The organism is Klebsiella sp. GW_Kp182 (assembly GCF_040062275.1).
In the GTDB taxonomy this organism is placed as follows: domain Bacteria; phylum Pseudomonadota; class Gammaproteobacteria; order Enterobacterales; family Enterobacteriaceae; genus Klebsiella; species Klebsiella michiganensis.
This window is the reverse complement of record NZ_JBEAFQ010000001.1, coordinates 57672-113016: the sequence shown is the minus strand read 5'-3', so window position 1 is coordinate 113016 and position 55345 is coordinate 57672. Positions and strand designations below refer to the sequence as shown.

General features: G+C 52.3%; 59 protein-coding genes and 4 pseudogenes (2 of these 63 only partly in view). 30 read left to right on the top strand and 33 right to left on the bottom strand.

All coding sequences use genetic code 11. The features are described from left to right. From ABLU88_RS00570 to ABLU88_RS00555, 4 genes are all read right to left on the bottom strand, one after another. Positions 1-176, bottom strand: partial view of a DUF2534 family protein gene (locus ABLU88_RS00570; RefSeq protein ID WP_004131510.1) — the 5' portion only. Its footprint begins 88 nt before the window's first position; 176 of the gene's 264 nt are visible here — the first part of the coding sequence; its start codon is at positions 174-176; its stop codon lies off the left edge, out of view. A gap of 129 nt (positions 177-305) precedes the next feature. Then, on the bottom strand, positions 306-944 hold the full coding sequence (leuE, locus tag ABLU88_RS00565; protein WP_025106941.1) for a leucine efflux protein LeuE: 639 nt from the start codon (positions 942-944) through the stop codon (positions 306-308). 90 nt (positions 945-1034) lie between these two features. Next, positions 1035-1949: a kdo(2)-lipid IV(A) palmitoleoyltransferase gene (gene lpxP / locus ABLU88_RS00560; protein ID WP_004138325.1), complete on the bottom strand. Its 915-nt coding sequence runs from the start codon at positions 1947-1949 to the stop codon at positions 1035-1037. Positions 1950-2492: 543 nt separating this feature from the next. Further along, on the bottom strand, positions 2493-3281 hold the full coding sequence (locus ABLU88_RS00555) for a class I SAM-dependent methyltransferase (protein WP_048261626.1): 789 nt from the start codon (positions 3279-3281) through the stop codon (positions 2493-2495). Positions 3282-3540: 259 nt separating this feature from the next. Here ABLU88_RS00555 and fecI point away from each other — a divergent pair, with 259 nt between their 5' ends. From fecI to fecE, 7 genes are all read left to right on the top strand, one after another. Next, positions 3541-4062, top strand: a complete 522-nt coding sequence (fecI, locus tag ABLU88_RS00550) for a ferric citrate uptake sigma factor FecI (protein ID WP_348836081.1) — start codon at positions 3541-3543, stop codon at positions 4060-4062. Beyond that, the gene (gene fecR, locus ABLU88_RS00545) at positions 4059-5006 is read left to right on the top strand and encodes a ferric citrate uptake sigma factor regulator FecR (RefSeq protein ID WP_048261624.1); all 948 of its coding nucleotides are present in this window, start codon (positions 4059-4061) and stop codon (positions 5004-5006) included. Before fecI ends, fecR begins: the two co-directional genes overlap by 4 nt. A 98-nt stretch (positions 5007-5104) precedes the next feature. Beyond that, the gene (fecA, locus tag ABLU88_RS00540) at positions 5105-7441 is read left to right on the top strand and encodes a TonB-dependent Fe(3+) dicitrate receptor FecA (RefSeq protein ID WP_348836080.1); all 2337 of its coding nucleotides are present in this window, start codon (positions 5105-5107) and stop codon (positions 7439-7441) included. A 58-nt stretch (positions 7442-7499) separates the two neighbouring features. Then, positions 7500-8402 (top strand): Fe(3+) dicitrate ABC transporter substrate-binding protein FecB, encoded by a 903-nt coding sequence (locus tag ABLU88_RS00535; RefSeq protein WP_014838166.1) that lies wholly within the window; start codon positions 7500-7502, stop codon positions 8400-8402. Next, positions 8399-9397 (top strand): iron-dicitrate ABC transporter permease FecC, encoded by a 999-nt coding sequence (gene fecC, locus ABLU88_RS00530; RefSeq protein WP_048261619.1) that lies wholly within the window; start codon positions 8399-8401, stop codon positions 9395-9397. Before ABLU88_RS00535 ends, fecC begins: the two co-directional genes overlap by 4 nt. Next, complete coding sequence (gene fecD, locus ABLU88_RS00525; protein ID WP_025106936.1) at positions 9394-10347, top strand: Fe(3+) dicitrate ABC transporter permease subunit FecD; 954 nt, start codon at positions 9394-9396, stop codon at positions 10345-10347. Before fecC ends, fecD begins: the two co-directional genes overlap by 4 nt. After that, positions 10348-11115: a Fe(3+) dicitrate ABC transporter ATP-binding protein FecE gene (gene fecE / locus ABLU88_RS00520; RefSeq protein WP_048261618.1), complete on the top strand. Its 768-nt coding sequence runs from the start codon at positions 10348-10350 to the stop codon at positions 11113-11115. Between the two features lie 36 nt (positions 11116-11151). Here fecE and fraE read toward each other — a convergent pair whose 3' ends face one another. Then, complete coding sequence (gene fraE, locus ABLU88_RS00515; protein ID WP_009653379.1) at positions 11152-12195, bottom strand: fructose-asparagine asparaginase; 1044 nt, start codon at positions 12193-12195, stop codon at positions 11152-11154. Positions 12196-12474: 279 nt separating this feature from the next. On the opposite strand from fraE, the gene ABLU88_RS00510 reads away from it, so the two are divergent. Beyond that, on the top strand, positions 12475-13665 hold the full coding sequence (locus ABLU88_RS00510) for an HD domain-containing phosphohydrolase (protein WP_014228927.1): 1191 nt from the start codon (positions 12475-12477) through the stop codon (positions 13663-13665). Positions 13666-13742: 77 nt separating this feature from the next. Continuing rightward, positions 13743-15527 (top strand): sensor domain-containing diguanylate cyclase, encoded by a 1785-nt coding sequence (locus tag ABLU88_RS00505; protein ID WP_025106933.1) that lies wholly within the window; start codon positions 13743-13745, stop codon positions 15525-15527. A 72-nt stretch (positions 15528-15599) separates the two neighbouring features. Here ABLU88_RS00505 and ABLU88_RS00500 read toward each other — a convergent pair whose 3' ends face one another. Next, entirely contained in the window at positions 15600-16484 is an 885-nt protein-coding gene (locus ABLU88_RS00500; RefSeq protein ID WP_048261612.1) for a LysR substrate-binding domain-containing protein, read from the bottom strand. A gap of 100 nt (positions 16485-16584) precedes the next feature. Between ABLU88_RS00500 and ABLU88_RS00495 the strand changes: the two genes are divergently transcribed. Beyond that, positions 16585-16887 (top strand): carboxymuconolactone decarboxylase family protein, encoded by a 303-nt coding sequence (locus ABLU88_RS00495; protein ID WP_042944906.1) that lies wholly within the window; start codon positions 16585-16587, stop codon positions 16885-16887. A 5-nt stretch (positions 16888-16892) separates the two neighbouring features. Then, positions 16893-17282, top strand: a complete 390-nt coding sequence (locus tag ABLU88_RS00490; RefSeq protein ID WP_048261610.1) for a tautomerase family protein — start codon at positions 16893-16895, stop codon at positions 17280-17282. A gap of 343 nt (positions 17283-17625) precedes the next feature. Here ABLU88_RS00490 and ABLU88_RS00485 read toward each other — a convergent pair whose 3' ends face one another. From ABLU88_RS00485 to ABLU88_RS00475, 3 genes are all read right to left on the bottom strand, one after another. Further along, the gene (locus tag ABLU88_RS00485) at positions 17626-17994 is read right to left on the bottom strand and encodes a D-Ala-D-Ala carboxypeptidase family metallohydrolase (RefSeq protein WP_348836079.1); all 369 of its coding nucleotides are present in this window, start codon (positions 17992-17994) and stop codon (positions 17626-17628) included. Positions 17995-18022: 28 nt separating this feature from the next. Beyond that, positions 18023-18580 carry a hypothetical protein gene (locus tag ABLU88_RS00480; protein WP_042944902.1) on the bottom strand — a complete coding sequence of 186 codons (558 nt, stop codon included), beginning with the start codon at positions 18578-18580 and terminating at the stop codon, positions 18023-18025. A gap of 239 nt (positions 18581-18819) precedes the next feature. After that, a complete protein-coding gene (locus tag ABLU88_RS00475; protein ID WP_224267678.1) occupies positions 18820-19104 on the bottom strand; it encodes an antitermination protein in 285 nt (94 codons plus the stop codon). Between the two features lie 191 nt (positions 19105-19295). Between ABLU88_RS00475 and ABLU88_RS00470 the strand changes: the two are divergent. Further along, positions 19296-19549, top strand: a pseudogene (locus tag ABLU88_RS00470) (integrase); the annotation flags it as partial. Between the two features lie 100 nt (positions 19550-19649). Here ABLU88_RS00470 and ABLU88_RS00465 read toward each other — a convergent pair. The 7 genes and pseudogenes from ABLU88_RS00465 to ABLU88_RS00435 all read right to left on the bottom strand — a co-directional run. After that, positions 19650-19817, bottom strand: a pseudogene (locus ABLU88_RS00465) (isocitrate/isopropylmalate family dehydrogenase); the annotation flags it as partial. A gap of 305 nt (positions 19818-20122) precedes the next feature. Then, positions 20123-20446 carry a hypothetical protein gene (locus tag ABLU88_RS00460; RefSeq protein WP_014228924.1) on the bottom strand — a complete coding sequence of 108 codons (324 nt, stop codon included), beginning with the start codon at positions 20444-20446 and terminating at the stop codon, positions 20123-20125. 5 nt (positions 20447-20451) lie between these two features. Further along, the gene (locus tag ABLU88_RS00455; protein WP_014228923.1) at positions 20452-21144 is read right to left on the bottom strand and encodes an EAL domain-containing protein; all 693 of its coding nucleotides are present in this window, start codon (positions 21142-21144) and stop codon (positions 20452-20454) included. Positions 21145-21498: 354 nt separating this feature from the next. Then, a complete protein-coding gene (locus ABLU88_RS00450) occupies positions 21499-22557 on the bottom strand; it encodes a sensor domain-containing diguanylate cyclase (protein WP_004224164.1) in 1059 nt (352 codons plus the stop codon). A gap of 422 nt (positions 22558-22979) precedes the next feature. Next, positions 22980-24387: pseudogene (locus tag ABLU88_RS00445) on the bottom strand (tail fiber domain-containing protein). Between the two features lie 68 nt (positions 24388-24455). Further along, entirely contained in the window at positions 24456-25391 is a 936-nt protein-coding gene (locus tag ABLU88_RS00440; RefSeq protein WP_348836078.1) for a DUF1983 domain-containing protein, read from the bottom strand. Then, positions 25358-25499: pseudogene (locus tag ABLU88_RS00435) on the bottom strand (holin); the annotation flags it as partial. The pseudogene ABLU88_RS00435 and the gene ABLU88_RS00440, both read right to left, overlap by 34 nt. Before the next feature lie 658 nt (positions 25500-26157). Between ABLU88_RS00435 and ABLU88_RS00430 the strand changes: the two are divergent. Then, complete coding sequence (locus ABLU88_RS00430; RefSeq protein ID WP_134897949.1) at positions 26158-26361, top strand: hypothetical protein; 204 nt, start codon at positions 26158-26160, stop codon at positions 26359-26361. A gap of 243 nt (positions 26362-26604) precedes the next feature. Here the strand turns inward: ABLU88_RS00430 and ABLU88_RS00425 are convergent, their stop codons facing one another. The 6 genes from ABLU88_RS00425 to ABLU88_RS00400 are packed head-to-tail and all read right to left on the bottom strand — an operon-like array spanning position 26605 to position 29423. Further along, complete coding sequence (locus tag ABLU88_RS00425) at positions 26605-27207, bottom strand: hypothetical protein (RefSeq protein ID WP_134897948.1); 603 nt, start codon at positions 27205-27207, stop codon at positions 26605-26607. A gap of 16 nt (positions 27208-27223) precedes the next feature. After that, positions 27224-28255: a DUF968 domain-containing protein gene (locus tag ABLU88_RS00420; protein WP_134897947.1), complete on the bottom strand. Its 1032-nt coding sequence runs from the start codon at positions 28253-28255 to the stop codon at positions 27224-27226. Continuing rightward, positions 28255-28458: a hypothetical protein gene (locus ABLU88_RS00415; protein ID WP_017898980.1), complete on the bottom strand. Its 204-nt coding sequence runs from the start codon at positions 28456-28458 to the stop codon at positions 28255-28257. Before ABLU88_RS00415 ends, ABLU88_RS00420 begins: the two co-directional genes overlap by 1 nt. 56 nt (positions 28459-28514) lie before the next feature. Continuing rightward, a complete protein-coding gene (locus ABLU88_RS00410) occupies positions 28515-28847 on the bottom strand; it encodes a DNA-binding protein (protein WP_348836077.1) in 333 nt (110 codons plus the stop codon). A 40-nt stretch (positions 28848-28887) separates the two neighbouring features. After that, complete coding sequence (locus ABLU88_RS00405; RefSeq protein WP_022065893.1) at positions 28888-29145, bottom strand: hypothetical protein; 258 nt, start codon at positions 29143-29145, stop codon at positions 28888-28890. Between the two features lie 44 nt (positions 29146-29189). Then, positions 29190-29423, bottom strand: coding sequence for a DinI-like family protein (locus ABLU88_RS00400; protein ID WP_014228891.1), 234 nt, complete (start codon positions 29421-29423; stop codon positions 29190-29192). Positions 29424-30077: 654 nt separating this feature from the next. On the opposite strand from ABLU88_RS00400, the gene ABLU88_RS00395 reads away from it, so the two are divergent. Next, positions 30078-31439 carry a hypothetical protein gene (locus ABLU88_RS00395; RefSeq protein ID WP_048333319.1) on the top strand — a complete coding sequence of 454 codons (1362 nt, stop codon included), beginning with the start codon at positions 30078-30080 and terminating at the stop codon, positions 31437-31439. 343 nt (positions 31440-31782) lie between these two features. Here ABLU88_RS00395 and ABLU88_RS00390 read toward each other — a convergent pair whose 3' ends face one another. From ABLU88_RS00390 to ABLU88_RS00365, 6 genes are all read right to left on the bottom strand, one after another. After that, positions 31783-33546: an EAL domain-containing protein gene (locus ABLU88_RS00390; RefSeq protein ID WP_040975727.1), complete on the bottom strand. Its 1764-nt coding sequence runs from the start codon at positions 33544-33546 to the stop codon at positions 31783-31785. Between the two features lie 312 nt (positions 33547-33858). Further along, positions 33859-34299: a PerC family transcriptional regulator gene (locus ABLU88_RS00385; RefSeq protein WP_021462584.1), complete on the bottom strand. Its 441-nt coding sequence runs from the start codon at positions 34297-34299 to the stop codon at positions 33859-33861. A 13-nt stretch (positions 34300-34312) separates the two neighbouring features. After that, entirely contained in the window at positions 34313-34858 is a 546-nt protein-coding gene (locus ABLU88_RS00380) for a replication protein P (RefSeq protein ID WP_223168508.1), read from the bottom strand. After that, the gene (locus ABLU88_RS00375; protein ID WP_021462582.1) at positions 34770-35753 is read right to left on the bottom strand and encodes a DnaT-like ssDNA-binding domain-containing protein; all 984 of its coding nucleotides are present in this window, start codon (positions 35751-35753) and stop codon (positions 34770-34772) included. Before ABLU88_RS00375 ends, ABLU88_RS00380 begins: the two co-directional genes overlap by 89 nt. Before the next feature lie 51 nt (positions 35754-35804). Then, positions 35805-36359: a toxin YdaT family protein gene (locus ABLU88_RS00370; RefSeq protein WP_014907826.1), complete on the bottom strand. Its 555-nt coding sequence runs from the start codon at positions 36357-36359 to the stop codon at positions 35805-35807. A 2-nt stretch (positions 36360-36361) separates the two neighbouring features. Further along, positions 36362-36577 (bottom strand): Cro/CI family transcriptional regulator, encoded by a 216-nt coding sequence (locus ABLU88_RS00365; RefSeq protein ID WP_012542199.1) that lies wholly within the window; start codon positions 36575-36577, stop codon positions 36362-36364. A 101-nt stretch (positions 36578-36678) separates the two neighbouring features. Between ABLU88_RS00365 and ABLU88_RS00360 the strand changes: the two genes are divergently transcribed. The 7 genes from ABLU88_RS00360 (at position 36679) to ABLU88_RS00330 (ending at position 42179) form a co-directional block, all read left to right on the top strand. Continuing rightward, positions 36679-37068, top strand: coding sequence for a helix-turn-helix domain-containing protein (locus ABLU88_RS00360; RefSeq protein WP_012542200.1), 390 nt, complete (start codon positions 36679-36681; stop codon positions 37066-37068). A gap of 300 nt (positions 37069-37368) precedes the next feature. Beyond that, positions 37369-37491: a hypothetical protein gene (locus ABLU88_RS00355; RefSeq protein ID WP_014228882.1), complete on the top strand. Its 123-nt coding sequence runs from the start codon at positions 37369-37371 to the stop codon at positions 37489-37491. 420 nt (positions 37492-37911) lie between these two features. Continuing rightward, entirely contained in the window at positions 37912-38106 is a 195-nt protein-coding gene (locus tag ABLU88_RS00350; RefSeq protein ID WP_021462581.1) for a DUF1482 family protein, read from the top strand. Positions 38107-38148: 42 nt separating this feature from the next. Continuing rightward, positions 38149-38493: an Rrf2 family transcriptional regulator gene (locus ABLU88_RS00345; protein WP_021462580.1), complete on the top strand. Its 345-nt coding sequence runs from the start codon at positions 38149-38151 to the stop codon at positions 38491-38493. 141 nt (positions 38494-38634) lie between these two features. Continuing rightward, positions 38635-40773 carry an exonuclease gene (locus ABLU88_RS00340; protein ID WP_014907830.1) on the top strand — a complete coding sequence of 713 codons (2139 nt, stop codon included), beginning with the start codon at positions 38635-38637 and terminating at the stop codon, positions 40771-40773. Between the two features lie 52 nt (positions 40774-40825). Continuing rightward, positions 40826-41071: an excisionase gene (locus ABLU88_RS00335; RefSeq protein WP_012542206.1), complete on the top strand. Its 246-nt coding sequence runs from the start codon at positions 40826-40828 to the stop codon at positions 41069-41071. Beyond that, positions 41052-42179, top strand: a complete 1128-nt coding sequence (locus tag ABLU88_RS00330; RefSeq protein ID WP_014228877.1) for a site-specific integrase — start codon at positions 41052-41054, stop codon at positions 42177-42179. Before ABLU88_RS00335 ends, ABLU88_RS00330 begins: the two co-directional genes overlap by 20 nt. A 117-nt stretch (positions 42180-42296) precedes the next feature. Here the strand turns inward: ABLU88_RS00330 and icd are convergent, their stop codons facing one another. Then, positions 42297-43547: an NADP-dependent isocitrate dehydrogenase gene (gene icd, locus ABLU88_RS00325; protein WP_014228876.1), complete on the bottom strand. Its 1251-nt coding sequence runs from the start codon at positions 43545-43547 to the stop codon at positions 42297-42299. A 236-nt stretch (positions 43548-43783) separates the two neighbouring features. Between icd and rluE the strand changes: the two genes are divergently transcribed. The 5 genes from rluE to purB are packed head-to-tail and all read left to right on the top strand — an operon-like array spanning position 43784 to position 48155. Beyond that, a complete protein-coding gene (gene rluE / locus ABLU88_RS00320; RefSeq protein ID WP_348836076.1) occupies positions 43784-44449 on the top strand; it encodes a 23S rRNA pseudouridine(2457) synthase RluE in 666 nt (221 codons plus the stop codon). A 9-nt stretch (positions 44450-44458) separates the two neighbouring features. Next, positions 44459-44935: an NUDIX hydrolase gene (locus ABLU88_RS00315; protein ID WP_025106932.1), complete on the top strand. Its 477-nt coding sequence runs from the start codon at positions 44459-44461 to the stop codon at positions 44933-44935. A gap of 38 nt (positions 44936-44973) precedes the next feature. After that, entirely contained in the window at positions 44974-46080 is a 1107-nt protein-coding gene (gene mnmA / locus ABLU88_RS00310) for a tRNA 2-thiouridine(34) synthase MnmA (RefSeq protein WP_004849976.1), read from the top strand. Positions 46081-46139: 59 nt separating this feature from the next. Further along, entirely contained in the window at positions 46140-46781 is a 642-nt protein-coding gene (gene hflD, locus ABLU88_RS00305) for a high frequency lysogenization protein HflD (protein WP_004131471.1), read from the top strand. A gap of 3 nt (positions 46782-46784) precedes the next feature. Then, the gene (purB, locus tag ABLU88_RS00300; RefSeq protein ID WP_004131470.1) at positions 46785-48155 is read left to right on the top strand and encodes an adenylosuccinate lyase; all 1371 of its coding nucleotides are present in this window, start codon (positions 46785-46787) and stop codon (positions 48153-48155) included. 64 nt (positions 48156-48219) lie between these two features. Here the strand turns inward: purB and ABLU88_RS00295 are convergent, their stop codons facing one another. The 3 genes from ABLU88_RS00295 to ABLU88_RS00285 all read right to left on the bottom strand — a co-directional run bounded on the left by ABLU88_RS00295 (position 48220) and on the right by ABLU88_RS00285 (position 50780). Next, positions 48220-48582 carry a cupin domain-containing protein gene (locus tag ABLU88_RS00295; RefSeq protein WP_047724083.1) on the bottom strand — a complete coding sequence of 121 codons (363 nt, stop codon included), beginning with the start codon at positions 48580-48582 and terminating at the stop codon, positions 48220-48222. Positions 48583-48665: 83 nt separating this feature from the next. Beyond that, positions 48666-49472, bottom strand: coding sequence for an AraC family transcriptional regulator (locus ABLU88_RS00290; RefSeq protein WP_348836075.1), 807 nt, complete (start codon positions 49470-49472; stop codon positions 48666-48668). 78 nt (positions 49473-49550) lie between these two features. Beyond that, positions 49551-50780 (bottom strand): MFS transporter, encoded by a 1230-nt coding sequence (locus ABLU88_RS00285; protein WP_348836074.1) that lies wholly within the window; start codon positions 50778-50780, stop codon positions 49551-49553. 99 nt (positions 50781-50879) lie between these two features. On the opposite strand from ABLU88_RS00285, the gene ABLU88_RS00280 reads away from it, so the two are divergent. From ABLU88_RS00280 to ABLU88_RS00265, 4 genes are all read left to right on the top strand, one after another. Beyond that, positions 50880-51326: a helix-turn-helix domain-containing protein gene (locus ABLU88_RS00280; RefSeq protein WP_009653498.1), complete on the top strand. Its 447-nt coding sequence runs from the start codon at positions 50880-50882 to the stop codon at positions 51324-51326. A gap of 85 nt (positions 51327-51411) precedes the next feature. Then, positions 51412-52086 (top strand): two-component system response regulator PhoP, encoded by a 675-nt coding sequence (phoP, locus tag ABLU88_RS00275; RefSeq protein ID WP_004101181.1) that lies wholly within the window; start codon positions 51412-51414, stop codon positions 52084-52086. Then, the gene (gene phoQ, locus ABLU88_RS00270; RefSeq protein ID WP_148851348.1) at positions 52083-53549 is read left to right on the top strand and encodes a two-component system sensor histidine kinase PhoQ; all 1467 of its coding nucleotides are present in this window, start codon (positions 52083-52085) and stop codon (positions 53547-53549) included. The genes phoP and phoQ overlap by 4 nt, the downstream gene beginning before the upstream one ends. A gap of 86 nt (positions 53550-53635) precedes the next feature. Next, a complete protein-coding gene (locus tag ABLU88_RS00265; RefSeq protein ID WP_004849969.1) occupies positions 53636-54757 on the top strand; it encodes a cupin domain-containing protein in 1122 nt (373 codons plus the stop codon). 55 nt (positions 54758-54812) lie between these two features. Here the strand turns inward: ABLU88_RS00265 and pepT are convergent, their stop codons facing one another. Then, positions 54813-55345, bottom strand: the final stretch of a protein-coding gene (gene pepT, locus ABLU88_RS00260; protein WP_032749571.1) for a peptidase T. 697 nt of this gene lie beyond the right edge of the window; 533 of the gene's 1230 nt are visible here — the last part of the coding sequence; the start codon falls outside the window, past its right edge; it ends in the stop codon at positions 54813-54815.

Here is a 55345-nt window from a genome sequence, read left to right as displayed (position 1 = left end):
GCCCCCTGCAGGAAGAACATTGACGTCGTCCATTCTGAATACGGCATATTGTATTCACTCACCACGCCGCCAAAGGTGGCGCGCCCAACCACGATAAGCGCGATGGCAAAGATCGCCGCGATCGACAAAAAGAACTTCTTGCTGTTTTTATTGCTGGTGAGTTTCTGCAGAATCATCCGGGTTCCCTTTTTTCTGAGCGATAATCGGCTGTATATGTAACACCAATGCAATCAAAATTGAAGGGATTTTGTTACGAGGCAGTGACAGTCACTATAGGGCCGGTCCCGCGTACCGGCCCCCAACGATTACGACTGGAGCGTCGCCAGACGGGCGGCAAAACCGACAAACACAAGGCCTATCAGACTGTTGCCGATTTTCGCCAGCTTCTTTTTCGTCTTCACGTAACGCGTGACGAAAGAGCCGGAGAGGATCAAAAAGCTCATATAGATGAAGCTGATTATCTCCAGGGTCAGCGCCAGAATAAAGAACGCCAGCCCGGGCGTTTTGGCGCTGACGTCAATAAACTGCACGAAGAATGAGACATAAAAAAGAATCGCTTTTGGATTCGTCAGGCTAAGGGTCAGCGAACGTTTGAGAATCGCGCTGCCCGGCTCGGAATCAGCAGACGAATGACCATCACGCTGGGTTAACACCGCGTAGAGCATCTTGCCGCCCATCCACAGCAGATAAATCGCCCCCAGGTAACGCACGATATTGAACAGCACCGGCGTAGTCTTGATGAGCGTCGCGACGCCGGCAAAAGCCAGAAACATCAGCACCGCATCGCCAATAAACACGCCTGCCGCCGCCAGATACCCTTTTTTAACGCCGTGGGCGATGCCGGTCTTGAGGACAAAAAAGGTATTCGGGCCGGGAACCAGGATGATAAAGATAGCGCCGACCAGATAGGTCAGGTAATTCAATACACCAAACTCAGCGAACACAACGCACTCCTTCGCTTACAACAAAAAATATGATCCCGCGCACGTTAACGCAACCGGGACCATTTTGAAAGCGCCGCGAGTGCGGAGGGCTTAATAGAGCGAAGTTTCGCCCAGCGGACGGGTTTTAAAGCGGCGGTGAACCCACAGGTATTGCTCCGGCGCGCGCAGGATCTCTTTCTCAATAACCTTGTTGATATAGCTTGCCGCATCCTGTTTATCTTCGCCAGGATAGTCGCTCATGACGTCGCTGATGTGCAGGCTATAACCTCTGCGGTCCGCTTTACGCACCATGCTGATGGTGAGCATTTTCGCGCCCGACAAACGAGAGAGTACGTAGGTACCGTTGGTCGTTGCTGCCTGCTGTACCGAGAAGAACGGAGCAAATACGCTCCCCTTCGGGCCGTAGTCCTGATCCGGCGCAAACCACACCGCTTCACCCGACTTTAAGGCATGTACCAGACCGGATAAATTACGACGGTCAATCATCGCCTTGTTCGAGCGCAAACGACCGCGCGTCTGCACCCACTCCATTAACGGGCTATTATGCGGACGGTAGGTCGCCATCATCGGACGACACAGCCCCATCGTACGGCCACCCAGTTCAAGCGACATAAAGTGGACGCCAACGACCATCACGCCTTTTTGTTCGCTCAGGGCATTATTGAGATTGACCATACCTTCCACGTCAAACCATTTCTTAACGCGCTCATCGCTCCAGAACCATGCCATCCCTGTTTCAATCAGGCCCATCCCTAGCGACATGAAGTTCTGTTCGATAAGCTTTTCGCGCGCCGCGGGCGACATGGTGGGAAAGCAAAGTTCGAGATTGCGTCTGGCGATATGCTCACGGCGTTTCAGGAAGCGCCGGGATGCGCGACCGGCGCTGGTACCGATAAGATGCAAGACGGGATAAGGAAGCTGGACGATGAGCCAGAGCACGCCCAGGCCAAACCAGGTCCCCCAATTACGGGGATGAAGAAGTTTTTTATTAAAAGCGTAAGACATGTTTTTTCCTGTAAACATTAGAACATGAGGTAACGCTTAAGGAAAAAACGAGTCCCTTCATCTGTCATTAGGCGGTACGTGTAGCAGTTCAGACAATAATAATCCTGGTAAATTCACTCCGGCAAGTAAAAAAAGAGGCCAACAGAAAAAAACACAATACCAGCACACCTGTAACAAAATGTAAATAAAAAAGTGAATAATAAACCTCAAATATCCACCGCAAGAATGATTAACGCGCTAATCATTCAACATAAAGTATGCGTCTTTTCCAACCAGAACGTCGCTGTGGTAACCCGCAGGCCGCAGCTGAAGCCGCGTCGAGGTACGGCTGCATCCAGATGAGGTCGGGGTAGCCTCTGCTTTCTGTTATCCTTTTCACAACGTTTGCGGACAGGCTATTCCTTTATCTTCCATAAGCCTCACTGACATAAAATAGCAATATTAAAAATGAGTGTCAGAGAAATGACTAAAATAAGAATCAGCTTATTTTACTTTCCTGACAATAATTAATATTTATCGACAATTATCCATATCGCCGGTGGGTTATTTCAGACTTTTTACCTCCGTTGCTTTAACAGAACAGCAGGCAATAAAGTTCAAATGCCTTTTATGACGTTGAAAAAAACGCAACATAGAGAAAAATCTCGGACGATTCTCGCGCTTCAACAAACCATTGCCGACAATTTTTAGCGCCTGTTTAAAACCTTCATCTTTCATCAACCCTCGCGGCGACATCAGCGACATCGGTCCATGATGAATGCTTACGGCGTCAAAGCCGGTCCGTTGGAAAAGCGTCTGCCAGGCGGCGGCGCTCAGCGGGCTGACGTGGGATTTCACCACCCCCTGCAGCTGCCGCCGGGCGTCCTCTCCCAGCGCATCCTGCGTATACATGATATCGTGCGTCAGCAAACGACCGCCGGGCTTAAGAACGCGAAAATATTCCGCCACCAGTTTCTCTTTGGCTTTATCCGCATACATGGTGAGCATCGCTTCATTTATCACCATATCAAACGTTGCATCGGCAAATGGCAGCCGAGCGGCATTCGCCTCCATCACTATCACCCGATGATCCACACCTTCGCGAACGATATTTTGCCGGGCTTTCGCCAGCGCGTCTTTATCCATATCGATGGCGTAAACGCTGCAGCGAAAACGCTGCGCCAGCTCAATAGAGGTTGTCCCCATATTACAGGCTACCTCCAGAACTTTACTGTCGGCGGTAAAACCCGCCTGCTGAAATAGCCACTCTGTGGCTTCAATGCCGCCGGGGCGTAAGCGGGTTTTCCCCAGGCTTGCCAAAAACGTATGTCCGGCTTTTTCGCTTGCGTTCATTTGACTTTCCTCACTCTCCATAAGATGCATTATAAATACAACATTAAGGTTAAGGAGGGAATAATGATAATGAATTTTATTTGCATTAAGCAGAAAGGGAAAGAAATGATGCAATGAGGGGAAAAATCTATTCAATATTTAACAATCACTTATCGTTACTATGAGTCTATATGGCCCTTATCCCTGCCGCGCTTTATTGAAATGATAACCATTCTCATATTAACATATGCCGTATTGATCAACTCTCCTGAACCTGGCTATGTCACCTTCTTCCGCCATCGCCTCTCCGCTGACGCTTGCCTCGCTCTATAGCGACCATCATGGCTGGCTGAAAAAATGGCTTACCCATAAGTTGCAATCCGCTTATGACGCCGACGACGTAGCGCAGGACACCTTTGTCCGAATTATGGCCGGCGAGTCGCTGTTGACGATTCGCGATCCAAAATCTTTTCTCTGCACGATTGCTAAACGGGTGATGATCGACCTGTTCCGCCGCAACGCCCTGGAGCGCGCCTGGCTCGACATGCTCTCTCAGCTACCGCCAGAGCTCTCTCCCTCACCGGAGCTATGGCAGAGCCAGCTCGAACTGTTACAGCAGATTGATGCCATGCTGGACGGGCTTAACGCAAAAGCCCGGGAAGCGTTTTTGCTCTCGCAGCTTGAAGGGCTGACCTACGCCGATATCGCCAGCCGCCTGGCGGTTTCCATCAGTTCGGTTAAGAAATATATCGCGAAAGCCACCGAGCACTGCCTGCTGTTCCGTCTGGAGAATGGCCTGTGAAACCGACGCTAAGCGAATCCCGTCGTCAGGCGCTGCGTTCCGCCTCGCACTGGTACGCGGTCCTCAGCGATGGGCGCGTCAGTCCGCAGCTGGAGGCCCGCTGGCAGCAGTGGTATGAGCAAAACAACGAAAATCAGTGGGCGTGGCAGCAGGTAGAAAACCTGCGTCAGCAGATGGGGCAACTGCCGGGCGGGCTGGCCAGCCGTGCTCTTCACGATAGCCGTCTGGCGCGTCGCCACGTGCTGAAAGGGCTGATGCTTTTGCTGGCGGCCGGAGGCAGCTGGCGGCTCTGGGAGTCCGAGCTGGCGGAGGGCCTCCGCGCCGACTACCGGACGGCGAAAGGAATACCGCGCCCGCAGCGGCTTGCCGACGGTTCGCTGCTGACGCTGAATAGCGAAAGTGCCGCCGACGTCCGTTTTGACGCGCGGCAGCGCATGGTTCATTTACGCTACGGCGAAATCGCCATCAGGACCGCTCACGACAGCCGGCAGCGGCCTTTTCGGGTGCAAACGCGGGAAGGCACTCTCACCGCGCTCGGGACCGCATTCACCGTCCGTCAGTTTGCCGGCGGCACCCGGCTGGCGGTACAGCAGCATGCCGTAGAAGTGGTTTTACCGTCCGGCAGCGCCCAACGCGTTAACGCCGGGGAAAGCCTGTGGTTTACCCGCGATCGCTTCGCCGCCCTGGTTAAGCTCAACGGCGGCGAGGATAGCTGGATCCGGGGCGTGCTGACCTTCCACGACGCCCCGCTGAGCGAAGTGGTCGAAACCCTCGCCCGCTATCGCTCCGGGGTGCTGCGCTGCGATCCCGCCGTGGCCGATTTACGCCTGAGCGGCACCTTTCCGCTGGGCGACCCTGATGCCATTCTGCAGGTTATCGCGCAAACGCTGCCGATTACATTGCGGTCTGTCACCCGCTACTGGGTCACGCTCGTTCCGGCCTGAGAAAAAAAATCGAAAAAATTCTCATTCTCTATTGTCCCTTTTCCCCTGCTCGTTCGACTTATCTGATGAATATAACCAAAAACGATGGTGGAGAAGAGATGACGCCTTTACGCGTTTTACGCAAACCGATGCCTCTGGTGATGGCAATCCGTTTAAGCCTGCTGCCGCTAGCGGGGCTGGCTGCCGCGCCGGTATTCGCCGCCGCGCAGTATGATATTGCCGCCGGGGAGTTAGATCACGCCCTGAACCAATATGCCGCCCGCAGCGGTATCACGCTTTCCGCCGACGCCAGCCTGACGCGCGGCAAGCATAGTCCGGGCCTGCACGGCAGCTTTGAAACCGAAGAGGGTTTACGCAGGCTGCTGAACGGCAGCGGATTACGGCTCAAGCCGCTGGGCAAGAACGTCTGGACCCTGGAGCTGGATCCCGCGTCCGTCAGTGCAGAATCCACCCTCACCGTCGTCGGGGACTGGCTTGGCGACGCGCGCGAAAATGATGTCTTTGAGCACGCCGGCGCCCGCGACGTGATCCGTCGGGAGGATTTCGCCAAAACCGGTGCCGCCACGATGCGCGAAGTGCTGAACCGGATCCCCGGCGTCAACGCGCCGGAAAATACCGGCACCGGCAGTCACGACCTGGCGATGAACTTCGGTATTCGTGGCCTCAACCCGCGGCTTGCCAGCCGTTCCACGGTGCTGATGGACGGTATCCCGGTTCCCTTTGCCCCCTACGGCCAGCCGCAGCTTTCGCTGGCGCCGGTCTCGCTCGGCAATATGGACGCCATCGATGTCGTGCGCGGCGGCGGCGCGGTGCGCTACGGGCCGCAGAGCGTCGGCGGCGTGGTGAACTTCGTCACCCGCGCCATCCCCGAGGATTTTGGCATTCAGGGCGGCATTGAAGGGCAGCTCAGCCCCACCTCTTCGCAAAACAACCCGAAAGAGACGCATAACCTCGCGATCGGCGGCACGGCGGACAACGGTTTCGGATCCGCCCTGCTTTACTCCGGCACCCGGGGCAGCGACTGGCGCGAACACAGCGCCACGCGGATTGATGATGTGATGCTGAAAAGCAAATACGCGCCCAACGAAGTCCATACCTTTAACAGCCTGCTGCAATACTATGACGGCGAAGCCGATATGCCCGGCGGCCTCTCCCGCGCCGACTACAACGCCGACCGCTGGCAGTCCACGCGTCCTTATGACCGCTTTTGGGGGCGCCGCCAGCTCGCCAGCCTCGGCTACCAGTACCAGCCGGATGCGCAGCATAAATTTAATATTCAGGGGTTCTATACCCATACCCTGCGCAGCGGCTACCTGGAACAGGGTAAGCGCATTACCCTCTCCCCGCGCGAATATTGGGTCCGCGGCATCGAGCCGCGCTACAGCCAAAGCTTTATGATCGGCCCATCCGCCCACGAAGTCGGCATCGGCTATCGCTACGTCAACGAATCGACCCACGAGATGCGTTACTACACCGCGACCACCAGCGGCGAGCTGCCCAGCACCGCCAGTCCGTACGATCGCGATACCCGTTCCGGCACCGAAGCCCACGCCTGGTATATCGACGATCGCGTGGATATCGGCAACTGGACGATTACGCCAGGTATGCGCTTTGAGCACATTGAGTCTTATCAGGACAATAATCTGCTGGGCACCCGCGAACGGGTCAGCTATAACGCCCCGCTCCCGGCGCTGAATGTTCTTTATCACCTCACCGACAGCTGGAATCTTTATGCCAACACAGAAGGCTCATTCGGCACCGTACAGTACAGCCAGATTGGCAAGGCTGTGCAAAGCGGCAATGTGGAACCGGAAAAAGCGCGAACCTGGGAAGTCGGCACCCGCTACGATGACGGCGCGCTGACCGCAGAGATGGGGCTGTTCCTGATTAACTTCAACAATCAGTACGATTCCAACCAGACCAATGACACGGTCACCGCCCGCGGTAAAACCCGTCATAGCGGCCTGGAAGCGCAAACCCGTTACGCCCTCGGCGAGCTTTCACCCGCGCTTGATAATCTCTCTGTCTACGCCAGCTATGCGTACGTCAATGCTGAAATTCGCGAGAAAGGCGATACCTACGGTAACCAGGTTCCCTTCTCGCCGAAGCACAAAGGCACCTTTGGCGTCGATTACAAGCCCGGCAGCTGGACGTTTAACTTCAACGGCGACTTCCAGTCGAGCCAGTTTGCCGATAACGCCAATACCGTTGCCGAAAGCGCCGATGGCAGCACCGGCCGCATTCCCGGCTATATGCTGTGGGGCGCTCGCGTGGCCTATGACTTTGGCCCGCAGATGGCCAATCTCAACCTCGCGCTGGGGGTGAAAAACATCTTCGACCATGCGTATTACACCCGCTCGTACGACGATAACAACAAAGGGCTTTACGCCGGTCAGCCGCGCACGCTGTACCTGCAAGGATCAATGAAGTTCTGATGATAGAGCGTTGCCGGACAGCGCTATTCGCGCCCTGTCCGGCAAGCTGGAGTGAATAATGTTTAGCCTTGTTCGTCTGTGTATTTTCAGCCTGCTGTTTCTGGCGGGCCCGCTCTTTGCCGCCACCGTACAGGATGAGCGCGGTCGCTTTACGCTTGATAAAACGCCGCAGCGCATCGTCGTGCTTGAACTCTCCTTTGTCGACGCGCTGGCGGCGGTTGACGTTAGCCCGACAGGCGTGGCCGATGACAACGATCCGTCGCGTATTCTGGCGGACGTACGCGCACGTCTGAAGCCCTGGCAGTCGGTGGGCACCCGCGCCCAGCCTTCACTGGAGGCCATCAGCGCGCTGCATCCCGATCTGATCGTCGCCGATAGCAGTCGCCATGCCGGAATTTACGCCGCCCTGAGGCAAATTGCCCCGGTGCTGCTGTTGAAATCGCGCAATGAAACCTGGGAGGAGAACCTGCAGTCAGCGGCGATTATCGGCAAAGTAGTGGGTAAGGATAAGGAGATGCAGCAACGTCTGGCGCTGCATCGGCAAAAAATGGCGGCGTTTTCCCGACAGCTGCCGGCTGGCGCCAGCGTGCTGTTTGGCACCTCTCGCGAACAGCAGTTTAATCTTCACTCAACGCAAACTTATACCGGCAGCGTGCTGACGGCGCTTGGCCTGAAGGTTCCGCCGCCGATCGGCGGCGCGCCGATGGCGGCGATAAATTTCGAACAGCTGCTGGCCCTGAATCCGCAATGGCTGCTGGTCGCCCATTACCGTACTGAAAGTATCGTGAAAAAATGGCAGCAGGACTCCCTGTGGCCAATGCTGCAGGCCGAGCAGAAAGGGCAGGTCGCAGCCGTCGACAGCAACAGCTGGGCGCGGATGCGCGGGATCTTCGCCGCCGAGCGTATTGCCAGCGATATGGTTAAAATTGTCCACCACCGGGCGGTTGATATCACGCCATGAAACCGTTCCGTCGCGCGTTTTTTATCTGGGGATGGCCGCTGCTGGCCCTCAGCGGCCTGTTCTGGCTGAGCCTGTTCTGCTATTCGCCCATCCCGATTTCGCCGCTCAACGCCCTTCACGCCCTGCTGGCGCCTGAGTCTCCTTCGCTTGCGGAGGCGCTGGTGCTTAATCTGCGCCTGCCCCGCAGCCTGGTGGCGGTAATGCTCGGCGCCTCGCTGGCAATGTCGGGGGCGTTATTACAAACGCTTACCCATAACCCGCTGGCATCGCCTTCACTGCTCGGTATTAATAGCGGCGCGGCGCTGGCGATGGCGCTGACCAGCGCATTCAGTCCGGCACCGCTGGCGGGCTCTTCGCTGGCGCTGATTGCCGCCTGCGGCGGCGGAATAAGCTGGCTGCTGGTGATGAGCGCCGGCGGCGGCTGGCGTCAACAGCAGGATCGCCAACGGTTGATCCTCGCCGGTATTGCTCTCTCGGCGCTATGCATGGCGTTGACCAGAATGACCCTGCTGCTGGCGGAAGATCGCGCCTGGGGCATTCTTACCTGGCTTGCGGGCGGCGTTTCCCACGTGCGCTGGGCCGAGTTCTGGCAGCTTTTCCCTTTTGTCGCGCTGATTACCCCCGGCGTATTCCTGCTGGCCAACGCGCTTAATCTGCTCAACGTCAGCGATACCGCCGCCCATTCGCTGGGGGTGAATTTGCCGCGCCTGCGCCTGCTTATCAACGCGGCCGTGTTGCTGCTTACCGGCGCCAGCGTCAGCGTCGCCGGACCGATTGCCTTTGTTGGCCTGCTGGTCCCGCATCTGGCGCGTTTTTGGGCGGGTCACGATCATCGTACTTTTTTGCCGGTCAGCGCCCTGCTGGGCGCCCTGTTTATGCTGCTGGCGGATATGCTCGCCAGAGCGTTGGCCTGGCCGGGTGAACTGCCCGCGGGCGCGGTGCTGGCGCTGGCGGGCGGGCCCTGTTTTGTCTGGCTGGTCAGGAGACGCGGGTGAAACAACGCATCGTGTTTTTATGGCTCGCGCTCACGCTGTTAACCCTGTTCTCGCTGCGGATGGGGGCGATCCCGCTGCCGTGGCGAGCGCTGCTCAGCGGATGGCATACGGACAGCGAGTATCACTACGTCCTTATGCAATATCGCCTGCCGCGCGTGGTGCTGGCGCTGATTATCGGCGCCGCGCTGGCGGTTTCCGGGGCGCTGGTTCAGGGTATTGTGCATAATCCGCTGGCCTCGCCGGACATTCTGGGCATTAACCACGGGGCGAGCCTGACCTCGGTGGCGGCACTGTGGTTTTTACCGTCCCTGCCCCTGCCGTGGCTGCCGCTGCTGGCCTTTATCGGCGGAATGGTGGCGATGGTAATACCGCTCGCCCTTGCCGGTTTTTCTCGACCAATGCGCCTGGCGCTGACCGGCATCGCGCTGTCGGCCTGCTGGGCCAGCGTGACCGACTACCTCTTACTGTCGCGGCCACAGGAGATCAATAACGCGCTGCTGTGGCTGACCGGAAGCCTGTGGGCCAGAGACGGCGCATTCGTCATCATCGTCCTGCCCCTGCTGGCGATTTTGCTGCCCTTAAGCTTCGCTCTCAGTCGCGATCTCGACCTGCTGGCGCTAGGCCATGAGCGCGCGGGAACGCTCGGCGTCAACGTACGCTGGCTTAACGGCTACGGCTTAACGCTGGCGGTGGCCCTCGCGTCGATTGGCGTCGCGGTCTGCGGTCCTGTCGCCTTTATCAGCCTTGTGGTGCCGCATCTTGTGCGTCGCCTCTTCGGCGGCCGCCATCGCCGTTTATTGCCGCTCTCTGCGCTCACGGGCGGACTGGTTCTGCTGCTCGCCGATCTGCTGGCGCGAACGCTGCATCCGCCGCTTGAACTGCCGGCAGGCGTGCTGACGGCGATTATCGGCGCCCCCTGGTTTATCTGGCTTCTTGTGAGAATGCGTTAAATGGAACTGCGAATAGAAAAGCTAACCGCTGGCTATGGCGGCAAGCGCGTTATCAACAATCTCGATCTGACGCTACCGGGCGGGAAAATTACCGCGCTGCTGGGGCCAAACGGCTGCGGTAAATCAACGCTGCTGAAGTGTTTCTCTCGCCTCCTGACGCCCATCGCCGGCGAGGTCTGGCTCAATGATGTCCCCTTAAACCGCCTCTCCGCCCGTCAGCTGGCGCGGCGACTGGCGCTGCTGCCGCAGCAGCATCACGTTCCGGAAGGCGTCACCGTACGCGAGCTGGTCGGCTACGGCCGAAGTCCGTGGCTACCGCTGTGGGGGCGGCTTTCCGCGCAGGATCGACAGCAGGTCGACAGCGCGCTACAACGAACCGGCATCGCTGCGCTGGCGGAACAACCGCTGACCGCCCTTTCCGGCGGCCAGCGGCAGCGGGCTTTTCTGGCGCTGCTGCTGGCGCAGGATACGCCGCTGGTGCTGCTCGATGAGCCAACGACCTGGCTGGATATTCATCATCAGGTGGCGCTGATGACGCTGATGCGCGAGCTGCAGACGATGGGCAAGACCGTGGTCACCGTACTGCACGACCTGAACCAGGCCAGCCGCTACTGCGACCATCTGGTGGTGCTTGAAGGGGGCCAGGTGCAGGCTCAGGGTCTGGCGGAAACGGTACTGACGCCGGAGATGCTACGGGAGATTTTTCACCTGGAGGCGGAGATTCACCCGGAGCCGGTGTCGCAGCGCCCGATGTGCGTGGTGAAATAACCCGGGTAAGGCGCGCTGCGCCCTACCCGAAGTTGATCAGTAGGTGTGGAAGTACTGCTGGATCACCTGCGGATTTTTCGTTTGCGTCAGCGCCGTCATCAGCAGGATGCGCGCTTTTGCCGGGTTGAGCGAGTCGGCTACCAGCCCAGGCTGGCCGTCATCAACCGGCACCACGCCGCTGCCGGTACGCGAGGCGCGAACCACCACGATACCGGCTTTTTCCGCCTTTTCGATCCCCGCCGCGCTGCGTACGGAGACCGACCCCGCGCCGGTGCCCGCATAGATAATCCCGTCAGCATGGTGCGCGATCGCCGCGTCATACATATATTCAGGGTCATCCTGATAGCCATAAATAATGACCACTTTCGGTAGCGCGTTAAGATTGCGGACGTCAAAAACCGAACGCACGGTATGAATTTTATCCACGCGAGTTTCGAACTGCGGTTTGCCGCTCACGATAACGCCCAGATAGCCCTCTTCCGGCGCCTTGAAGGTATCCAGCGTCGTGGCGTTGGTCTTAGTGACAAAACGCGCCGCGCCGATGCGGTCATTAAGCACCACCATCACGCCGCGGCCCTTCGCTTCCGGGTCGGCCGCCACGGTCACCGCTTCCAGCAGATTCATCGGACCGTCGGCGCTGATGGCCGTGGCCGGACGCATTGCCGCCGTGAAAACGACCGGCTTATTGCTTTTTACCGTCAGGTTGAGGAAATAAGGCGTCTCGTCCAGGGTGTCGGTACCATGGGTAATCACTACGCCGTCCACATCATCGCGTGCCAGCAGTTCATTGACGCGCTTTGACAGTTTGAGAATGATGTCGCTGGTCATATTTTCGCTGCCGATATTAGCGACCTGCTCGCCGTCAACGCGTGCGACTTTGCTCATCTCAGGCACGGCATTAATCAGCGTCTGTACGCCAATCGCGCCGGCTTTGTACCCGGTAGTCTGGGTATTGCTGGCCGCTGAACCGGCAATCGTCCCTCCGGTCGCCAGGATTACGATATGCGGCAGACGCGTCTCACTCGAAGCGAAAGCGCTTATCGCCAGTAACGTAATTGCCAGTAATGCTCTAAAATTCATCATGACTCATCCCAAAATAGATATTAAATAAATTCGCGCAGAGAGAATGCAAACGGCTTGCCAGGATTTAATGTATTTTACTCGGTAAAAATGATTAACTATCGGACAAAAAAGGATTTTTACTTCGCCCGGAGCGCTACTTTGGTGCAGGGACGCGCTAAAAATGGGCAGGATAAAAATGCGAAACCCGAATGGACTTATTCAATCTATTTTGTCATGTCGGCATCGCTATCAACGAAATAGAGCAAAACGGTGCGGGTAATGCGATGGAGAAAAACGATGCATAATATCGCCTTAAAATCAGCATTGATGCTTACCACCCGCGTCATACAAATTATTAACCCTGAATTACACCTGCATATGCAACGAACGGCGCTGATCGCGCTGGAGCTTGCGCAGGCGTCAGGGCTCTCGCGTCAGCAGCAGCAGACGATCTTTTGCGCCGCGCTGCTGCACGACATTGGCGTTCTGGGCGATAAACGAGTGTTCTCCTCGCTGAACGCCATCGATAACCTTAACGACCCGCATCAGCACCGGGGAGCAGAAATGCTGGCCGGGTTAGCGACCCTGGCCCCCATCCTGCCGATTATCCGCGATCACCATTTTAGCCCACACCACAAAGGCAGCCTCGAACAGCATATCGTCTATTTCGCCGACGTGTTTGAACGCCTGCTTGCTGGCGATAAGCACGCGACAACCTTTCAAACCGATATGATTATTGGTAAATTTCGCGCGCTTTACCAGGCGATAGATCCGCCGCTATGCCAGACTTTGTGCCAGCTCGCACAAAAAGAGCATTTTTGGCTGCACCTCAATCCCGGACATATTCAGCGAATGCTGGAGATCATCGGCCCTATCAACCATGTTTATATCGATATCGACGGTCTGAAAGATATCTGCCTGTTAATTGCCAAAATTGTCGATACCTACAGCAGCTTCACCGCCAGCCATAGTCTGAAGGTCGGGCGAATTTCGCGCACCCTTGCCGCTTATATGAATTTGCCGGAGATGGAGTGTAAGAAAATTGAGATTGCCGGCTATTTACATGATATTGGCAAAGTGCACATTCCGCTGAAAATCCTGGAGAAACAGGGCGAACTGAATGACGAAGAGCTGCTTCAGGTGCGGGAACATAGCTATATGACCGGCGAAATTCTTAGCACCTTCAGCGAACTCGGCGAAATAATTAACTGGGCCGCGAATCATCATGAAAAGCTGGATGGCAGCGGCTATCCGCTTCATCTCAATGAGCATTACCTGCAGCTCCCGGATCGGATTATCGCCATCGCGGATATTTTCACCGCGCTTACCGAAGACCGCCCCTATCGCCCCGGAATGAGCCGTCAGCAAGCGTTACAGCTGATAGAGAGTGATGTTATAAATGGCGCGCTGGATAAAGACGTGTACCGCATTTTGCATCACCATGCCGAAGCGCTGCACGCTATTATTACTCACACGCTGCACCCGTAATCACCGTTTTTTTTCCGGTGAAGCCGGAGTGTGACGATAAAAAAATAATTAATTCATCTGCACGCAAGGAATATCCGGTGAGAATCGCCACCATGACTAACTGGGCCTACGGGATCACCGTCGCCCTGACCCTCGCCTCAGGCATCGCCATGCTGATGGCCTCAAGTGCGGATAATGCCGAACGCCGCGCCGTCGAACAACGCCAGGCGTTTGACCAGCTAAGCGAAGAAGTAGAAAGCGGCGCCTGGGAGCTTTCCGATCTCGCGCGACTTTACATCATTCAAAAAAATCAGGATGTGCTGCAGGAGTACCGGCAGCAAGCCCAGGCCACCGCCGCCATTGAACATCGTCTGGAAAAGCTGAAAGACAATGGCGCAACCGCTGAAGAGCTGGCGCTGCTGCGCGAGGGTTTACAGATAGCCGATGAACTTCAGGATGAGCAGCAAACGGCGCTGGCGCAGGTTGCCAGGGGAGAAGAAAAAGCGGCGGTCAGCCTGCTTTACGGCGCTGCCTATGAGCAGGAGCTTGAGCGGGTCCAGACGCAGCTCGATCACTTTCGCCTGATGCTCGAAGGCCGGGTGAATAAAACCATTGCCGAGGCTACGGAGAAGTCACGGATCTGGCGTACGCTTTCTGAGATCATGGTTGGGCTCACCGCGCTGATGTTCCTGTTTGTGCTGGGGTTTATTCTTAAGCGGCGGGTGCTCTATCCCGTCGTTCGCCTGAGCGACGTGGTGCAGCGGCTGGCATCGCAGGATTATGCGGTTGAGACGCCGCAGTTTACCCAGATTGATGAAATTGGCGATATGGCCCAGGCCATTCGTATCTTTCGCGAGAACGGGCTGGCGCGGCAGCGGCTGGAACAAGAGCGCGATGCGGACTGGGCGGTCCGCGAGCTGCTGGCGAGGATGACCCAGCGCTTGCAGGGCTGCGAATCGTTCGAGGATGTGATCAAGGTTGCCGAACTGTTCGCGCCAAATATCGCCCCGGAGATCCCGGGCCGGCTGTATATTCTCGATACCGATCCCTGGCAGATGCGCTGCGTGGCGCAGTGGCTTTCTCCGCCGCTTGAAGCCGACGTCTTCCATCCGGATAACTGCTGGGCCGTGCGGCGCGGGCTGAGCCATCCGCCGGTCAACGGTGAGCCGGATATCGCCTGTTATCACCTGTCGGAATCGCAGGCTCAACGGTCGCTATGCGTGCCGCTGATTGCGCAAGGAGAAGCGATTGGTCTGCTCTCCTTCAGCAACGTCACCTCCGCGACCGCCCCGTCCCGCGCCTATCTTGAACTGATGGCCGAAGCCCTGGGTCTGGCGCTGGCGAACCAGCGTTTACGCAACGCGCTGCTGGAAAAGGCGCTGTTTGATTCATTAACCGGCCTGCGTAACCGCCACCACCTGGATGACGCTCTGCATACGCAAATGAATCTGGCGGTACGCAACGGTACGCCGCTGAGTTGCCTGATGATCGATATCGATCACTTTAAGGCGATTAATGATAGTTATGGTCACGAAGCGGGCGATCTGGTCATTAAAAACGTCGCGGCGATTATTCAACGTGCGGTGCGCGATATTGGGATGGCCTTCCGCTATGGCGGCGAAGAGTTCCTGGTATTGCTGGGCGGAACCGATGAAGAGGCCGCGATGGCCTGCGCGACCGACATCTATCACAGCGTTCAACTGCTGACGCTACGCTATGGCCTGGCTGAAATTGGTCAGGTCGATGTGTCCATCGGCATCGCCAGCTACCCGCAGCATACGCAAAGCGATAGCCTGCTGCGCGCGGCTGACGCTGCGCTCTACCGGGCAAAAGAGCTGGGGCGGTCGAGAATTGTGAGCTTTGGGATGTTAAAGGCGGATTGAGTCGCCTTCCGGAGGGCGAAGATGCCGTATTCACCTGTGCTTATGAAAAGCCTACGCCCAGGTGAATAACGCTCACATCGCGCTTGATAGCGCGTCTTCCATCAGTTGTCCCAACAGCGCCTGCGCGCCGTGCCCCCTGTCGTTCCCCTGCCCCAGCGTCAGCGAAATACCAAGACTTCCCGGCGATGGCAGCAGGCTTCCCGCCACGCGCAGGTTGCCGGGCATGCCGATGCGTGTACGTACGGTTATGCCCAATCCGGCCTGCACCGCCGCCCAGATGCCGCTCAGGCTATGGCTGATAAACACCACCTGCCAGGCGATGTTGGCCCGGTCCAGACAGTCGATGGAGCGGGAACGCATCAAGCACGGGCTTTCCAGCATCACCAACGGTAACGGTTTGCCCTCCGCCAGCAGCGTGGCAATATCCAGCTGCGGATGGGTTATCCACTCCAGCCGGCACTGGCCGATCGTCTTGCCTTCACGCTGTATGCTCTCCGCCTGCCACAGCAGCGCCATATCAAGCATATTGTCATTAAGCGCGTTGAGCAGCGCCCGGTTGCGATCGACTCGGGCAATAATTCGCATTCCTGGATGGTGGCGTTTAAACTCGCCAAGGATACCGGGCATAAGCGACTCGCCAAAATCCTCCTGCATGCCAATGCGTATTTCTCCCTGCAAGCGTTCGCCCTGAAGAGCTCGCTGTGCTTCATCATTCAGTGCCAATAGACGCCGGGCATACCCCATAATTATCTCACCATTCTGAGTCAGCGCCAGGTGGCGGCCTCTCTTCACCACCAAATCGGCGCCGCACTGCTGTTCCAGCTTTTTCAGCTGTGCGCTCACCGCCGAGGTAGAGCGGCAGAGGCGACTTGCCGCCTGCGCAAAGCTGCCGCATTCAATGCCGGTAACAAAACTGCGCAGCGCGTCGAGATCGAACGTAGGAGGGAGCTTATTCATGATTGTCCTGATAAACGGGATGAAGGGTCTATTATAATTCAATTTTCAGGATCGAAATGGCGCGCCAGAATGACGTTATCGTCAATACGGAGAGATAACAATGGCCAAACCCCTCGATCGTGAAACCCTGGCTCGCATTGCGCCGAAGTTAGCCGAGCTGAGTCAGAATGTACTTTTTAATGATATCTGGACGCGTGAACCGCTTTCCCCCCGCGAGCGCAGTCTGGTGACGCTCGGCGCTCTGACGGCGCTGGGCCGCGTTCAGCAGCTCCCCTGGCATATCCGCTTCGCCCAACAAAATGGCCTGACCCGTGATGAGATAATTGAAGTCTTCACTCATCTGGCATTTTATGCCGGCTGGCCCGCGGCGGTTTCCGCCATCGAATGCCTGGAAGAGGAGTAACGCCGATGCCCTTTACCCGTATTACCCTCCATCAGAGTTATAACGATACGCAAATCATGCAGATTTCCGACATTTTGCAACAGAGCCTTGAAACAGAATTTGCCGTCCCGCCCCACGATCGCTTTCAGGTTTTCGAAAGGCTGCCGGCGAACCAGCATGTGTTCGACCGCCGCTATAAAAGCGCTGGCCGCAGCGACAGTTTTATTCAATTCCATCTTCTGGCTGGTAAGCCTCGTTCATTGGCGCAGAAGAGGAACTTCTGCCGTACCTTGTGTCGGGAGCTACAGACGAAACTGCATATTAGTCCGGATGATGTGATGGTGATGATGCAGTTCAATACCGCCGATGAGTGGAGCTTCAGCCATGGGCTTCTGCTCTCTGAGGAGGCGTTATGATGGTAATGCAGTGTCGTTTTACCTGGCCCGGCGATTACCCTACGGCTCTCTTTGACCGAGACGTTGAGCAAAACGGAGCCAGACTTATCATTCAGACCACCTGCATAGCAGATGGCATTGATAAAGCCCACAGGGGCGTACTAAGTCCAGACTCTGAATTCGGATTTTCCCATGAGTAGCGTTACTGGCAGAGCCAACCTGTTGCTAACCACCTCCATAGGAGGTGGTGTTTATACAGGGATAAAAACCCACACATTGGCGGGTTTATCAACGCTGAACATTCAAAGCCCATCGTTGTACTTACAATACCCATTTTTTTGAAGCCCCCTCCACTCCCGACACTTCAATTCAATGGCACATGATATTTTGTTGGTCGTACATCAATATGAACGAAATTGGCATATTCAATGACGCCATATTTACCTGAATATGCCTGATCAAAATAATCGTAAACATTTTTCGGACTAACGTTATTTATAACAATATCAGCAGCCCATGCTTGTAAATGAAATGAGTTAGGAGCACCTCCGACTTGCTTATTATAAATCACACATCTAAAACCTGAATTTATATGTATTGGTTGATTGAAATGCTCCCGCGCAGCCTCCAATATATTAATTAGCTCTGGCGGCACATTAAAATTCTCACCACAACCATCATTACACGCAAACTCTTCTTTATTAAAATGCGATGACAAAGGAAAGGGTGCCATAAAAATAACCTCAACGTTAAGTTAAAAATCACTTTTCGCCATCTAAACTCTCTGCAGCCAAACAAGATGCAGATAAATTAGAAGCAATCATATAAACATCTTTCGGTTCTTTTGCAATTTTAGCAGCATCTGCAGCCTGTTGAATTTGATGAGCTATACTTTCCTTTTGCTTAACAAAATAATTTGTACTTAGGGGACCTTTCTCAGAGTTACCCAATATCATACTAATAACACCCGCCATGCCTGCAGCAATCCCTCCGACAACAGTACTTGAGCCAGCAGCCATGAGTGTCGAACCAGTTATACCAGCAACACCGCCAGTCGTTCCAAGTAATAACTTGGTTTGCTCTGCGTTATTAGCTTTTATTTCATAATTATTGTGAATCACCCTACATCTGGCACTGGCTTCGAGGAAGTCCTTCCACGCTGCAGTGAACTCTTTATCCTCAACTGTACCATGAGCATCTATTAAAGAAGGGTAGTTGTTTAAGAACTCTTTGTTTATCTTAGGTACTGGCGACGTAGTGTAATAACAACCCGAGGTACAGATGATGCATAAAAACGCAATAGTTTTACGCCCATTCATAATAATCCCCCACCATTTTTATTACTATAACCACAACCCCTATTAATTGCATGGCGAATGGAAAATAAAAATTTTTACGCGTGATTTTAAGTTTCTGGAAAAATATAATAGACCTACTAATTTATTTCTCTAGTCAAAAAAACCACAAAACAACAGCATGCAAGTACAAATACGCAAAACACCATTAGTTTACATCGATATAGTAAGCCTTCTACTGTTTATAGAAGGCCTGGAGAAAGTCAACTTGTTATTTTTTTCAATTCAGCCTCGGCATAGCTCTCTTCCCGCCAACACTTTGTGACGAGAATATTGATCACCTCAGCATAGTCGCTATGCCACTGATAATTTGTCATATCTGGAGCCAAGCGAATTAGCCGACCTTTTACCAATGTAGTAGGCAAACGGCTGTAACCCTTGCCATTGCACCGCCCACATAATTTTTGTACCGGTACTTTAAGCAACTCAGTACGTTTTTTATCGAGTACAAGACCGCGCCCTTGACAGTCCCTACATGCAGTGCTTATCCAACCCTTTCCTGCACAATGTCCGCATGTTGATTCAACCTCTTCAGGTTTAATAAAAAAAGGGGGGCATACCTTTCACACCAGAATGTTTAACAACGTCCTTTACCTCTCGAATGACTCCCAGTCCATAGCAATGCGGGCATGTGCTCTTATTAGCGGCATATCTTGCATAATCTTTGAACGCAAAAGCGGCTAACCGTGGTGATCAAGCATCTACTAAAACCCTAACCTCTACATTTAAAAAAGCTTGGGATAAGAGCGGTCTTATATGGGATGACGGAACTGACCCACCTTTCATGAGCAGAGGTCACTTTCTGAACGTTTATATCATGGACAGGGGTTGGATACTCAAAAACTACTAGTTCATAAATCTAAGAAAATGACGGATAAATACAACGATGACCGGGGTAAAGAATGGGTCATTGTGGGGAAAAAAGCAGTCTGATTTTTAGTCGGTTTTGGGGAGAATTTTGGGGAAAGATTTTGAGCGGTAGTAAAAAAGGGAGCCATGAGGCTCCCTTCTATCTTCAATCAGCGATCGCTGATTACATATTCGCGATAATCGCGTCGCCAAACTCGCTACATTTCAGCAGTTTAGCGCCTTCCATTAGACGTTCAAAGTCATAGGTCACGGTCTTGGCGGCGATAGCGCCTTCGGTGCCTTTAACGATCAGGTCTGCGGCTTCGAACCACTGCATGTGGCGCAGCAGTAGTTAACCAATAACATCATTACTTGTTGATTTAAATAGAAAAATAGGTATTTTTGATACGTTATTAATGTGTTTAACCTAAGCCCTAACCTATTGAAATTCATTAGTATATTTTCAGTTTTGATAACTGGCTTTGAGTTTTTCAGCTCATCTGGATAGTGAATTATTAGCCAATAATACTTACTCCCTGTGAGTCGGGTTAAATATCTCCGGTGTTATAACTCATGATTTGAAAAGAAAATAAAAAAGCCTCGGAATCCGAGGCTTGCATTGGAACAAGCAGCGCCATTATATTATTTAATTACTACCTACCATGTAATGATTGCTCTTTTCCAAACCATCTTCCCTTTTTGTTCTTCTTTTATATGCAGAATCCTTTTCATAATAAAATATAAAATAAGAGAAAACGCAATGATAGCAATATATGTCCCGATACCGAAAGATACCAGAAACACAACCAAGATCCCAAAGAGCGCTACCAGTAAAGATGTGCAGATAGATATCAAATTAATTGTCTTGCGTGCGTCTCTTGATACATAGCCTTTAATCTTAAATGCATGGCAGCTGTGGCAGTGGTCCTCATTAATTAAAACTGCACCACAAAATGGACATTTATCATCTTTTGTTGTCATTTATTTTAAATCTCAACATAATAGTAATCACTCATCCACAACCTTCCCTGGCAAGCGCAATCAACAACAGAATGTACTTTATTTTTTTGTTCTATTGTCTCAACTCCCTCAACAATCACGAAATTGCAGTATGATTTTATTTTATTTATTCTTTTAAAGAATTCGCTCTCACTCTGTATTTCCCAGAAATAATCTTTATCAATTTTTATACATTCAAAATTAAACATATCAATAATTGTTAAACTTGTTAAGCCCCTTCCAAAATCATCCAGCCATACTGGACACAATTTTGAAAGACACTTTAAGTCAACCATACAGCATTTAGTATTGAATTCATGAAAATACTCGTTAATCTCAAAAGCAATGTTTTTTTGGTTTTTTAAGTAATCACCAATATATTTATCGTTCAAAATACAATCGCTAATAAGACTGTCAACATTCAACGAAACTGGCTTGAACTTCAATTTTGATGCATCAAGCTTTTCAATTGTCAATATCTGTCTCTTAAACACATCGATTTTTTCTTTATCGCTTAGCGAACTGAAGCAAAAAAGACCTTCATTAGCATGATAATCATTAGCGTTCTTTTTTTTAACACTTTTCGTGAGAATTTCCCAAGAATGAATAGAACCATCTTTTTTGTAAGATGGTTCTAAAACAAACCTGCAGGATTCTATTTCCACACTGTTCTTTAACATAAAAAAACACCGGAACTAAGAATATTCCTAATCGTGTCATAATTATAAATGAAAGAGAAATAGTTTAAAATGATCGATCATGATCGAACAATAGGCAAAACCTATCACACGCCACAAATTGATCGGTAATTCAAATCAAATGAAGTGAAAGGTAAAAATAGAAACATGATTTCATTATAAATCACAATAAAATCAATGTGTTATTAAATACTAATAATTTAGTGCCAGATATCAAACGTTAGTTGAGAAGGTGTCTGAGGTTCCGAAGAAATTTATCTGCGATGATAATGCCGATAATAAACCATCTTAAACATTTATAGGTATAACATCATAAGAAAATAAATCATTTCATCTTCAATTATTCGGCATGCAATATCCATTCTTCCCATTACGTTTAACTTCATATAGCATTTGATCAGCCTCTTTGATCCACTCGATAATTGATTCTTTATTTTCTGCACAAGAAATACCGATACTGACAGTACAGTACATATCTTTATGAGAAGGCAATGAAAGATCTTTAATTTTTTCCTGAATTATATCAACCATGGCTATAACAAGCTTGCTATTACTGTTGTTAACAATAATAGCCAACTCATCGCCACCAAATCTTGCTGGCACATCCTTCTCGCCAGCGCACTCTCGTAATATTGTTGATATACGAGATAACACCGCATCACCTACTTCATGACCATATGTATCATTAATTTTTTTAAAATTATCAACATCAATGAGCATAAGATAAGAATGAATTCTCTTTTTACGCGTCGCACGAAAAGCACTTTCCATTTTTTGCTCAAAAAATCGGCGATTTGGCAGATCTAAGCCAGGATCCATCAGCGCCTGTTTTTCCAGTAACTCCCTTCTTTTCCTCAACTTTATAGATAAGTGCCTTGAAACAACACTCAACACTATGGGATAACAGGTTGCCAACGGTAAAGAAAGCAATACCGTTCGGGTGCTGAATTCTATAGTATATCTGAAATCATTTGCTAACCAAACTATCACGAAACTAATCATCATCCACGTTAATGCTGGTTTTAAAATTTTCCATCCACCAGCAGCATAGCGATCAGCTATTTGAACGGAGATTATGAATAATGATGGAATTGGGCTAGCTTGCATTACGGCTATCCAGATACCAGCCCAGAATGAATCGAGTACCATATTCTTTTTTTCAGTACTCAGCATATCCTTCGACATCATGCTTGCCAGATAAGCAACCGATGGCCAGATGAGTGCATTCAAAATTAACAGGGCTATCGTTATTTTTTGATGTGACTGTTCCTGGAGGACTGAATATATAGGAAGAAAGCAAAGAACGACACCTATCTGACGTAAGAAATATACTCTTTTAATAAACGATGAATTTCTGTCAGATATGTATTTTTCATCTGGGAATTTTGTTAACATAGAAAGCCTATTATAAATCACTAAGAGCCGCTATCACTTTAAACCACTAAATTACAAGATAAAACCGCCCTGCATTACAAAGTTATAACATGGATGTGAAAATTACAAGATTGCACTTCAATTATTGATAAACGTATCAATAATAACATTTTGCATCCATTTTCTTGAATCTATCTGTACGTTTTAAATCTAATGAAAGGCAATACTTTAGGGTTATATCCTTAAACATAAAAACCCAACAGGATTTATCACTATTGCATTATTAATTTTGGTAGATTATTAAACAACGACACAACATCTGACCAGTAAAAATTTACTTGAACTTACTTATCGTTTACTCCAAATTATTCTGTGATGTACACAGCAATTAATGTCGTTACAGTTGCCCCCGGCAAGTGCCTCCGGGGGATTTTTTATGCTCCTCAACTTTCTAGTGCGTCAACTCGCCTAATCAAATCCTGCACCACTGTTACCAAATCGGCGATGATGGCCGTGTAATCAACATTCATCACCCTGAATTTTTCGCCATCGATCTCCTGCTCGATGCCGAGGAAAGTATACAGATCATCAGCTTTTTCAGCCTGCTGAGCGATAAAACCACGCCTCCGGCGCGTTTCGCCTTTCATATTGAACTCGCATACCCCCAGCGCATTAATGCGCCTGGAGGCCCCTTCCTGAGGTTCTGTAAACCCGTCTTTCAGACGAACGTCAGAACCGGTAGTCATGACGTCACCTTTGCCGGTGGTGATTGTGCCGCCAGGCCGAAATAGCCAGGCATCGGTTCTTCCGAAACCGTCAGAGTACAGCACGATCCGGTGCTCAGTGCCGACCTTCTCCTCCATGTACATTTGCACGTATGCGCCGTCCGGGTCGCCGTAAGCGCCTCTTCCCAACATCTGAGACCGCACAGGTGCGGCGGTGACCTGCTGGCCGACTGCGATATTGCCGGGCATTGTTGAGCCAGCGGTTAAATTGCCATCGGTAACTAACAAGCTGGCATTGCCCTGAATATTTAGTCTGTTTTGCCGGTCCTGGATAATGCGGGCGGTAAAGTCGGCGATGCTGCCGTTGAAATGAAAGTCGATGTATGGCGTGCTCATCGATAGCTCTAACGCCTGGGAATACAGCTTGCCCTTTGCCGTATTATCGAAACCACCACCGACAACCAAATCTCCGGGCAACGTCGTCTGGTTATTGGTGCCAATAACGAGGATGTCATCAAAGGTGTCTGCCGGTGATACAGTGGTCGCTCTTGAACGCTGAACCCTAAACGGTGTTCCCGAGCCAACGGCAATTGTCCCGCCTTGCCCCTGTTTTTTGAGCAGAGCCAGATCTGAGTTCTTACCGAGTATAAAACCGGCATTATCGCTGGTTATAACCTGCGAGCCGTCGAGTTTGTTTCCTCCGGTGAGTTTTGCCAGCGCGTTAAGATCCGAGGCCTTCGCCATCCCGGCTATCGCCGGCACGGTCACCTGCTTTCCTGTGATCGGGTCAGTCAGGGTGATATTGCCGCTGCCGGTCAGGGCCATCGACCAGCCCTCCACTACACTACGCCAGAATGCAAACGCGCTGGCCAGCTGGTTAGCAAACGACGAGGTGCTGGCGGTTTCAGCGGTAATAATGCCGTAACTGGCACCGGAAAATGCGGTGGTGATATTCCGGGTCAGCGTCAGTTGCGTGTCGCTGTCCACGGATTTGATCGCATACAGGTCAGCACTACCGCTGCGGTAGACCACTAGAATCGACCCGGGCAGTATCCCCAGCGCCTCCTGTGACCATTTTGTTGTCGCACCTGTCACCCGTGACGGTACCGACTTCATACATCGCCATAATAAAGTTCCTCCTGGATGGTTTTCCCTGGAAAAAGAAAAGGCCCCTTGCGGGGCCATATATTGTTATCAGGTTGATGAACCGCGAATTACGTTGTTATTGCGCGCGGCGAAGGCGTCGAATCTTGAGAGGATGGTTAATACCATCTGTCCGTTACGGTCCAGGTAACAGCCATATCGCAGAACAGCGTCGCCAGTACCGGCAGGGACGACAAATGACATGTTGTCTACGTTCATTGACTCTTGCGCCGTTAACAGGCGTGTTGCTCCACCTGTTTCATACATAAGCTCAATGCCTAGCTCCATACTGCCGCCACCAGACGTAGCGCCTGTGCCACGAAGAAGCATTGCATACGACAGATAGCCAGGATTCAGTCCGCCGTCAGCCCCTGGCGCGTAGGACATCCCCGCTCTGAGTTTCGCGCCGCCGTCGATAGTGATGCTATCCGTCTGGAGGAGTCCACCGCGAATATTGATCACCTGGTCGAAATTCTGCCGCCGGAACCGGGCCAGCTCAAACCACTGCCATGTAGCCTTCGGCACCTTGCGCGTGCGGTGCTGAGCGATGTTGATCGCAAATGACCCGATGTCGCCCTCGATGTGGTTCGCATATACCGTCCCCTGGAACCAGCCGTCAGTCGCATAAACCGCACCGCGAACGATCACGTTGTTGAACTGCGAAGAGCCATCCTTGGCGATACGCCAGCCGCGTGACCCGTCAACAAAGTCATTCGAGCGGATCTCGTTGCCGATCTTCGCGTTCGTGATGGAACCGTCCGCGATTTTGGTTGAGGTCAGGGAACTGTTTTTGATACGTGCCGTATCGATATACAGCTCATTGCCTTCGGCAACCATCACCGGAACAGCCGTCGCATTATTACGGTTAAACAGCGAGAAGCGGTCAGCGTAGAGGATCATGTCGCTCGTTTCACCATTGCTGCCCAGCGTAATCCCCGCGCCAACATTCTTCCCGTTAGCCCCGCTATTTTGTCGGCCAAAATCCATACCTCTGTTTTGACTGCCCCGGCATATGCCTTAGTGGAAACACCGCAGCCCGTCAGTGCGGTCCCGGTGCCGTATGAAAGTCTGCTATATGGTGCTCATTCTGGTCATAACCTCACCTCCGTTGATTACGGATGGCGCTTTGTGCGTGAAGGGGTCAGGCCCATCGGGCTGATTAGACAACGAGCCGTATCGATGATGATTCCCGTGAGCCTGAAATAAGAAAGGCCACGCAAAGCGCAGCCTTCAAATGATGTTTACCTTTTCTTTCTGAAGCGCACTATTGATGGCGTAAAAATTCCGCCTGAAGGCGGGCAGAAAGTAGGCATTCTAGGTAGTAACGAAACGAAGGCACTCCTAATAGTCCGAGCTACCGATTTACCAGGAAGCATTCACTTTTGCCGTTACGTTCTATAAACATAGAAGGGCAACCGCAAAAGTAAACCTGCCATAAATCTTAAATATGTTTAGTGGCAGTGTGGTGCTGGGTGCCTCCCGGTGAGCATACCCCAGTCGGCATGGCCCGCGCTGCATTTACAGGTTTCTGTAACTGACTGGTCGCCCCTCCGCACAGGGGGATTCACCACCTAAATAATTTATGATGCAAACATTCAAAGTGTCAATATCTGACCATACCACCAGCGCCTCTGCCATAATATAAGCCAGCAACAGCCCACTTAAATTGTATGCATTCTAATACTTAAAGCTATTGCAAAACCCTGACCCCATGTAGCACTCACTGATATCAGGTAAATACGAGGTAAGTAAAATGCTATCTACTGATAACCAAAGAATTTCAGATATTTTTAAACGTTTGGCAGAAATAGCAGCTAAAACCTCCGAATTAACAAGAAATCCCAATCTATCCCCTGCTCAAAAGCAGGCAGCGTGTGACAGTTACTTTCGCGAACATGATCAGATAACAACCGAAGCCCTGAAGATCTTCAAAAAAATTACTAAAAATCCCCTGTGAACGCTGAAGCCTGTGAGATTACGTATGCAACACGACGATATGACAGGGGTATTGATGCAGCGCATCTCGCGAATACCCCTGTCGTATCGCCGGAAAGCAAAAACCCCGCACGGGCGGGGTCTTCGTTATATTCAGATTGTCGCTTTTTGTCGCTGCCGAGTGGCGCAGCTCTGCCAAGCATGAAGGGATTATCTAACTTTCTGGCCCGCTTTCAATACCAAACAGGGAAAATAGCACTTTTTGCTAATCCGCATAAATCGCCTTATGAACGGAAAGGAAAGCTTTTGCTCTGAATATTTCAAGGCACCAGCGCACTCTTTTCCGGGCCTCACTGTCTGTTAACCATGGCGCCACCAGCTGTAATTCCCGTGTTATGTCTGAGATTTTTTTACGGGTGGTGTAATAGTTAACGCCAACGAGATAAACCGGATCACCCGTTTCAAATATCGCCAGTACACATCGTTCAACAAATTCAACATCATCCTCAGTGATCGCAGCGTCAATGGCGACCGTTGCAGGCTTCGGCCACAAAATGGCATGCGCCCTGCTTAATGCCTGCCGCCCGCGATACCCTTCACTTCTTGCCTGCTCGATTGCTGCCGTAAAGCGTTCTAATGCTTTATCTGACCAGTGATCACCCTTCATTCCTCGCCAGCATGAATGTCCTGATGGTTTACGCGGGGCTGCACCTCCTCTCATCCCTTCCCCCCATACAGTAAGTAGAGATTTTATCCAGCCGGACTGAATGCCATTAAGGGGAGTGAATCGGCCCAGCCAGCTTTTGCGCGGGGCGGCGGCCACTGTTTCTAATCCTGCACGGTGCAGACGGCGTTGACGTGGTGTCATTCTGTTCTTCTCCTTACTACGCCAGAACGCCGAGCGAGTATGCCCGGTCCAGCAATTTAATAATCAATACCGGCTGGGTGCCGTATTCACGCTCAAAAGCGGCAGGGTCATGGTGCAAAGCGCGGTGGTGCTTGCGGCATAATGGGATCGTAAAAATATCGTGGGCCTTGGTGCCTACGCCGCCCTGCCCCCAGCCAATAAGATGGTGTGCATCATCTGCAGGCTGCCCGCAGCACATACACGGCTGTTTTTTCACCCATGAGATAAAGTCAGCAGATAACCATCGGATCCGCTTAGGTCTGGCAAATAGCGTCGCCGGTGCAATAGGATCAACGTTCACAGGTACCAGAGGTTTGCCCGGCGTTGTTATTGCCGTTGGCCTTATTGCTTTTTCGAGACGGGGAGAAAGAATGCTGGTGGCCGGTACCGACGGAACAATCTCACTCTCCCTGTAAACCGATTTAATGCCATCGTCTTTAATACGCAGGGATCGGCGCGCCATTTCTTCTGTAATTTCATCGCCAATCCCGGCGCCTACCGCCCACCAGCATAGCTCCGCCAGTGACAATGAGCGTTGAGCGTCCAGACCAAGCGCGATGCGGGCAGTGTCGATTACCCAGTCAGCGTTATTAACACCTACCAGTTGATCGAGGGTTTGTTCCGTTTGGTTTTTAAGCTCATTATCACAGTGCCAGCATGCGATTATTACACCCGTCGAATGGCGAAACGGGACGAGCTCATGGTGATGGTAATCGGAATGTGTCCACTGACAGTTTTTAACCTGCCGGCGCAACCATGACTCTAAAGCACTAACACCACCAGCCGCAGTGATAACAGCTTTCTTCATGAAAAATGGTCTGATCCCCATATCATCCCGCAACGGCTGCCGGGCATCAGGAAGACGTCCACTGGGTATCTTTTTCATGCTTGCCGGCGGTATTTCCACAAGAACTCGGCCGGCACCGAATAACGGCATTAATTCACTACCTGGCTTAAGCAGCACAATTCCAAGATGGCGTGCAATATCCACGTTAAGCAAAGCTCGCATCAGTCCCTCCACATCTTCTGTATGTAGGTCCTGTCAATCCGTGGCGGCTTCTTCGATTCCGGCAACAACACGCGGATCTCCCACGATGCAAAGTCTCTGGATAAGCTCTTCTCAACCACACAGTTATTTTTACGGTATCGCTCCACCAGCTCTGTAGCCTCAGCCTCTGAAAGTTGCTCGTGTAAAAACCAACTTTTCTTCATGGCTGATCACCGAACAGTCGCAAAAACTCAATCGCTCTTTCACGCGCACCGGGTTCTTAAGCGATAATTTCCTGCAGCAGCTGCACGGCGAGCACAGGCTCCTTTCTCCCGACGATGGAAATTCCTCTGGAGACACGGCGAGAGAGTTTTATAAAATTTTTTCTCTCTAACGCACGCAGATGCAACAGGACAGCATTAGACGAGCTAACGCCGAGCATATCGGCCAGCTCAGATAGCGTAGGTGGGTAGCCATGCTGATTGATGTAGGCCACCAGCAGATCGAAAACTTCCTGCTGTCGAAAAGTTAGTTTTGAAGACGAAAGCAAACCGGCGCTCGATGAAGGAGCACCAGTCTGATGGGATTTTGATACTTCGGGGGTTTGCGTCATGGTTTCTCTCCGCGACGCAGCAGGTATAGGTTGTTCAGGCCTATGACGGGATTGTAACAGAACCAGGGGGAACCTGGTAACCAACTCCAGACTTAGCCTTTTCAATCATCTGTGAAAAGAGAGAGAGAGTCCCCACGATCTCATCCGGCTGCAGAGGCATAAACGAAACAGTATCGCCGCGCCGGTACATCAAAGCGCGCTCACATACAGGAAAGGATGTCAGACGGGCAACGATCACACCATCGTCGCATCTGATAATTGCATAGCCGGTGTTCGGCATTTCTTGTTTTTTACTCACAGCAAAATCCTCAAAATAAACCAGGCAAGCCACTGGACCTCAAATTAACAGAACCAGTCATCAGCGCTTTCCCAGGTGTCCTGCAGGATTTCCTCTACACGTGTTTTATCTCCGTCCATTCCACCAAGCACGGTCAACCCATCAGAGATGGCCCGACGAATCACAAGACTGCAGTTATTAAAGTTTTGATCCAATCGCCGCAGTAGCTCCTTCTCCAGAGCAGGCACAGCGCCATCCGGCAATTTTTTTTGGCGATCAATTGTGATTTCCACTTTCATAACTAGCTCCTCATGCAAATACTGTATAAATAAACAGTATACTTGTTAGGTGAAATGTTCAAGCGTTTAATGCCACTTTTCGCTAACCCATGCTCATGTTTAGATTGATCTTTTCTCCACAAAGGACGAAATCCGCTATCACAGGGATACAGTCATTTTTGTGGTGATCAACACCGTTGATAAGAAACGTTGCTACCTCTGGCGTACACTCGAATTTATTAAGATGGTCAGTACACAAGTGGCAACACCCGGTCACATGCTTCTGTAATGTTGGTTTAATTGACGAACGTCTTGAAATGGAATGTGCAGGAGACTTCTGCACTGATGATGCAATGCCATGGGATGAAACCCGCTCACCTGGTAGTCATGCTGGACCTGTCGAGTCGCTTACCTCGCTTTTAAAGTGGCTGAAACTATATTCCTGAGCGTCCGCACTTGGCACAATGCGATCCCCCTAAACTCAGCTCGCTGAACATCAAACTCCTGGCATTCATATACCACTAAAATAGTAATGATAATCATTTACATCAACGTGATATATTGAGTATGCTCATAACAAGACATATTTCTCATAGCAGAAGGTAATACTCAGTACGTGAGGAATAATCTGTGGCTGCATTGAGATGCAGCATCAATACAGTTTATGGAGATAAGATGAGAACAATTTCAGTCCGTTCAGTGCTGTTGGCCTCCACTATTACAATATCAACCGTCGTAACGGCATACGCCGATAGTCAATGGGCAGCAGCCACCACGACCTTTCCAGGTAGTATTCGTGCCGGATCTCGGGAAGTTCCTGTTAAGCCCGGAGATCACACGGTGATCACGATTAAGAACCTGCCAACAGGTGCGACTGTCACCATGCTGAATGGTGCTGAAGTCCTTACGCCGAAGCCATTGGCTGCCGATGAGAAGGGAAATCTCACTATTCCACTAAATGTTCCGGCCGACGCTGCTACAGGCCTTCATCCACTCACTGTTATCACGCAAAATCCCGCGAGCGTTTCGCAGGTTATGTTGAAATTGTCCAAGGTTGTTCCCCCGAAAAACACTGAGGCTTTCAGGCTGCAAACAATTCCCGTCGGTGAGCGGGCTTACCAGTCGGCAGTGTCGGCCGATGGGAAGCTCTTCGTGACTTCTGCACGCGGCCCGAAGGATGGTAGCCGGCTGATGAGACTGAACGCAGGAACGCTGGCTGTCGAAGCGGAGGCGACGCTGCCTAAAGACAAAAAGGGAGAGCAGATTGGAGTATTCGGAGTCGGTGTTGATAATGCCCATAACCATGTATGGACGACGAACACGCTTGCCGAGACGGTGACCGTCTATGACGCAAAGACCCTTTCTGTGGTGAAAGTCTTTCCCGAAGGGTCTGTTGTACATCCACGCGATGTGATTATTGATGAAGCCCACAATCGTGCCTATGTCAGTGCAGCGCTGACCGGATTTATCGAGGTATATGACACAAAATCACTTGAACACATCGGTCAACTTGAGTTCGTAGTGGAACATGGCAAAAACATGTTTAACAATACCGATCTTGCCCTTGACAGTGCAGGAGGGAAACTTTTCGGCGTCAGCCGTGATACGCCATGGGTAGGTTGGATTGATCTCAAAACGGGTAAGAGCACGACGGTGAAAGTGCCTGAGGCGCAGGGGGCAACAGACATCACTCGCGATCCGGCGACTGGCCGTCTTTACGTTGCTTCCCAGGAAACGAACAATGTCGTGGTTCTTGATGCGGACGGTAAGGTTCTCGCAGATACTTATATTGGTGCCGGAGGCGTATCTGTCGTCTGGGATCCAGTGACGTCTCAGGTTTTCGCCGCCACGCGTGCAGGTGGAACCGTTGCTGTTCTGAACAAGGACGGTAAACTGGTCGCTAATATTCCGATGGATGAAACACCAAACCACCTGACTGCCGCGCCTGATGGCGCCGTTTATGTGGTCTCGATGTATGGCGCTGTCGGGGACAAAACTCAAACAGGTTCAGTGACGAAAATCACCCAAAAAAAATAGCGACTTCTTTATTCGCGGGCAGACCGGCCTGACATTATTATTTACCCCCTTCCGCCCGTGGAGCGGGAGGGGGTATCCGGCATACCTGCCCAGTATTCACGTATTCATCTTCGATGCTGATTGATGTCCATTGCGATCCCTAAATGCAACCCGAATCTTTCCGCACGCAAGTCTCTAAGAGGCTGCTTTGAGCGAGAAGCGGAAGCGAGAATATGTCATGATTACCCGGATGCAGGACGAGCATCGGCCTCTGATAATCAATGGAGAGCAGGTCAGGATGACCAGTTCCCTTCTTATTTGTATATTACGGGCAGGCGACCATACGTATTTACTTAATACTCGTTCACTTTAAGGCTTCGTCTCTGCCGTGATACCAGGTTTCAAAAGCATCAGGGGTCATCGGTTTGGCAAAAAAATAGCCCTGAACTTCATCGCAGCCCAGCCTTCTTAAAATATCAACGGTCCTGGCGTCCTCGACTCCTTCGGCCAGAACGATATAGTCGAGCTGCTTGAGGAGTGTGATAACGTTGCGAACAATGATGCGGCTGGCATTGTCGCCAGCAACCTTACTCACAATAGAGCGGTCAAGCTTGATGATGTCCATCGGGATTTGTCGCAGGTAATTAATGTTGCTGTATCCGGAACCAAAATCATCCAGAGATATTTTAAATCCGCGTTGTTTGAGCATGTCCAGGCCGATAAGTGCAGCGGGGCTTTCCAGCATCTTCTCGGTTTCCAGACACTCCACCCCCAGCAGGGCGGGATCCAGACGTGCGTCCAGCATTTTCTGTTCCAGCTCATCGCAGAAATCTGGTCTTGAAAAATCACTGGCAGCCAGATTAATCGACACAGGTAAAGAAACTCCACGGCTTTGCCAGGCACTCAGTTGCACAATCGTGTGATCGATAACCCATGCTGTGAGTTCACGCATCAGGCTGGTCTTTTCGACCAGAGGAATAAACACACCCGGCAACACTTCGCCGTTTTTAGGATGTTGCCATCTAAGCAAAGCTTCGGCTCCCGTCACACGCCCTGTCACCAGTGAGATTTTCGGCTGATAAACCAGATATAAGCCCTGGTTTTCTTGTAGCGCTTGCCTAACTTCAGTAAGAAGGCTGAAATCAGTCTTCTTACGGCTATCCAGTGCGTCATCATAAACTGTAAACCGGCGCCCCTGACTTATCCCTTCATGCAATGCGCTGACTGCACGGCGCAGTATTTCATTCGATGTCAGGGATTTATCGCAAAGCCCGGAGTCACCCATGTGAATATCCAGATCAAGGGGAACTTCAGGGGTAAACCTGGCCTGGATCCCCTGAAGGCTTTGAGAGATATCTTCTAATGTCCGAATTTTTTCCTTATGGGTAAAAAAGGCAAATCGTCCAACTGCCACGGCGTAGAGCGGCCCTTCTAAAGGCAGGCGGATCTGCAGCTCTGCGACCATATTACGAAGTAGATTTTCTACGGCTGTCATACCGAGGGAGCGAGCCATTTCGTAGGCTAATGGCATATCAATACAATCAATAATGACGAGCCTGAATGCGCCTTCAGTTGAAACCTCTATATCCTTCAGCAGTCGCTGCCGGTTTGGTAATAGCGTGACTATATCGAGGTAGCCGACGGAGTGCCACGAGGCCAGAAAATCCGATATAAGTCCTGCAATCTTTTCAAAAAGATCGAGCTGCTCGTCTGAAAGTTCCCTGGGCTGAGTATCGAGGATACACAAGGTACCTATGGGTACTCCATCCTGGGTTTTAAGTGGGCAGCCTGCATAAAAGCGAATGAATGGAGCCTCTTTCACCGCGTGATAGTCACGAAAGGTAGGGTGCTGATGAGTGTCATGACAAATGAATGTCTTACTCTGTTCCTGGGTCTGTACGCAAAATGCCTCGCTCAGGCTGATTTCCGTGACGGCAACATTTTGGGCTGATTTGATGTATTGCTTTTCTTCATCGAGAACAGAAACAAAGCCCATCGGCATGTTCAGCAATTGGCATATTAGATGAGTATATTTTTTTAACGCATCATCCCGGCCCTTGTCAGGATTTTTCAACAAGTCGATTGCCGCAAGTCTTTTACTTTCATCTCTGCTGAGATCGGTCAACATGGCAAGACATCCTCCGGCGCAATAGGCTTCTGGTTATTCCACACTCAAAGGTAGCATGCATCATTCTTCCAATGGCATATGGTAATACATACGCTGTGACCTGCATAAACTTTCACATTAAAATGTTTCCAGTTGATTGTCTCCCGGAAATGTCGCCCCCGGCTGCCCAGTAATCCATTTGCTGGTTGTGTTTGTGTCAGTAATGTCCGCTCCTGGCACTCAGCGGACATCTCAGCTTTGCCTCATCCCGGAATATTTGAACTTAGCTTTAACATCCCGTACCAGATGCTGTTGATTCCATTTTAGGCATAATCAGCACCTCGTCGCATTGCGCAGGCAGCGGTTACGCATTTTGGCAAGCAACCAGAGTTCGTTTGCTGTTGTAGTCATCCCAAGCATCGATGTGTAAACAGTCGCAGCCCGGCGCCACAGCTTTTTGTCTTCCAGCGTCTTCGCCAGGGACAGTGCGTTTTGGACTTTTTTCACATCCTCTTCAGATAATGGTGTTGCAGTCTGCGGCAGGGCAACATCGGGAACCTCAACGCCTGCAACAACCCGGTAGACATACTGGCAACCGTTATGGGTACGATGGAGTTTTCCCGCGGCATGGAGTTGCCGCAGCAAGTTACCTGCTGTACTGGCTTGCAAGTCGAGCGCATCGCAGACATCCTGCAGGACGCATTCTGGCGTCCGGCTAACGATGGCAAGCACCATCTGTGCTTTGGTTACTTTGGTTTTTGATTGTTTGGCCATGGTCAAAACTCGTTTACTTGGTTAAACCTGCCGCCTTGCGGCGTTTGTACTCTTCCATCAGAATCTGTGCTGGCGTCGGTCCCGCTGGATGTCTCGGTGCTGCCAACTGCTGACGAATTGGCGGAATCGAAAACCCGTTAGCCAGGTGTTTGGTCCATTTCGTAAGTAAGTTTTCTGCCAGTTTTTTCAGCTCTCCCTCCGTCAGGTTCCTCTCAACTCCGGTTCTGCGCATCTCAATGCAAATGTGATAGAGAACATCCTGTTTCCATGGGTATTTGTCGCTGCCCGAGTATCGGTAAGACTCATTCCTCCAGCGCTTGTATTCCGCCATTACAGATTCGGATGTCAGATTGAACGGGTTAGCACCGCTGGCAGATACCAGAGCAACGAATTCAGCCAGATCCGGTGGCCATGTGTTACCCGCGGCGCAGCGCTCCATGCACTGACTGCAGACCAGAGTAATCTGGGCTTCACTCATCGATCCAATCTGGGCAATCCACATATCCGAGGGCGCCGCCCCGTTCTTCTGGGTCCACCGGTTCGAAAATATTTCCCCCATGACTGTCCAAAGCCGCCATGCCGTATCCGCCGCCAGCAAGTCCGTTTTGCTTTTCCCAGCGTTCTCTGGCTGCCTGAATTTCCTGAACTGCCCGGGATGCGGTGTTAACTGGTTGAATTCCTGCATGGTCTTTTCCTCCGGTTGCTGGTTGTGGTTTAGATTTGGCTCTGGCACTTATCACGCTGCGGGCGAATTTCTGCTCCCACTGAATCTGAGTGAACACTTTCCCCTCGGATTTCCAGTACGCGGTGAACTCTGCCAGCTCTGTCGGCAGGTATGCCGGTTCGGGAAGCGCTATACCCCAGGTAGCAGCCAGTCGCGGCCAGTCCTGTGACGGCAGCCAAAGGTCGTGCATGGCGAATTTCCCGATCGGAATATCCACTCCAGGCAGATACTGAGGTTGCTGGGGAAAATTTCTCTCCTGCGCATAGAGAGTGGGGTTTGATCCTTTTCCTTTCCCTTCCCTTCCTTTTCCGTCAGTGAGTCCTCCATGAGGATTCACTGAGTCCTCACTGAGCCCTCCTTGATTAGGGACTCTCTTTTCTTCCTTTCCTGCCTTAGACTCAGTGAATTCTGGCGGAAGAGGTATTTTTGAGGCCGAAGGCCTGTTTATTTTTTGATGCTTAAGGAAACCTTTAATCTGCAAATAGCAGACATCATTCACTGAATACTCAGTGAGTAATCCATGAGTAATCAGTTCCTGTATTAGTGGTTCGCAATCGAGCGCGTCCGCAGGGAAGATTTGCATCTTCAACCGTTTTGGCGAACGCTCAAGGCATCCCATATCGTTGGCGAAGTTGAACAACCCGATAAACAGGAGACGCGCTGGAATTGAACATTCCACCACCTTCTCATCTGTCCAGAATTCAGGTTTAACTGTTCTGATGCGGGCCATCTGAAACCTCTTATTAACCAGCTGGTGCTGGTGGTCATTGTCAAAACTCGATTAAAAAAATTGCGGCGCTACGGCGCTGATGCTCGCCAGTAGTGGTCCCGCCGCATCTGCAGGGAGCATGTTAAAAAGTGCAATTGCAGCTTCCCGTATTTCACGCTCTAGTTTCTGCAGAGGTGCGCCAAGTAACTTGGCCTGGTGCGCTTCGCTGCATTCTTTGATTGCATTGGCCACCAGCTCAGTTTCAGTTAAGCCATGTTTTAGGCCATGTTTGCGCGCGATCTCTATCGGCATTGCATCAGCGATCGCCGCCGAAAGCTGGATGACATAACTGGTGTACTTCTCTGAACCGCCCTCGTTTTTCAGGTAGCGATACAGATTTTGTTTATTGACGCTGATACCGCGCCCGTTTTGTTTCTCCCACTGTTCGGCCACCAGCTGCGCGACGTGGTCTTGCGCACGCCCAGGTAATGAGGACTCCCATTCCTGAACGGCGGCCAAAATGGCTCGGCATTTCTTGCCGTCACGCCGACGGGGCAAATACTGATTTTCCGTTTTCAGTTGCATACTCATCACCGGAGTATGATTTTCAAAAGAGGTGGTTTGCATGGTCACTCCTTAGGTATTCCATCCGTCGGATTCGGATATAGATCAGGACGTAATTCATGAGGCGTAACGCCCGTTGCATTAAAAACCTGTAAAACTCGCGATGAAGGCACAATACCTTTTGTTTTCCACTGACTTACTGCCATGCCGCTTACTCCAAGCGTTGATGCTAATTTATTGGCTGAGCCAGCTACTCGAATTGCGTTATCAAGGGCTGTCATATCTATCTCCTCGTTAAGTTAGGCATAATAAAGCATAGGTTTATATTCAATGCAAATTTTTAATTTATTGTGACTATAAACTAAACCTTTACAATGGGCTTATGAAAAACACTGAAGAACTCAACAACCAACTGATTGCTCGTTTGGAAGAAATTACTCAAAGAGGGATCAGCAAGGCGGATATGGCTCGCATTGCTGGAGTTACACCTCAAGCGGTGAATGGGTGGTTTAAGAAAGGAGTAATCAGTAAAAAGTCCGCAATTGCCCTCGCGGAAGCTGCCAATGTGTCTGTAACTTGGTTGCTTGGAGAGAAAGTATCTGAAGATTCAGGCCTCAAGCCAAATGAGAGCAAAATGTTACGTCTGTTTAGGCAGTTACCTGAGGCTGAACAAGAGAGAATGATTGATACGTTTGAAGTCCGCCTAAAAGAAATCGATGATTATGTTGAGAAATATCTCCGTGGTCGATTTAAGGCTAGCGACACTAACTAACATCTCTGATCTCACCCCATGAAACCGGCAAATGCCGGTTTTTTTTTTGCCTGCCGCGCAGCCTCAATCACTCCAACAGCTCCCCTGTCTCGATTAAAGCAAAAGTTTGCATCTGTATAAATCCAATGTTGACATCAAACATAAACCAATGCTTTAATCATTCCATCGCAGCAAGTCATCGAGGCAGGAAGCCCACGAAGTAGCTGCCGGCGGCATACGAAACACCGGATGAGATGACAGCAATATCAATCGCAGCAGGTTCAACGTTCGGCTGCCCGGCCTTAAGGGAAAGAAATGAGTATGGATAAAGCATATGAAGACTATTTTGAAAGCCTCTCTGAAGGTGAGGAGGCGCTGAGTTTCAGCGAGTTTACCGCGGCGCTTTCAGGTAAGCCGGCAGACTGCGCCTCTTCTGAAATGTAATGGAAATCCTGCACGCTTCGTGGTGGTGAATTGCAGGGTGAAAAAGCTCAATCGTGAAGATCAGCGTCACGACACCACCGACGAAGCGCGTCGAAGTAGTGAAAATAAAAAATCAGGGTTTGCAATGCGGTGAATGCGGCTATGCGCACGCGACACAGTTAAAAAAGTAAACATGGCGGTTATTCACACGTTGTGGGGAAAAAGTTGTCGGCGGTAGTTGTTAACTGGCTGCCGTCACCGGGAGGCACCCGGCGCCGCATTGCAAAACCACATCCTAATACTGAGTTAACTGGAGATAACTATGAAGGATTTTGCCCGAGTACCTACCGGGAACCAGGCGACCCGCCTGAACTGGTTCGAGGTGAGACTACGCCAGCTGTGTTACTTGCTGGCGCAGAAAGGAAACCCTGAGGCTGAGGCATGAATACCCTGTTTGCCCTTGTCATCAGCGTTTGTGCTCTCACTGGTGAATGCTCTGATGTTCTGATCGGTGTTTATCCATCAGAGGCCAGTTGCAACAGCAACGCCGATGAACAAAAAGTACAGGGCCAGTGCCTCCCCTACCGAAATGCACAAAACATGGCTGACGACCAACAGCCTGCAGCGAGTTTTTGAATCGAGTTTTGACCAATGGCCGTTACGGCCGGAGAAGTGATTATGGAATTTGGAATGAAACGCGTTCTGGCATCTGTCCAGGCCGCCGCCACTTTGAATAAGCTCTATGACGGCTCGCCCGTTTCACTGACGGCCATCAGTAAAGAGTCAAAGCTGTCTACTTCATACCTTGAGCAGATCTTCAAAAAGCTGCGGGCGGGTAACCTGGTAATTTCACAGCGTGGCCCAGGTGGTGGTTATAGCCCCCGCGGCGATGACATCACCGTTACAGAAGTGATCACTGCGGTATCTAAACTGCCAGCCCATAAAACTTTTGAGCCTATCCTGCGAGCGCTTGACGACGTTCGCGTATCACAGCTGCTGCGGGCCGATTCGCCAGCCCCATAAAGCACAAAACCCGCGCAAGGCGGGTTAAGTACCCGGTCAGCCGACCAAAGCTTTCCGGAATCGAGTTTTGACCAATGACCACCACCAGGGCGGCTGCCATCAGCTGCCGGGTATCTTACAATCCAAAGGAGCCCAAACGCAATGAACAACTACCCGTATCTCATTAAAGCGAAGGCAAAAGCAAACGAAGCGAAAAGTCTCTTCTGCTGGTTCTCTGCTAAATCCGATTCTCGCGCCGAGCGCAAAATCCTGGACATCCTGGAAGACGCTGAAATTAACGTTGGCCGCGGCGCCAGCCATCAGCTGCCGATCCGCACCAACTGGCTCATCGTTGATGACTTACCGGAAGAAGGTGTACTGGATGACACCTGGTGCGATCGCTACGAGCTTGGTGGTGAAGACGGGCTGACATGGCAAAAAATCGTTGCGCCAGCGGCTGCTGAACCACAGCCCTCCAGTAAACCAGAAAACGATATCTCTCCTGCAAATAGCGATGAAGAGGACTATTCGAACAATGAAGAAGCACTCTTCAACCTGGCGGAAATGTCATTCCGCACGCAGCTGCTTGCCCAGTATATGGCCGACGAGCGTCACGTGTATCACATTAGCATTCCTCATCGTAACCGCCTTTCAGCGATGGAAATGGATACGGATAATCACGGTGTGCAGAATCTGCTGCTGACGGCAGAAAATATTCCGGAGCTTAAAAAATATGATATGCCTGGCCTGTGGAAATTTACCAGTGCATTTAAGAGCGTATTTCCTGTGGGGAAACGCCATGAGCTCGGCAAGCAAATTCAGTTCGCCAAATTGTGGCTTGAAACGTCGCACATTGACCGCGGGATCCTTACAAAGGAATGGGCTGCTGGAAACTATATCACCTCAATAAACAAAACCGATGCCGGCGCCAATGCTGGCGGCGGTAACAAAACTGACCGCAATCCGGATTATCAGCATTCGCTGGATACTCTGGATATAGAGATCGCTCTTGCAACGATGCCTATGGATTTTGACATCTATAATTTTCCGGCATCAGTCCACCGCCGCGCGAAGGAAATAGTACAGAAGAAAGAAAGTCCATTTAAAGAATGGTCTGCAGCATTACGGAGCACACCAGGCATCCTTGATTATTCCCGTGCAGCGATTTTTGCACTGATCAGGGAAGCATCCAGTGGAATAACTCCTTTTCCAGATCGGTTGCGTGGCTACATCAACGCGAATCTGACTGGACATAAGCATGATACCCCGAGCGCTGAGACGCTTACCAAGGCGGGACATATTCCATCTGCTGCAGTCACACTGGATGCAACAAACCAAGTAATCGCCGGAGAGGATAGCAGCGCAAAACTGGAAACACTCTCCTCCGACATTAAAGCAGTTGGTGCCGAACTGGTAAAAGAGGCTCAAAAGCAACGTCCGGACGCTAATCAGGTTCTGGCCGCCGAGCGCGGCGAATATGTTGAAGGGGTTAGCGACCCTACGGATCCGAAGTGGGTAACCGAAGACCTTACCAAGACCAGGCAGCCTGAAGTTTCAAAAATTGGGGACGGAGTATTTTCCATTGAAGGTCTTGTTGACGTTACGGGCAAGGTTAACCAAAAAGAAAAAACAGATGAAGTTGTTCATCAAACGGATTCTGTAGATATTGAATCCGGTCATCATAATAAGGAGGAAGATCAGCCAATTGATTATGTTCACGTTATGGTTGATCTGGAAACCATGGGTAAAAAACATAACGCCCCTATCGTCGCTATTGGTGCGGTTGTTTTTGACCCGGCAACCGGCTCTATTGGAGAAAGTTTCTATAAAGTCGTATGCCTTGAATCCTCCGTGAACTGGGGCGCCGTAATCGATCCATCTACTGTTATCTGGTGGCTTAAGCAGTCCTCCGAAGCACGCTCTGCGATCGTAAATGATGATGCTATCCCGTTGCAGGATGCATTACTCCAGTTCAGAGAATTTGTTTCTGATAATGTCGCTGGTGGGAGCAAAAAGGCGCAGGTATGGGGTAACGGTGCGTCATTCGACAACTCTATTCTGCGTTCTTCTTACGATTGCATTGCTGAAGATTATCCGTGGGAATACTGGAACGATCGGGACGTACGAACAATGGTAGAGCTCGGCCAAGCCATTAGCTTCGACCCCAAAACAACGATCCCGTTTGAAGGGTCTCGTCACAATGCCCTCGCTGATGCTATTCATCAGGCCCGCTATGTATCAGCGATCTGGCAGCGAATAATTGCCGGCAATCAGGTGCTGCAAAAATTGATGCAAAACTGATTTTGTATTTTCAGATACTGGCCCAGCAATGGGCCATGATGAGGTAAAACATATGCTCCAGATGTTAACCCTTGAAGAGTGGGCAAACGAGAAATACAGAAGCAATCCTCCAAGTGTTTCCACTCTCAGGAATTATGCTAAACAGAATATGTTTTCTCCCCCAGCCAAAAAAGAAGGTCGATTCTGGCGCGTCAGGGAGGATGCTGAGTTGGTCGGTACATTGACCACTCCTGTAGTAAAGAAAAGCGACCCTGTTCTTTTGCAGAGGATTTTGAACGATGGCTGCCAGACCACGTAAAAATAATATATCTATTCCAAATTTATACCCGCTCTTCAGCAGAAAGGTTAATAAAGTATATTGGCGTTATAAGCACCCGATAACTGGTAAGTTTCATAGTCTAGGAACAGACGAAGCAGAGGCCACGGCAATAGCTATTGAAGCAAATAAAAGACTGGCGGAACAACAAACCCGCCAGATAATGGCAATCACTGACAGAATTTCCACCAGCTCAGGAAAATCAATATCAACTAACACCTGGCTTGAACGTTACTGGAAGATTCAGCAGGAAAGATTGAAGTCCGGAGATATTAAAGAAAACACTATCAAACAAAAAGCAAAACCAGTATCTCTGCTTAAGGAACGGGTAGGAATGAAATTAATATCCGCTGTCAATGTTCGAGATGTTGCGCAAATTCTTGATGAATATTTAGCAGAGGGACAACCCAGAATGGCTCAGGTCATTCGCTCTGTCCTAATAGATGTTTTTAAAGAAGCTCAGCATGCGGGAGAAGTACCTCCTGGTTATAACCCTGCACTAGCAACTAAACAACCTCGTAGAAAGATCACTCGCCAGCGCCTCACTCTTGAGGAATGGCAAAAGATTTTTGATATAGCCGATGAAAATCACAAATACATGGGGAACGCCATGCTTTTAGCCATAGTAACAGGACAGCGACTAGGTGATATATCCCGTATGAAATTCTCGGACATCTGGGACGATCATCTACACGTTGAGCAAGAGAAAACCGGAAGCAAAATCGCTATACCATTAGCTCTGCGTTGCAACGCAATCAACTGGAGCCTCCGAGATGTAATCAGTCGTTGCCGGGATTATGCAGTAAGCCCTTATTTGGTTCATTTCTTTAGAACCACCTCACAGGCTGAGCGAGGAGCACAGGTGAAACCCAGAACACTGACCATGAATTTCAGCAAGGCAAGAGACAGTGCAGATATTGACTGGGGACAAGGTACACCGGCAACTTTCCATGAACAAAGATCGCTTTCCGAGCGGTTATATAAAGCCCAAGGTATAAACACGAAAGATTTACTTGGACATAAAACTCAACAACAAACGGATAGGTACCATGATGATCGTGGGAAGGGGTGGACAACGGTGGCCTTATGAGGTTTTTCGGGAGGGGTTTTGATAACTTGTTTTGATAAAATTTTGATAACCGTTCGAAAACTAATAATAAAAACGGGAACCACCAGGTTCCCGTTCTGACATAATCTGGGGGCCAGATTACATGTTCGCGATAATCGCGTCGCCAAACTCTGAACATTTCAGCAGTTTAGCGCCTTCCATCAGACGTTCAAAGTCATAGGTCACGGTCTTGGCGGCGATAGCACCTTCCATGCCTTTGACGATCAGGTCTGCGGCTTCGAACCACTGCATGTGGCGCAGCATCATCTCAGCGGACAGGATGATGGAACCTGGGTTCACTTTGTCCTGGCCGGCATATTTCGGCGCAGTACCGTGGGTGGCTTCAAACAGCGCGCACTCGTCACCGATGTTCGCACCAGGGGCAATACCGATACCGCCAACCTGCGCCGCCAGGGCATCAGAGATATAGTCACCGTTCAGGTTCATACAGGCGATAACATCGTATTCCGCCGGACGCAGCAGGATCTGCTGCAGGAAGGCGTCGGCGATAACGTCTTTAACGACGATCTCTTTCCCGGTGTTCGGGTTTTTAATCTTCAGCCACGGGCCGCCGTCAATCAGCTCACCGCCGAACTCTTCGCGTGCCAGCTGGTAACCCCAGTCTTTGAACGCGCCTTCGGTGAATTTCATGATGTTGCCTTTGTGCACCAGAGTCAGAGAATCGCGATCGTTGGTGATAGCGTATTCGATGGCGGCGCGAACCAGGCGTTTAGTGCCTTCTTCAGAGCACGGCTTGATGCCGATACCGCAATGTTCCGGGAAGCGAATTTTCTTCACGCCCATTTCATCGCGCAGGAATTTGATCACTTTATCTGCTTCAGCAGAATCGGCTTTCCACTCGATACCGGCGTAGATGTCTTCAGAGTTTTCGCGGAAGATAACCATATCGGTCAGTTCAGGATGCTTAACCGGGCTCGGGGTACCCTGATAATAACGAACCGGGCGCAGGCAAACGTAGAGGTCCAGTTCCTGACGCAGAGCAACGTTCAGAGAACGGATGCCGCCACCGACTGGGGTGGTCAGAGGGCCTTTGATAGCAACACGATATTCACGAATCAGATCAAGAGTTTCGGCAGGCAGCCAGACATCCTGGCCATAAACCTGGGTCGATTTTTCACCGGTGTAAACTTCCATCCAGGAAATTTTACGCTCGCCCTTATAGGCTTTCTCAACGGCAGCATCAACCACTTTCAGCATCGCCGGAGTCACGTCAACGCCGATACCATCACCTTCGATGAACGGGATAATCGGGTTATTAGGGACGTTCAGCTTGCCGTTTTGCAGGGTGATTTTTTGACCTTCCGCCGGAACTACTACTTTGCTTTCCATTAACCTCTCCTTCGAGCGCTTCTGGTTCTGCTCTTCCCTCTTCACGCTAGCCGGGCGTTGGCTTTACTCGCCCACTCCCGTCATCGGAATATGCCGCTAACCGGAGATTTCGCGTCCGTGTCGCCTTCCTGTAATGCGAATCGGTTTGAGCAACCTTTTTGTTAATAAGTTGTAATGAGCATGTCAATACTACCTGAATGTTTGCATCCATGAAAGGCATTCGTAATTAGGCTATAATGCGGCAATTGATTGAGTCTGAAAATACCATGCAAAAAACTTCATTTAGAAAACATCGCGTTGAGCGATTCAGCACGCAACAAGTCACCAGACAACGCAAAGAACGCCAGCCAAAAACTGTGATCTTGTTCAATAAACCATACGATGTATTGCCGCAATTTACCGATGAAGCCGGCCGCAGCACGCTGAAAGATTTTATTCCGGTTGCCGGCGTCTACGCTGCCGGTCGGTTGGATCGCGATAGCGAAGGCCTGCTGGTACTGACCAACGACGGCGCGCTGCAGGCGGCGCTCACTCAACCGGGTAAGCGCACCGGTAAAATTTATTATGTTCAGGTGGAAGGTGAGCCCACGGCGGACGCGCTGGCCGCGCTCCGCGACGGCGTCACGCTTAATGACGGCCCTACTCTGCCCGCCGGCGTGGAGCGGGTTGCGGAACCAGAGTGGCTGTGGCCGCGGAATCCGCCCATCCGCGAGCGCAAATCTATCCCCACCAGCTGGCTGAAAATCACCCTCTATGAGGGACGCAACCGCCAGGTACGGCGGATGACCGCCCACGTCGGCTTTCCGACGCTGCGCCTGATTCGCTACGCGATGGGCGGCTATACGCTGGATGGCCTGGCCAACGGCGAATGGCGTAAAACCGACTCACCGCATCCATCATAAGGAAAACCAATGTTTAAGCCGCACGTCACCGTCGCCTGCGTGGTTCACGCGAAAGGCAAATTCCTGGTAGTTGAAGAAACGATCAACGGAAAAGCGCTGTGGAACCAGCCTGCAGGTCACCTCGAAGCCGACGAAACCCTGGTTCAGGCCGCAGAGCGCGAGCTCTGGGAAGAGACCGGCATTCGCGCGACGCCGCAGCACTTTCTTCGCCTGCATCAGTGGATAGCCCCGGATCGCACCCCGTTTTTGCGCTTCCTCTTTACTATCGAGCTTAACGATACGTGCGTCACCGAGCCCCATGATAGCGATATCGATCGCTGCCTGTGGCTCAGTGCCGAGGAAATTCTTAACGCAACAAACCTGCGTTCTCAACTGGTTGCTGAGAGCATTCGCAGCTATCAGCAGGATCCGCGCTACCCGCTGTCGCTCATCGGCGAATTTAACTGGCCGTTTACAGGGGGTGCCTCGACGGATGACGCGTGCTAGAATACGCCGCCTCGAAGTTCAATGTAGTGAGTATTCCAATGTCAGAAAGCCAGAAAAAAGTGATCGTCGGCATGTCCGGCGGGGTTGATTCCTCAGTTTCCGCTTACCTGCTGCTCCAGCAAGGGTATAAGGTGGAAGGCCTGTTCATGAAGAACTGGGAAGAAGACGACGGCGAGGAATACTGCACCGCAGCGGCGGATCTTGCCGACGCGCAGGCCGTTTGCGATAAGCTGGGAATTGAACTTCACACCGTCAACTTTGCCGCAGAATACTGGGACAACGTATTCGAATTGTTCCTTGAAGAATATAAAGCCGGCCGCACGCCGAACCCGGATATTCTGTGCAATAAAGAAATTAAATTTAAAGCCTTCCTCGAATTTGCCGCAGAAGACCTCGGTGCTGACTACATCGCCACCGGGCACTACGTGCGCCGCGCCGACGTTAACGGCAAGAGCCAGCTGCTGCGCGGCCTCGACGGTAACAAAGACCAGAGCTACTTCCTTTATACTCTCAGCCACGAACAGATCGCGCAAAGCCTGTTCCCGGTAGGAGAGCTGGAAAAGCCGCAGGTGCGTAAAATCGCCGAAGAGCTGGATCTCATCACCGCGAAGAAAAAAGACTCGACCGGTATCTGTTTTATCGGCGAACGTAAATTCCGTGAATTCCTTGGCCGCTACCTGCCCGCCCAGCCGGGTAAAATTATCAGCGTTGACGGCGACGAAGTTGGCGAGCACCAGGGCCTGATGTACCACACGCTGGGTCAGCGTAAAGGCCTGGGCATCGGCGGCATCAAAGACGGCGGCGAAGACCCGTGGTACGTGGTCGACAAAGACGTCGAAAACAATATTCTGATTGTCGCCCAGGGCCACGACCATCCGCGTCTGATGTCCGTGGGGTTGATTGCTCAACAGCTGCACTGGGTAGACCGCGAGCCGCTGACCGGCACGCTGCGCTGCACGGTGAAAACCCGCTACCGCCAGACCGATATCCCCTGCAGCGTAAAAGCGCTGGATGACGACCGCATTGAAGTGATCTTTGATGAGCCGGTTGCCGCCGTCACGCCTGGCCAGTCTGCGGTCTTTTACCGCGACGAAGTCTGCCTCGGCGGTGGGATTATCGAACAGCGCTTGCCGCTGCAGGCTTGACAGACATATTAGCCGCGGAATGCCTCAACCGGGTATTCGGCGGTTTACAAGGAGAATGTGTGGCGAAGAATTATTATGACATTACGCTGGCGCTGGCCGGCGTTTGCCAGGCCGCGCGTCTGGTTCAGGAACTGGCGCACCAGGGGCATTGCGATAGCGACGCCCTGCATGTGTCGCTGAACAGCATCATCGACCTCGACCCGGATTCAACGCTGGCGGTGTTCGGTGGTAGTGAAGCCAATCTTCGTCTCGGGCTGGAAACTCTCATTGGCGTGCTGAATACCAGCAGTCGCCAGGGACTGAACGCCGAACTCACCCGCTATACTCTAAGCCTGATGGTGCTCGAGCGTAAGCTTGCCGCCAGCAAAGGGGCCATGGATACCCTCGGCAACCGTATCGGTGGCCTGCGCCGTCAGCTTGAACATTTCGATCTGCAATCCGAGACCCTGCTCAGCGCAATGGCCGGCATCTATGTTGATGTCATTAGCCCGCTGGGCCCGCGGATTCAGGTGACCGGCTCTCCAGCCGTGCTGCAAAGCCCTCAGGTTCAGGCGAAGGTTCGCTCTGCCCTGCTGGCAGGTATTCGCTCCGCGGTGCTCTGGCACCAGGTCGGCGGCGGACGTCTGCAGCTGATGTTTTCCCGTAATCGTCTGGTTAACCAGGCAAAACAAATTCTTGCTCATTTAACCCCGGAGTTGTGATCTATGGAATTATCCTCACTGACCGCCGTTTCCCCAGTCGACGGCCGCTACGGCGACAAAGTCAGCGCGCTGCGCGGTATCTTCAGCGAATTCGGTTTGCTGAAATTCCGCGTTCAGGTAGAAGTGCGTTGGTTGCAAAAACTGGCCGCGCACGCAGCGATCAAGGAAGTTCCTGCTTTTGCTGCCGACGCAAACGGTTACCTTGATAAAATCGTCGCCGATTTTAGCGTAGAAGATGCAGAGCGCATCAAAACGATCGAGCGTACCACCAACCACGACGTCAAAGCGGTTGAGTATTTCCTCAAGGAAAAAGTCGCCGACGTGGCAGAACTGCACGCGGTCTCCGAGTTTATCCACTTCGCCTGCACCTCCGAGGACATCAACAATCTGTCCCACGCGCTGATGCTGAAAACCGCCCGCGACGAAGTGATCCTGCCATACTGGCGCAAGCTGATCGACGCGGTTAAGGACCTGGCGGTACAGTATCGCGATATCCCGCTGCTTTCCCGCACCCACGGCCAGCCGGCCACGCCGTCCACCATGGGTAAAGAGATGGCGAACGTCGCTTACCGTATGGAGCGCCAGTATCGTCAGCTGAATCAGATTGAAATTCTTGGCAAAATCAACGGCGCGGTGGGGAACTATAACGCCCACATCGCCGCCTACCCGGAAGTCGACTGGCACCAGTTCAGCGAAGAGTTCGTCACCTCGCTGGGTATCCAGTGGAACCCGTACACCACCCAGATTGAACCGCACGACTATATCGCCGAGCTGTTTGACTGCGTCGCCCGCTTCAACACCATCCTGATTGATTTCGATCGTGACGTGTGGGGCTATATCGCGCTCAACCATTTCAAGCAGAAGACCATTGCCGGCGAAATCGGCTCTTCCACCATGCCGCATAAAGTGAACCCGATCGACTTCGAGAACTCCGAAGGCAACCTCGGTCTGGCCAATGCGGTGATGCAGCATCTGGCAAGCAAACTGCCGGTTTCCCGCTGGCAGCGCGACCTGACCGACTCCACCGTCCTGCGTAACCTCGGCGTGGGCATTGGCTACGCGCTGATCGCGTATCAATCCACCCTGAAAGGCGTGAGCAAGCTGGAGCTGAATCAGGACCGCCTGCTGGATGAACTGGACCACAACTGGGAAGTTCTGGCCGAGCCGATTCAGACCGTCATGCGTCGCTACGGCATCGAGAAGCCGTACGAGAAGCTGAAAGAGCTGACCCGCGGCAAGCGCGTTGATGCCGAAGGCATGCAGCAGTTCATCGACAGCCTGGCGCTGCCGGAAGCGGAAAAAGTTCGCCTGAAGGCCATGACCCCGGCTAACTATATCGGCCGCGCGACCACCATGGTTGACGAACTGAAGTAAGCCTTTCCACCCTCTTTCCGCTCAGGAAAGAGGGTTTTATCTCCCTTCCCCGCCCGCGCGAACGTTAAATCCAGACGTCATTCACCGCGGTGCGTTCTCCGCCCTCGTGCCCGGTATTCAGGACGCCGCGTGGCTCAATCAGCATAAGTTTGGTTTCCGTTTCCGCTGAGGTTTTATGTTCAACGCCGCGGGGTACAACGATCATCTCACCGGCCTGCAGCAGCAGACAGTTATCGCGAAAATCCAGGCGCAACACGCCCTCCAGTACGATCAACGTTTCATCCGTTTCCGGGTGGCTATGCCAGATAAAGTCGCCGAGGATCCTGACCACCTTGAACTGATAGTCATTCATTTCAGCCACCACCTTCGGCTGCCATTGCTCGGTAAAGAGGGTGAATTTCTGCGCAATATTAATCGATTGATACATAAGCTGACTCCTTGTGATAAAGGCTGTCAGCATAGATAAGGTCCTGGCCGCAAAGATTGAACGATTGTGCAACTCGCGACGCATTATGCGCGGACAAACCTGAGCCAGCGGCCGGGAGAGAGGCCAAAGCGGCTGATGAACTGGCGCGTCATATGGCTTTGATCGGCAAAGCCTGCATGCGCTGCGATATCCGCCAAATTATCCCCAGCCAGCATCCGCTGGCGGCAAAAATCGAGGCGCCGCATCATCACGTAACGCCAGGGGCTGGCGCCAAACAGCGCTCTGAAATCACGGCTCAGGCTCCAGCGGTCTCTGCCGCTGACGTTCGCCAGGGTGTCGAGGGTGATATTCTGCGCAAAACAGGCGTGGATATACTCCCGGGCCCTTTCCGCGGCGGGATAATCGAAGGCCCAGCGTCGAAAGCGCTGGCCGCCGACAGCGGCCAGGGTCTGCGCCAGATCGTAAAGCGCATCTTCCTCCTCCAGAGGCGCGAAGACCGCATCGACGTCTTTCAGCAACGGCAGCGCAGCGCGCAGCAATCGCGGATCGCTGGAAATGCCGCCGGGGATAAAGGGCAATGGCCTGCCGCCGAGGATCTGTTGAATCAGCGCGGGCTCAATATAAACCATCCGGTAGCGAAATCCCTCTTCGGTCCCGGCATCGCCGTCATGGACCTCATCGGGGTGCAAAACCATCGTTCCGCCAGGAAGGCTATGCTGCAGACCTCCGCGATAGTGAAAACGTTGCACGCCGGAGATCGTCTGGCCAATGGCGTAGGTGTCATGCCGGTGAGGCTCATAGCCGTGACCGCCGAAAAAGGCTTCGATACGCTCAATCCGGGTGGGCGACTGCGCTAAGCGGACCCAATCCGCACGTTGATATTGCGACATGATTTACGCTCCCGCGCGCCATGAAAAACAACGCCTGCTATATTACACAAAAAATTAACATCACCCACGCGCTCTCCGCTAACCTTCTCTACCGTCATGGCTCGACATCACGCCACGGGTCATCAACCAGAACAGCAGCGCCAGCAGACTGACCGAAGCCCCCAGCAGGCAAACGCCCTGCCATCCCGCGCGCGCATATATCGCTGTCGTACTCACCGCGCCCAAACCGCTGCCAAGCGCATAAAACAGCATATACAAACCGACCAGCCTGCTGTGCGCTTCGGGACGGGTACGGAAAATCATGCTTTGATTGGTGACATGCAGCGCCTGACCGCCGAGATCCAGCAGTACAATGCCGACCAACAGCGCCGCGGGCGACCATGCCATCAGCGACAGCGGCCACCAGGCTATCAGCAACATCACCAGAGCCGCGGCGCTGGTGCGCTGCCCATATCCGCGATCGGCCCATTTACCGGCACGCCCCGCTGCCAGAGCGCCGATGACCCCGACCAGGCCCAGGGCGCCAATCTCAGTATGGGAAAAGCGAAAGGGCGGAGCGGTTAATGGCAAAACCAGCGCACTCCAGAAGATATTGAAAGCGGCAAACATCAGTAATGCCAGCACGCCGCGCACCTGAAGCACTTTTTCCTGGCGCAGCAGAGCCAGCATGGATATCAACAGCCGCGGATAGCTCAGGGGGTTCGGCGCAGCCGCCAATACCGGCAGCCGACGCCACAGCGGAAGCGCAATGCCCAGCATCAGTAAAGCGGCCAAGATGTACACCCCGCGCCAGCCGAAGAGATCGCTAATCGACCCGGAGAATACCCGCGCCAGCAGCAGCCCGATAAATACTCCGCTTTGCGCAGCGCCCACCACGCGTCCCTGTTCATGGGGCGCGGCGGCGCTGGCGGCATACGCGATTAGCCCCTGGGTCATCGCGGTACCCAGCAGGCCAACGGCAAGCATACAGCCCAATAGCATCACGGCGGTGGAAGCCATACTCACCGCCGCCAGGGCAGCGATCAGTAAAATCACCTGCGTCGCCATCAGGCGGCGGCGATTCACCCTGTCGCCCAGCGGTACCAGCAGTAGCAACGCCATTGCGCAGCCAATCTGGGTCGCCGCAATCACCCCGCCAATCGCGGCGTCGCCGATCGCAAAATCTCGCGCTAGCGCGTCGAGCAGCGGTTGCGCGTAATACACGTTTGCCACGCTCAGGCCGCTGGCGATAGCAAACAGCCAGACCAGGCTGCAAGGCATAACCGTTTGCGGATCGCTTAGCGTTGGAGATATCAGTGTCGCTTTCATGATGCCCACCTTGGTTATCTGGTTTCAAAATAAAACCAGTTGAAGACTAGAACATCAAGTTTTAAAATGCAACTACTTACCAGGCCGTTCGGAGAGCCCATGCCAGCGCGTGAAAAAATGAAAAACGAAACCTGCCCCGTCGCCCGAAGCGTGGATATTATCGGCGATCGCTGGTCCTTGTTGATTGTACGCGACGCCTTTGATGGCATACGCCGCTTCAGCGATTTTCAGCGAAGCCTCGGTATGGCGCGTAATATTCTCTCTGACCGTCTGCACAAATTGGTAAACTCAGGTATTCTCACTATGCAATCCGCCTCGGATGGCACGGCTTATCAGGAATACGTACTGACGGCAAAAGGAGAGCGTTTGTTCCCCGTTGTCGTTGCGCTACGCCAGTGGGGAGAGCTGCATCTGTTTGCCCATGGGGAACCCCATTCCGTACTGATCGATAAACGTACGCTGCGCCCGATACCGATGATGTCGCCCGCTGCCGAAGATGGACTCGTCCTCACCGCCCAAGAGACCGAGGTACAAAAAATCGAATAAAATTCTTTATTTAACAGCTGTTTATATTAAAGGTGTATAATAAACGCTAAACTGTTCAATATCATAAATAAAATGGAGAACTGGCATGCGCGTACTCGTGGTTGAGGATAACGCTCTGCTGCGCCACCACCTGAAAGTTCAGCTGCAGGAGCTGGGACATCAGGTCGATGCGGCGGAAGACGCAAAGGAAGCGGATTACTATCTGGGTGAGCACGTTCCGGACATCGCCATCGTCGATCTTGGCCTGCCGGATGAAGACGGCCTTTCGCTGATTCGTCGCTGGCGCAGCCACGACGTGTCGGTGCCGGTGCTGGTGCTGACCGCCCGCGAAGGCTGGCAGGATAAGGTTGAGGTCCTGAGCGCCGGAGCGGATGATTACGTCACTAAGCCGTTCCATATCGAAGAGGTTGCCGCCCGCATGCAGGCGCTTCTGCGGCGTAATAGCGGCCTGGCATCACAGGTTATCTCCATTCCGCCTTTCCAGGTGGATCTGTCGCGTCGCGAGCTGTCGGTCAACGACCAGCCCATCAAGCTGACGGCATTTGAATACACCATTATGGAAACCCTGATCCGCAATCGGGGCAAAGTGGTCAGCAAAGATTCGCTGATGCTGCAGCTCTATCCCGACGCCGAGCTGCGCGAAAGCCATACCATCGATGTGCTGATGGGACGATTGCGCAAAAAAATACAGGCTGAGTATCCGCAGGATGTGATTACCACCGTGCGCGGTCAGGGCTATCTGTTCGAACTGCGCGGATGAAAGGGGTGCTGCGGCATATTCTGCCGCTGTCGTTACGCGTTCGCTTTCTGCTGGCGACGGCCGCCGTAGTGCTGGTGCTGTCACTCTCCTATGGCATGGTCGCGCTGGTGGGGTATAGCGTCAGTTTCGATAAAACCACCTTCCGCCTGCTGCGCGGCGAGAGCAATCTGTTCTATATGCTGGCGAAATGGGAAAACAACACCATCGATGTTGATATCCCCGAAAACCTGAATATGCAAAGCCCCACGGTGACGCTCATTTACGACGCCCACGGCCAGCTGCTGTGGGCACAGCGCGACGTACCCTGGCTGGTAAAACGTATTCAACCGGACTGGCTCAAAAACAACGGCTTTCACGAAATTGAGGCCGACGTTGACAGCAGCAGTATGCTGCAGCACAACAACCACGAGATTCAACAACAGCTGGACGCCATTCGGCAAGAGGACGATGGCTCCGAAATGACCCACTCGGTGGCGATCAATATCTATCCGGCCACCAGTACCATGCCGCAGCTCAGTATCGTGGTTGTCGACACCATTCCGGTAGAGCTTAAGCGCTCCTACATGGTGTGGAGCTGGTTTATCTATGTCCTCGCGGCTAACCTGCTGCTGGTGATCCCGCTACTGTGGGTCGCGGCATGGTGGAGCTTGCGCCCTATCGAATCGCTGGCCAAAGAGGTGCGCGAACTGGAGGAGCATCACCGCGAGATGCTCAATCCGAATACCACCCGCGAGCTGACGCGGCTGGTCAGCAATCTCAACCGCCTGCTGAAAAGCGAACGCGAACGCTATGATAAATACCGCACGACGCTGACCGACCTCACCCACAGTCTGAAAACCCCGCTTGCGGTGATGCAGAGCACGCTGCGTTCCATGCGCGGTGAGAAAATGAGCGTCAATGAAGCAGAGCCGGTGATGCTGGAGCAGATTAGCCGCATCTCGCAGCAGATTGGCTACTATCTGCACCGCGCCAGCATGCGCAGCGGCGGTTCGCTGCTCAGTCGCGAGCTGCATCCCATCGCTCCGCTCCTCGATAGCCTGACCTCGGCGCTGAATAAGGTCTATCAACGTAAAGGCGTGAACATTACCCTGGATATCTCGCCGGAAATCAGTTTTGTCGGTGAAAAGAATGATTTTATGGAGGTTATGGGCAATGTGCTCGATAACGCCTGTAAATACTGCCTTGAGTTTGTGGAAGTCTCCGTCCGGCAGACCAACGACAACCATCTGCATATTCTGGTTGAAGATGATGGCCCGGGGATCCCCGCCGCGATGCGCAGCGCGGTGTTCGACCGCGGCCAGCGCGCAGATACGCTGCGCCCCGGACAGGGCGTCGGTCTCTCGGTTGCCCGCGATATCGTAGCCCAGTACGATGGCCGCATCCTCGCCGAAGAGAGCCTGCTCGGCGGCGCCTGCATGGAAGTTATTTTTGGTCGCCAGGCCCTGGAAGATAAAGAGAGCTAAAACAGTCGGTTTTTTAACGGCGCCTGCATCATGCTGGTGCCGCATCCGTTATAATCCCTAACAGACACCTGCTGTGGAATATAAATATGGATTATCAATTAACGCTTAACTGGCCCGACTTTATCGAACGCTACTGGCAAAAACGCCCGGTGGTGCTGAAACGGGGCTTTGCTAATTTCGTCGATCCGTTAAGCCCGGACGAGCTGGCCGGACTGGCGATGGAGAGCGAAGTCGACAGCCGCCTGGTCAGTCATCAGGACGGTAAATGGCAGGTTAGCCACGGCCCCTTTGAGAGCTACGATCACCTGAGCGAGAATAACTGGTCGCTGCTGGTACAGGCAGTCAATAACTGGCATCAGCCAACGGCGGCGCTCATGCATCCGTTCCGCGCCCTGCCCGACTGGCGCATCGACGATCTGATGATCTCGTTTTCCGTCCCCGGCGGCGGCGTCGGTCCGCATCTCGACCAGTACGATGTGTTTATCATTCAGGGTACCGGCCGCCGCCGCTGGCGCGTGGGTGAAAAAGTGCCGATGAAACAGCACTGCCCGCACCCGGACCTGCTGCAGGTCGACCCGTTTGAAGCCATCATTGATGAAGAGATGGAGCCGGGCGATATTCTGTATATTCCGCCGGGGTTCCCGCACGAAGGCTACTCGCTGGAAAACTCGCTCAACTATTCAGTTGGCTATCGCGCGCCTAACGCGCGTGAGCTGTTCAGCGGCTTTGCTGATTATATTTTGCAGCGTGAACTGGGCAGCCAGCGTTACGCCGACCCGGACGTACCGTCTCGCGAGCACCCTGCGGATATTCTGCCCGCGGAGCTGGATCGCCTGCGCGATATGATGCTGGGGCTGATTAATCAGCCGGAGCACTTTAAGCAGTGGTTCGGCGAATTTATCACCCAGTCCCGGCACGAGCTGGACGTGGCGCCGCCGGAGCCACCGTACCAGCCGGATGAAATTTACGATGCCCTGCAGCAGGGAGATAAGCTGACGCGTCTTGGGGGCCTGCGCGTGCTGCGGATTGATGGCGAGGTATTCGTCAACGGCGAGAAGATCAACTCTCCGCACCGTCCGGCGCTGGATGCTCTGGCAACCCACCTGACGCTAAACGCTGAGCATCTCGGCGATGCGCTGGAAGATCCCTCCTTCCTCGCCCTGCTGGCCGCGCTGGTCAACAGCGGCTACTGGTTCTTTGAGGACTGAGTCTTCGACTGCCCGGTGACGGCTGACGCCTCACCGGGCCCGTAGCTTATAGCCTTCATGCGCCTCGTTTCGCCGTCAGCTCCGCAATACGTACAATCACCTGCACCGCCTTCTCCATGCCTTCAAGCGTCACAAACTCATGCTTGCCGTGGTAGTTATAGCCGCCGGTAAACAGATTCGGACACGGCAGCCCCATGAAGGAGAGCTGCGCGCCGTCGGTACCGCCGCGAATCGGCTTCATCTGCGGATCGATCTGGCAATCCACCATCGCCTGGCGGGCAATCTCCACCACGTGCGGGTGCGCCATCACCTTTTCATGCATATTGTAATAGCTGTCTTCGATGACCAGCTCAATATAGCAATCCGGATGCAGCCCCTTGCCGACCTTTTTGGCGATCTCCATCATTTTGCGCTTGCGGGCCTCAAACTGCTTGCGGTCAAAATCGCGGATGATGTAGTGCATATCGGCCCGATCGACCGTGCCTTTGATGCTGGCCAGATGGTAGAAGCCCTCATAGCCTTCGGTGGTTTCCGGCGCTTCGTCCGCAGGGACTTCGGCATGAATGCGCGCCGCCAGCGACAGCGCGT

Bases quoted from the DNA above. Each gene is read 5' to 3' on its own strand.
- ABLU88_RS00350 (WP_021462581.1), top strand. From the start codon at position 37,912: ATGAATACCCTGTTTGCCCTTGTCATCAGCGTTTGTGCTCTCACTGGT.
- lpxP (WP_004138325.1), bottom strand. From the start codon at position 1,949: ATGTCTTACGCTTTTAATAAAAAACTTCTTCATCCCCGTAATTGGGGG.
- ABLU88_RS00390 (WP_040975727.1), bottom strand. From the start codon at position 33,546: ATGTTGACCGATCTCAGCAGAGATGAAAGTAAAAGACTTGCGGCAATC.
- ABLU88_RS00375 (WP_021462582.1), bottom strand. From the start codon at position 35,753: ATGGCCCGCATCAGAACAGTTAAACCTGAATTCTGGACAGATGAGAAG.
- ABLU88_RS00555 (WP_048261626.1), bottom strand. From the start codon at position 3,281: ATGAACGCAAGCGAAAAAGCCGGACATACGTTTTTGGCAAGCCTGGGG.
- fraE (WP_009653379.1), bottom strand. From the start codon at position 12,195: ATGAATTTTAGAGCATTACTGGCAATTACGTTACTGGCGATAAGCGCT.
- phoP (WP_004101181.1), top strand. From the start codon at position 51,412: ATGCGCGTACTCGTGGTTGAGGATAACGCTCTGCTGCGCCACCACCTG.
- ABLU88_RS00485 (WP_348836079.1), bottom strand. From the start codon at position 17,994: ATGGCACCCTTTCCTTTGTCATCGCATTTTAATAAAGAAGAGTTTGCG.
- fecI (WP_348836081.1), top strand. From the start codon at position 3,541: ATGTCACCTTCTTCCGCCATCGCCTCTCCGCTGACGCTTGCCTCGCTC.
- fecE (WP_048261618.1), top strand. From the start codon at position 10,348: ATGGAACTGCGAATAGAAAAGCTAACCGCTGGCTATGGCGGCAAGCGC.
- ABLU88_RS00480 (WP_042944902.1), bottom strand. From the start codon at position 18,580: ATGAATGGGCGTAAAACTATTGCGTTTTTATGCATCATCTGTACCTCG.
- ABLU88_RS00265 (WP_004849969.1), top strand. From the start codon at position 53,636: ATGGATTATCAATTAACGCTTAACTGGCCCGACTTTATCGAACGCTAC.
- ABLU88_RS00535 (WP_014838166.1), top strand. From the start codon at position 7,500: ATGTTTAGCCTTGTTCGTCTGTGTATTTTCAGCCTGCTGTTTCTGGCG.
- ABLU88_RS00440 (WP_348836078.1), bottom strand. From the start codon at position 25,391: ATGGATTTTGGCCGACAAAATAGCGGGGCTAACGGGAAGAATGTTGGC.
- ABLU88_RS00385 (WP_021462584.1), bottom strand. From the start codon at position 34,299: ATGGCCAAACAATCAAAAACCAAAGTAACCAAAGCACAGATGGTGCTT.
- ABLU88_RS00330 (WP_014228877.1), top strand. From the start codon at position 41,052: ATGGCTGCCAGACCACGTAAAAATAATATATCTATTCCAAATTTATAC.
- ABLU88_RS00335 (WP_012542206.1), top strand. From the start codon at position 40,826: ATGCTCCAGATGTTAACCCTTGAAGAGTGGGCAAACGAGAAATACAGA.
- icd (WP_014228876.1), bottom strand. From the start codon at position 43,547: ATGGAAAGCAAAGTAGTAGTTCCGGCGGAAGGTCAAAAAATCACCCTG.
- purB (WP_004131470.1), top strand. From the start codon at position 46,785: ATGGAATTATCCTCACTGACCGCCGTTTCCCCAGTCGACGGCCGCTAC.
- ABLU88_RS00315 (WP_025106932.1), top strand. From the start codon at position 44,459: ATGTTTAAGCCGCACGTCACCGTCGCCTGCGTGGTTCACGCGAAAGGC.
- ABLU88_RS00415 (WP_017898980.1), bottom strand. From the start codon at position 28,458: ATGAAGAAAAGTTGGTTTTTACACGAGCAACTTTCAGAGGCTGAGGCT.
- fecA (WP_348836080.1), top strand. From the start codon at position 5,105: ATGACGCCTTTACGCGTTTTACGCAAACCGATGCCTCTGGTGATGGCA.
- ABLU88_RS00290 (WP_348836075.1), bottom strand. From the start codon at position 49,472: ATGTCGCAATATCAACGTGCGGATTGGGTCCGCTTAGCGCAGTCGCCC.
- mnmA (WP_004849976.1), top strand. From the start codon at position 44,974: ATGTCAGAAAGCCAGAAAAAAGTGATCGTCGGCATGTCCGGCGGGGTT.
- ABLU88_RS00365 (WP_012542199.1), bottom strand. From the start codon at position 36,577: ATGACAGCCCTTGATAACGCAATTCGAGTAGCTGGCTCAGCCAATAAA.
- ABLU88_RS00490 (WP_048261610.1), top strand. From the start codon at position 16,893: ATGCCCTTTACCCGTATTACCCTCCATCAGAGTTATAACGATACGCAA.
- ABLU88_RS00455 (WP_014228923.1), bottom strand. From the start codon at position 21,144: ATGTTAAAGAACAGTGTGGAAATAGAATCCTGCAGGTTTGTTTTAGAA.
- ABLU88_RS00420 (WP_134897947.1), bottom strand. From the start codon at position 28,255: ATGCGAGCTTTGCTTAACGTGGATATTGCACGCCATCTTGGAATTGTG.
- ABLU88_RS00500 (WP_048261612.1), bottom strand. From the start codon at position 16,484: ATGAATAAGCTCCCTCCTACGTTCGATCTCGACGCGCTGCGCAGTTTT.
- ABLU88_RS00430 (WP_134897949.1), top strand. From the start codon at position 26,158: ATGCTATCTACTGATAACCAAAGAATTTCAGATATTTTTAAACGTTTG.
- ABLU88_RS00400 (WP_014228891.1), bottom strand. From the start codon at position 29,423: ATGAAAGTGGAAATCACAATTGATCGCCAAAAAAAATTGCCGGATGGC.
- fecC (WP_048261619.1), top strand. From the start codon at position 8,399: ATGAAACCGTTCCGTCGCGCGTTTTTTATCTGGGGATGGCCGCTGCTG.
- ABLU88_RS00510 (WP_014228927.1), top strand. From the start codon at position 12,475: ATGCATAATATCGCCTTAAAATCAGCATTGATGCTTACCACCCGCGTC.
- ABLU88_RS00380 (WP_223168508.1), bottom strand. From the start codon at position 34,858: ATGGGGGAAATATTTTCGAACCGGTGGACCCAGAAGAACGGGGCGGCG.
- ABLU88_RS00450 (WP_004224164.1), bottom strand. From the start codon at position 22,557: ATGTTAACAAAATTCCCAGATGAAAAATACATATCTGACAGAAATTCA.
- ABLU88_RS00395 (WP_048333319.1), top strand. From the start codon at position 30,078: ATGAGAACAATTTCAGTCCGTTCAGTGCTGTTGGCCTCCACTATTACA.
- phoQ (WP_148851348.1), top strand. From the start codon at position 52,083: ATGAAAGGGGTGCTGCGGCATATTCTGCCGCTGTCGTTACGCGTTCGC.
- ABLU88_RS00410 (WP_348836077.1), bottom strand. From the start codon at position 28,847: ATGACGCAAACCCCCGAAGTATCAAAATCCCATCAGACTGGTGCTCCT.
- ABLU88_RS00345 (WP_021462580.1), top strand. From the start codon at position 38,149: ATGGAATTTGGAATGAAACGCGTTCTGGCATCTGTCCAGGCCGCCGCC.
- ABLU88_RS00340 (WP_014907830.1), top strand. From the start codon at position 38,635: ATGAACAACTACCCGTATCTCATTAAAGCGAAGGCAAAAGCAAACGAA.
- rluE (WP_348836076.1), top strand. From the start codon at position 43,784: ATGCGGCAATTGATTGAGTCTGAAAATACCATGCAAAAAACTTCATTT.
- ABLU88_RS00370 (WP_014907826.1), bottom strand. From the start codon at position 36,359: ATGCAAACCACCTCTTTTGAAAATCATACTCCGGTGATGAGTATGCAA.
- ABLU88_RS00460 (WP_014228924.1), bottom strand. From the start codon at position 20,446: ATGACAACAAAAGATGATAAATGTCCATTTTGTGGTGCAGTTTTAATT.
- ABLU88_RS00280 (WP_009653498.1), top strand. From the start codon at position 50,880: ATGCCAGCGCGTGAAAAAATGAAAAACGAAACCTGCCCCGTCGCCCGA.
- ABLU88_RS00425 (WP_134897948.1), bottom strand. From the start codon at position 27,207: ATGACACCACGTCAACGCCGTCTGCACCGTGCAGGATTAGAAACAGTG.
- ABLU88_RS00285 (WP_348836074.1), bottom strand. From the start codon at position 50,780: ATGAAAGCGACACTGATATCTCCAACGCTAAGCGATCCGCAAACGGTT.
- ABLU88_RS00495 (WP_042944906.1), top strand. From the start codon at position 16,585: ATGGCCAAACCCCTCGATCGTGAAACCCTGGCTCGCATTGCGCCGAAG.
- ABLU88_RS00295 (WP_047724083.1), bottom strand. From the start codon at position 48,582: ATGTATCAATCGATTAATATTGCGCAGAAATTCACCCTCTTTACCGAG.
- ABLU88_RS00360 (WP_012542200.1), top strand. From the start codon at position 36,679: ATGAAAAACACTGAAGAACTCAACAACCAACTGATTGCTCGTTTGGAA.
- ABLU88_RS00355 (WP_014228882.1), top strand. From the start codon at position 37,369: ATGGATAAAGCATATGAAGACTATTTTGAAAGCCTCTCTGAAGGTGAG.